The sequence below is a fragment of the Streptomyces sp. NPDC031111 genome (genome assembly GCF_055570675.1).
Map to the genome: position 1 here is coordinate 1 of NZ_JBVIGS010000031.1, position 57,271 is coordinate 57,271.

Sequence of the window (57,271 nt, forward strand, 5' to 3'; positions counted from 1 at the left end):
ATCGCCGGGCTGTCGATCATCAGCTCCAGGCCCTGGTTCAGCTTCTCGCGGTTGGAGAGCAGGTCGTCCAGGTCGCTCTTGCCGATGATCGACCGTAGCGAGGTCTGGGCCATCTGGGAGACCGCGAACCGGTAGTCCTCCACCCGCACCACCGCGTCGGCCGCGTCCACGACCTTGAAGTAGACGACCGCGTCGACGCGCACGGTCACGTTGTCCCGGGTGATGCCCTCCTGGGCCGGGACCGGCATCGTGACGATCTGGAGGTTGACCTTCCGCAGCCGGTCCACGAGCGGAACGATCATGGTGAACCCGGGCTCGCGCACCTGCGGGCGGAGCCTGCCGAGCCGGAACACCACCCCGCGCTCGTACTGCTTGACGACCCGCGCCGCCGCCATCACGTAGACCGCTCCGGCGGACGCCAGCGTCACTCCCGCCGTCACCAGTTCCTCGACCATCACGGCCCCCAGGGTCCGAAGTGGCGCATCAGGTGATCCCGCGTCCGGTGCCGGCCGGCGCGTCCTGGTGTGTCCTTCGACGGTAGCCCCGCGCCCCTGACAAGGGCGAGCCCCCGCACGGCGGTTGCGTGCGGGGGCTCGTCGTGCTGCCGGCTGCGGTGAAACGTGTGGTGCCGCTGGTGCCGGCCGGGTCTAGTAGACGCTGACCCCGTAGGCGCTCAGGGCCTCGGTCACCGGCTGGAAGAAGGTCGTGCCGCCGGAGGAGCAGTTGCCGCTGCCGCCGGAGGTCAGACCGTACGCGGTGCCGTTGCTGCCGTAGAGCGCGCCGCCGGAGTCGCCGGGCTCGGCACAGACCGTGGTCTGGATGAGACCGGAGACGATGTCGCCGCCGCCGTAGTTCACGGTCGCGTTGAGCGCGGTCACACGGCCGCTGTGGGTGCCCGTGGTGGAGCCGTCACGGATGACGGTGGTGCCCACGCTCGGGGTGGCCGCGCGGGTGATGTCCACGCCGTTCGCGGTGCCGGGCCGGCTGACGGAACCGGTGTAGCGCACGATGCCGTAGTCGTTGCCCGGGAAGCTGGAGCCGGCGGTCGAGCCGATGGCCGTGGTGCGCGCGGAGTTGGAGTACCAGGTGCCCGCGCCGTCGGTGCAGTGACCGGCGGTCAGGAAGTACTCGGCGCCGCTGCTGCTGCGGACGTTGAAGCCCAGGGAGCAGCGCCAGCTGCTCGCGTAGATGGCGTCACCGCCCTGGATGAGCTTGCTGAACGTACCGGGGGTGCGCTTGACGGTGATCGCGTCGGCGTCGCTTCCGGCCTGCCGCTTGATCTTGTTGATCTCGGCCTGGGAAACGGTGCTGTCGACGGTGACGACCACCCGGTTGGTCTTGCTGTCGACGGCCCAGGCGGTGCCCGGGACGTCGGCCTTCAGCACCGAGCCGCTGACGCTCTTGAGCTCGGCGGAGCTGAAGGTTGTGGGGGTGTCGGACGCGTTCGCGTTGGGGACCGCGATCGCAGCGGCGGCCACGAGGCCGGTGGATACGGCGATCAGCCGAGTCCGTCTCGAGATGCCGCTGCGGGGGGTGGTGCGCTTGATCCTCACTTCTCGTTCCTCCACAAAGGAAGTAGGGGGCCCTCGTGGGGTTGTGGGGCCCGTGAGGCGCAGCCAGTGGCCCGTGTGCCCGGATTCCGAACACGCCGTGCCCCTGACAAGCGCTTGTGGGAAGCGAGTATTCGGCCGACCGACCGTTCGGCGCAAGGGTGCCTTTTGGACGTGGACCTTTGAACCTTCTATGAGATTTGGTCCCCGCCCGAGATGGCGTTACCAGTGGTCACACTCTCGGCACGATCGGTCGAACAGCCGCGCGGTGTCCGGAATTCGCCCCTCCGGATAGCCGGTGTCCGGGCGGGTCCCCGCCCCCGGGTCAGCAGGAGCAGCCGCAGTCGCACCCGTCGCAGCCGCCGTCCTCACCGCAGCAGTTGCAGCACTCGCAGCAGTTGCAGCAGTCGCCGCACCCGCTGCAATCGCAGTTCGTGCACGGCCCCTCCTTGGGCTCACGGCTCCAGGGGTCCTCGTAACTGCCGCAGCACAACTGGCAGGTACAGGCGAGTCCCAGCCACACGGCGCAGCCGGCGAGCAGCCCGCGCCGGTCGCGGCGCGGCGGCTCGGGAGGCAGGGGGGCGCCGGGGCCACCGGGGGTGCCGGGAGGCGCGTAGGGCCCGGTTCCGTGGGCACAGGAGACCGTACCGAAGGCGCGATGGACGGAGTTGGGCAGTTCATGGACGAGCAGCCGGTGCGCGAGACCGCCGTCGCGGAACTCCACCTCGCGCAGGGCGAGCCGGATGCCGTGCACCGCGTCGTCGGCGAGCCGGCGGGCCTCGTCGAGCGGGGTCCCGGTGGCGGTGAGCGGGTTCCAGGCGCCCGACGCGGCGTCGGCGTCCTTGTCCTCCACGGCGTCCAGCAGATGCGCGAGACGCCCGAAGAGGCGTCCGGCCTCCGCGAGCGGTGCGGCGTTGTGCGGCCGGCCGGCCAGTACCGCGGTGTGCGCGAAGGCCGCCGCGGTCGCGGTCTCGGTCGGCTCGGTGACGGTGAGAATCGGGGTGCCGGGCCCGGCGAGGGTCTCGATGCCCGTCTGCCGGTCCACGGCGTCGACGAGGACGGCGGTGTCGAACCCGACGTCCGAACCGGTCCGCGCGCCCGCCCGGTCCCAGCTCGCCGCGACCCGGCGCGCGGCGAGCGCCACCGGCCTGCGCGCCAGCAGCCCGTCGCCGTCGGCGACGTGGTCGCGCACCTTGGCGGAGGCGAGGACGAGGGAGACGGCCGCCGCGAGCCGCGCGCCCTCGCCGTGCGCGACGGACGCGGTGCGCATGCCGCGCAGCGGGCAGGGTCCCGCGGTGCGCCGTCCCGCGTCGGGCCGTTCGGCCTGAGCCTCCGTCAGGACGGATATGAGGAGCCCGTCGTAGTTGGTGACGATCCGCGCGAGCTGCCCGTGGTCCCCGCGCAACGCGAGGCACAGCCCGCACAAATGGGCCATCCACTGGGCGGTGAGCTTCTCCCCGAGCCGGTGCCGACACGGTCTGACCATTCCGAACACGACGTTCCCCCGTGCAGTTGTACGACGTTGAGCGGCGGCATCGTATCGGCCGCGCGTTCACCCGTACGCACCGTCCCTCACCCATACGCCGGGAAGAATCATATTTCACTCACAGTCAGCAGCCGTTTACACCAAGACCCTTGGGAAACACGGACTCTCGACGGATCTGCTGTGCACCAGTACCGTCACAAACCCCCCGCGCGGCGTCTATCCACTTGGCGCGCCATCCGCATCATGGACGACCATAGGGGTGCGGAAAGCAAGAAAGACCGCTGTGAGAGGAGGCGTCCATGGGATCGGTACGCAAGGCGAGTGCCTGGCTTGGCCTCGTCGACGACAACGAAGACGAGCGTTACTACGACGACGACTACTCCGACGGGAACGAGCCCGGCGAGGCCTGGGTCACCGATCCGCGGGTCAAGGTGGCCTCGGACGCCGCCGAGGAGAAGGGCCGCCGGATCGGCACGGTCACCCCGGACAGCTTCCGGGACGCCCGCGCCATCGGCGAGCTGTTCCGCGAGGGCGTTCCCGTCATCATGAACCTCACGGCCATGGACGCCGGTGACGCCAAGCGCGTCGTCGACTTCGCCGCGGGCCTGATCTTCGGTCTGCGCGGTTCCATCGAGCGGGTGTCCAACCGTGTGTTCCTGCTCAGCCCGGCCGACACCGAGGTCGTCAGCGGAGAGCCGGCCGCGCACCGGTCGGACGGCTTCTTCAACCAGAGCTGAGGCGGGGCCGCGTACCGGCCCCGCCTCCTCGGAGGCTCACCGGAAGGCGTCGAGCCCGGTGAGCGCCTTGCCCAGCACGAGCTGGTGCATCTCGACGGTGCCCTCGTAGGTGAGCACCGATTCCAAGTTGGTCGCGTGCCGCATCACGGGATATTCGAGCGAGATCCCGTTGGCACCGAGGATCGTCCGCGCCGTGCGGCAGATGTCGATGGCCTCGCGGACGTTGTTGAGCTTGCCGAAGCTGACCTGCTCGGGACGCAGGCGGCCGGCGTCCATGCGCCGCCCCAGATGATGGGCGAGCAGCATCCCCTTGTGCAGTTCGACCGCCATGTCGGCGAGCTTGGCCTGGGTCAGCTGGAACCCGCCGATGGGCCGGCCGAACTGCTCCCGCGACTTCGCGTAGTCGACCGCCGCCTCGAAACAGCTCCGCGCGGCGCCCATGGCGCCCCAGACGATCCCGTACCGGGCGTGCGAGAGACAGCTGAGCGGCCCCTTGAGCCCGGTCACCTCCGGCAGCACGGCGTCGGCGGGCAGCCGTACGTCGTCGAGGACCAGCTCGCTGGTGACGGAGGCGCGCAGCGACCACTTGTGCTTGATCTCGGGCGCCGAGAAGCCGGGAGCGTCGGTGGGCACGACGAAGCCGCGGATCCCGTCGTCGGTCCGTGCCCACACCACGGCCACCCCGGCCACGGAACCGTTGGTGATCCACATCTTGCGCCCGTTGAGCACCCAGTCCCCGCCGTCCCGCTTGGCGCGGGTGCCCATCGAGGCGGGGTCGGAGCCGTGGTCGGGCTCGGTGAGCCCGAAGCAGCCGATGACCTCGCCGGAGGCCATCCGGGGCAGCCACTGCCGCTTCTGCTCCTCGCTGCCGAACCGGTGGATGGCGTACATGGCGAGCGAGCCCTGCACGGAGACCAGGGACCGGATCCCGGAGTCGGCCGCCTCCAGCTCCAGACAGGCGAGCCCGTACTGCACGGCGCTCGCGCCCGCGCAGCCGTAGCCCTCGAGCGACATGCCGAGGGCGCCGATGCCGCCGAGTTCCCGCGCCAGTTCCCGGATCCCGGGCAGCTCGCCCTTCTCGTACCAGTCGGCGACGTACGGGAGCACGCGGTCGGCGGCCCAGGAGCGCACGGTGTCCCGGACGGCCAGGTCCTCCGGCGTCAGCAGGTCGTCGAGGCCGAGGGGGTCGGCGGGGTCGAAGGCGGGCGGCTTCGCGGACGCGGACATGGGTGACCCTCCGGAAACGGTAAAACTAGCAGTGCTAGTCACGGCTCTGGGCCGACGTTACGCGGCAGTCTCCCGCACGTCCACCCTGCCCGCACGGGCGACCGCGGCGGGGAGCGACCGCCTGCGGACGCCGATGGCGGCCCGCCCCCACGGGCGACGTCCACTGTCCGGTTGGCGGTGAACGGGTGGTGCGCGGGTGGGAGAGCAAAGCGGTCACACCGACACGCGGGACTCCACAGCTTCCCGAGGCGCGGGCACCTCCACGGCCGACGCCTCGCACTGCATCGTCCGCGGCAACCGCATCGCCATCACCGCCCCGAGCAATAGCAACCCCGCGCTCACCAGCAGGGTCACATGCAGCCCGTGCACGAACGCGTGCCGCGCGGCGTGACGCAGCGCGGCCCCGGCGGGGGCCCCGAGCCGGTCGGCCACCTCGTACGCCTCCCCCAGGGAGTGCGAGGCCGCCGAGGACGCCGCCGCCGGCACCCCGGGCACTCCGCCGAGGCCGGGCGCGTAGGCCGCGTTCATCACGCTGCCGAGGAGCGCGATCCCTATGCCGGCGCCCAGCTGGTAGGAGGTCTCGCCGATCGCGGCCGCCCCGCCGGCCTGGTCCGGCGGCGCCTCGCTGAGCATCGACTCGTACGCCCCGAACAGCGTGGTCTCCAGACCGAAGCCGAGCAGGACGAAACCGGTGAGCAGCAGCGGGGCGTTGTCCTGTCCGCCCATCGCGGTCAGGAGCACCACCGCGCCGGCCGTCAGACAGAAGCCGGCGCAGACCATGCGGCGCGGGCCGAACCGGCGCAGCATGCGGGCGCCCGCCAGGCCCGCCGCCATCGCCGCGACGGTCAGCGGCAGCAGCCGCAGCCCGGTCTCCAGCGGGGAGAGTCCGAGCACGAGCTGGAGGTACTGCGCCGCGATCAGTTCCAGGCCCACCAGGGCGAGCATCGCCAGCACGATGCAGCCCACCGACGTACTGAACGCCGGCCGGGCGAACATCCGCAGGTCGACCAGCGGATGCGCGCGGCGCCGCTGTCGGCGCGCGAAGGCGGCCAGCAGTCCGCCGCCGACGAGCAGCGGCAGTACGGTCCACACGCTGCCGGCGGTCTCCGCGCCGCCGAGCCGCTTCACGCCGAGGACCACCGCGAACAGTCCGGTGGCGGCCATCAGCGCGCCGACCACGTCCCAGGGGCCGTTGCCGTCGCCCTTCGACTCGGGCAGCAGGATCCGTCCGACCGGAAGGCTGACCAGCATCAACGGGATGTTGACCAGGAACACCGAGCCCCACCAGAAGTGCTCCAGCAGGAAGCCGCCGAGCAGCGGCCCGACCGCCGCGCCCACCGCGGCGACCGCGCTCCAGACGCCGATGGCCAGCGCCCGCTCGCGCCGGTCCGGGAAGACCTGGCGCAGGATCGACAGCGTCGCCGGCATGATCATCGCGCCGCCGACGCCGAGCAGCGCCCGCGCCGCGATCAGCACCTGGGCGTTGTCCGCGAGGGCCGCCATGCCGGAGGCGACGCCGAACAGGGCGTAGCCGAGCAGGAGCACGCGTCTGCGGCCGACCCGGTCGCCCAGGGTGCCGAACAGGATCAGCAGCGAGGCGCAGACCAAGGGATAGGCGTCGACGATCCAGAGCAGCTCCATCGCGCCGGGCCTGAGGTCCTCGGTGACGGCGGGGACGGCCACGTGCAGCACGGTGGCGTCGACGGCGACCAGCAGCAGGCTGACGCAGAGGACGACGAGCACCACCCAGCGGTTGGCACCGGCCCCGGCCGCCCGACGGCGCAGCGCGGCGGCGGCCGTGGTCGTCCCGGACATGTACGTACCTCCCAGATGTTCCCTCGCGATCGGCGGGCACACGGGGGTGGGGACTCCCCCGTGACTCGGCCGGGGAGGAGCGGTGGTCCCCGGCCCGCGCAACGAACGGCGAGTGACACGTCAGAGTACGCGAGTGGGAGCCGGGGTCGAGTGGCGGGCCTCTCACAGCTCCGTCCGATCGGTGTGGCGTACACCACTCCCCTCCCGGACGCACACTCCCCGGCGGGCGGGGCGGTTCCGTGCCGGGTCGATAATCGGCCGCGTGAACGATCTCGACGTGCGCGTCGCCCAGGCCCGCCCCGGAGCACTGCGCCGGGCCGCCCCGGCGCTCCTCGGGTACGCCGCCGTGCGCGCCCTGGGCCTGGTCGTCCTGGCCGTGTGGAGCGGGGCGCGGGGCAAGGACGCGTACACCTTGCTGACGGCCCGCTGGGACGCCCTCTGGTACACGAGGGTGGCCGAGCTGGGATACGGCTACGAGGTGCGGCTGCCCAACGGTGACGTGCACTCCAACCTGGCCTTCTTCCCGCTGCTGCCGTGGCTGGAGCGGCTGGCGGCGGCGGTGTCGCCGCTGTCGTACGCCGACGGGGGCTTCCTGGTCGGCGTGCTCGCCTCGCTCGCCGCGGCCTGGGGGATCTTCGCGGTGGCGGACCATGTGTACGGGCGCCGGGCGGGGGTGTGCGCCGTGCTGCTGTGGGCGGTGCTGCCGGTCGGGATCGTGCAGTCGATGGCGTACAGCGAGTCCCTGTTCACCGCGCTGGCCGCGTGGTCGCTGTACGCCGTGCTCACGGGGCGCTGGGTGACGGCGGGCGTCCTGGCGGGCCTGGCGGGGCTGACCCGGCCGGTGGGGCTGGCGGTGGTCGCGGCGGTGTGGGTGGCGGGCATCGCCTCCTTCGTGCGGGAACGGAGCACGGCGCCGGGGCAGGGCGCGCGGGACGCGGGACGCGCCGGCGCTCCCGCGGACGCCCGGCGCTTCCCGGCGCCGGAGGGCGCCCCCCGGGAGCCCGGTGCACCCGGCGCGCGCCTGCGCCGGGTGCTCGGCATGCTCCTCGCGCCCCTCGGAGCCGCCGGTTACGTTCTGTGGGTGGGGCACCGGACCGGGAAGGGCCCGCTGGGATATCTCGACGTGCAGGCCGGATGGCGGAACGGGTTCGACGGGGGTTACGCCTTCGCCCGCTTCGTCGCCGACAAGTTCACGTCCTTTCCGTCCGCCCTGGCGGGGCTCGGACTGATCGTCGGCGTCGGCCTCGTGGTGTGGCTGTACGTCGTCGGTGTACGGCAGCGCCAGCCGCTCCCGCTGCTGGTGTACTCGGGTGTCGTCACGGCCCTCGCCCTGTGCGCGTCGAGCTACTTCGGCTCGAAACCGCGGCTGCTGATGCCCGCCTTCCCCCTGCTGCTGCCCCTCGCCCTGGCCCTGTCCCGACTGCGTACGCGCAGGTCGGCGCAGGTCGTGGGGGTGGTCGCGGCGGCCTCGGCGGTGTACGGCGCCTTCTGGCTCAACGGCTCCGGACCGCCCTGACCCGCCCCGAACGGCCGATGAGCACCGAGGAAATTCCGGACCAGCCCCCGGTGAACGAATTCAAAAGCGCGATAAAACCGTCCTCCGGAATGATCAAAGGAATTGAAGTCCGCGGCATCCGGGGTTTGTGGATTCGCCGGTAATAAAGGCCCTCCTGAGAGGAATGCCACATCACATCGTCATCACAAAGAGCCTGATTGGACGGGGTTCCGCACTCACTCGCTGTAACGTCGATTGGGTGCGTACCGAACGGAAGCCCACCCGTCTGGACCGGGTGTTCGCGAGGCTGGATCGTGAGCCGGAACGACCGGCTCACATCGGCGTGCCGCGGATGAGCCGGCACCGGGTGGTGCTGTTCGGCGCCGCCCTGGCCTTCTATCTGGCGATCGTGTGGGCCGTGGTGATCACCTCCTGGCTGGTCCGGCTGGACTGGCAGGTGATGTTCTTCCGCCCCTACCAGCAGTGGTCCGAGCTCCACGCCTTCGTCGACTACTACGTGGTGCTCGGCCAGCGCGGCCCGACCGCCGTGATGGTCGCGGCCTGGCTGGGCTGGCGCTCCTGGCGGCAGCACACCCTGCGCCCGCTGCTGGCCCTCGGGGTCTCCCTGCTGCTGCTCAACGTCACCGTCGGCGCCGCCAAGTACGGCATGGGGCGCCTCGGACCCCACTACGCGACCGAGATCGGCTCGAACGAGATGTGGCTCGGCGGGGATATATTTCCCAGCGGCCACACCGCGAACGCGGTGGTGACGTGGGGGATCCTGGCCTATCTGGCCTCCACCCCGAGGGCGCGCCGCTGGCTGTCGGCCGTGTCCGCGGTGACCTCGCTCGGCGTGGGGCTGTCCACCGTCTACATCGGGACCCACTGGCTGAGCGATGTGATCCTTGGCTGGGTCGCGGGCCTGCTGATCCTGCTCGCGCTGCCCTGGTTCGAGCCGCTGATCGCCCGCGCGGAGGAGCGGATCTTCGACCTGCGCGCCCGCTGGCGGGCCCGTCGGGGGGCCGCGGCACCGGCGGCCGGTCCGGTGGGACGGCCCGTCATGCTCAAGCCGCTCACCGACCGCGCGGACCCGGCGCCCGAGCCGGTTCCGGCGGGCCGTCCGGCCTCCCGGTCGCCCGCCTATCTGGCACCCGGGCCGCACACGACCCGCGGGGAGCGCTCCCCGGTCACGCCGGGCGGCAGCCGCCGCCCGCCGCACTCGGAGCGCCACCCGCGCGGTACGACGTCGGCGACCCGTCCCTGAGCCGGCCCAGCGTCCGGTACGAACATCACGGCCCCGGTTCCGGCAGGGAACCGGGGCCGTCGCCGTGTCTCAGCCCTTCCAGGCCCGCGCCACCACACCGTCCTTCACCTCGAAGTTCAGCCGGCCCACGCGGTACTCCATGGTGATGATCGCCCCCGGCGGCAGGGCCCGCACGGTCGACCAGCCGCGCTCCCGCGCGAGGTGCTCGGCCCGGTCGGCCGCGAGGCCCACATAGGTGTCCGGGCTGTCGTGGGGTTCCCCCGAGGGGGTCGGAATGGGTGCCATACCGTCACGCTATGCCCTGGCCCGGGAGCGGGGAAGCCCGCGCCGGGAACACCGGTCCGTATCCCCCCGCGGTCACACTTCTGTCACAGGATCACGACAGACGTACAGGCCGGTGGCCTTCACCCGGATGGGCGGTTCGGTACGCCTTCCGCAGGCATTCGAACGTAATTCCCGCGTGTCACACCGCGGTCGTGATTATCCCCGGCGGAAAGTGCCGGAGGACGTACTTCCGAAGCCCCATTTCCTTACCGCCGCCGTGTGTCACCCCGCAGGCCGGTGCGCACAGAAAATACTCGTTTTCGCCACATGATCCACCACGTCCCCTGTCGGAGGCAGGGCAGGCGCGAGCATCATGGCGTGGGCCCGGAGGTACAGAGGCGCGGGCTCCGGCGGGCCCGGCGCGCGAGGAGCGAAGGGGCGAGCGATGGGGACGCAGACCGTTCAGACGGCGGCGGGACCGGCACCCAGTCGGCGGCGCGGGCAGGTGGTGATCGACTGGCTGACCACCACCGACCACAAGAAGATCGGCCACCTCTACCTGATCACGTCGTTCGTGTTCTTCCTGATCGCCGGTGTGATGGCCCTGCTGATGCGGGCCGAACTGGCCCGGCCGGGACTACAGCTCATCGACAACCAGCAGTTCAACCAGATGTTCACCATGCACGGCACGATCATGCTGCTGCTGTTCGCGACGCCCAGCTTCGCCGGGTTCGCCAACGAGCTGATGCCGCTCCAGATCGGGGCGCCCGACGTGGCCTTCCCGCGGCTGAACATGTTCTCGTACTGGCTGTTCCTGTTCGGCGGGCTGATCGTGCTCGGATCGCTGGTGGTCACCGGGGGCCCGGCGGCGTACGGCTGGTTCGCCTACGCGCCGCTGAACAGCCTGCGGTTCTCGCCCGGTCTTGGCCCGGACCTGTGGATCATGGGGCTGGCGCTGGCCGGCTTCGGCACCATCCTCGGCGCCGTCAACTTCATCGCCACCATCGTCGGGATGCGCGCCCCCGGGATGACGATGTTCCGGATGCCGCTGTTCACCTGGAACACGCTGTTCACCTCGATCCTGATCCTGATGGCGTTCCCGGTGCTCGCGGCGGCGCTGCTGGTGCTGGAGGCGGACCGGCGGTTCGGTTCCCAGGTCTTCGAGGCCGCGGGCGGCGGAGCGCTCCTGTGGCAGCACCTGTTCTGGTTCTTCGGCCATCCCGAGGTCTACATCATCGCGCTGCCGTTCTTCGGGATCGTCACGGAGATCATCCCGGTGTTCAGCCGCAAGCCGCTGTTCGGCTATCTGACGCTGGTGGGCGCGACGATGGCCATCACCGGGCTGTCGATGGTGGTGTGGGCGCACCACATGTTCGCCACCGGCGCGGTGCTGCTGCCGTTCTTCTCCTTCATGAGCTTCCTGATCGCGGTGCCGACGGGCGTGAAGTTCTTCAACTGGACCGGCACCATGATCAAGGGCTCGCTGTCGTTCGAGACGCCGATGCTGTGGGCGACGGGCTTCCTGGTGACGTTCCTGTTCGGCGGTCTGTCCGGGGTGATCCTGGCGTCGCCGCCGCTGGACTTCCACGTGACGGACTCGTACTTCGTCGTCGCCCACTTCCACTACGTGGTCTTCGGCACCGTCGTCTTCGCGGTCTTCGCGGGCTTCTACTTCTGGTGGCCCAAGTTCACCGGGAAGATGCTCGACGAACGGCTCGGCAAGATCCAGTTCTGGACGCTGTTCGTCGGCTTCCACATGACGTTCCTGGTGCAGCACTGGCTGGGCGCCGAGGGCATGCCCCGCCGCTACGCCGACTATCTGGCGGCGGACGGCTTCACCGCGCTGAACACCGTCTCGAGCATCGGCGCCTTCCTGCTCGGCATGTCCACGCTGCCCTTCCTCTACAACGTCTGGAAGACCGCCAAGTACGGCGAGAAGGTCGAGGTCGACGACCCCTGGGGGTTCGGCCGCTCCCTGGAGTGGGCGACCTCCTGCCCGCCGCCCCGGCACAACTTCACGACACTGCCCCGGGTCCGTTCGGAGTCGCCGGCGTTCGACCTGAACCATCCGGAGTACGCGGCGATGACGCCGCAGCCCGAGCCAAAGAGCGACCAAGCCGGTCATGAGCCACTCTGACCGCGTCGAGCAGCTCGACCGGCTCCAGCACCTCGAACTCGAAGCCGAGCAGCATCACATGGATCACCATGACGTCGAGGCTCGCGGCCCCGGTCCGCAGCAGGCAGCTGTCCGGGCTCTCCGCCTCCAGCGTCCCCGCGGTGGGTGAGATCCGCTCGGCGGCCTCCTCCACGGGCACCAGCAGGCGGATCACGGCGTGCGAGGCGTACACGCGCGTGGAGACACCCTGGGAGACATAGGCGGCCAGGTCCTCGGCGGGCGGCTCGCGCGGGACGAACCGCGGACCGTGCGGCGGCCTGGGGGTGATGCGGTCCGCGCGGAAGGTGCGCCAGTCCCCGCGGTCGAGGTCCCAGGCGACCAGGTACCAGCGGCGCTCGGAACACACCAGGCGGTGCGGCTCGACGGTGCGGCGGCTCTGCGCGCCGTCGTGCCCCCGGTACTCGAAGCGCAGCCGCTCGGCGTCCCGGCAGAGGTGGGCCAGTTCGGTGAGCACGGCCGGGTCGACCGCGTCCGCGCGGGGACCGCGCAGCATGGGCACGGTGAACGCGTTCAGGGCCCCCACGCGGCGGCGCAGCCGGTTCGGCAGCACCTGTTCCAGCTTGGCGAGGGCCCGTACGGAGGTCTCGCCGATGCCGTCGACGCCCTGCCCGGCGGCGGTGCGCAGCCCGACGGCGACGGCCACGGCCTCCTCGTCGTCCAGCAGCAGGGGCGGCAGTTCGGCGCCCGCGCCCAGCTGGTAGCCGCCGCCGGTGCCCGGGCTGGCGTTGACGGGGTAGCCGAGCTCGCGCAGCCGGTCCACGTCCCGGCGCACGGTGCGCGGGGAGACGCCGAGCCGTTCGGCGAGATCGGCGCCGGACCACTCGCGGTGGGCCTGGAGCAGGGACAGCAGACGCAGCAGGCGTGCCGAGGTCTCCAACATGGGGGCGAGTCTGCCAGCCGTCGCGGACAGGTACTGTCCTCAAGTGCGCGGCCTCAGGGCTCGTACGCCAGCCGCGGCACCTCGAAGCAGGTGTCGTTCATGTCGCCCTGCGACACCCAGCCCTCGCCGTCCCGCCAGCGGGCCACGGACAGACAGGTCCGGCCGGTCGTCGGTGGCTCGGGCGACTTCTCGAACGAGACGGGGAGCAGCAGGCCGCCCGCGGTGTAGTCCCGGGCGCGGTTCACGTACGCGTCGACGCACGCGCGCGTGATGCCCGTACCGGCGCAGGACTTCGCCGCGTCGGTGAACCAGCGGGCGGCGGCCCAGCCCTCCAGCTGCCACTGGGAACGCGTCCTCAGGTCCTCGGTGGCGTCCCGGAACTCGCGTACGGCCGCGTGGCCGGTGTCCTCGAAGTTGCGGCTGGAGCCGGTCGCCCACAGGGCGTTGCGGCAGCGCGGCGCGTCCTCGTAGTCCTCGGCGACGGTGGACGTCCAGTTCTGCACGTTGGTGACCTTGGCGGTGACCCGGGCGCCGACGTCGTCCATGGCCTGGCAGAGGAGGGCGTTGCCGTGGCCGTCGATGGCGTCGAAGACCAGGTCGGCGCCCTGCTGCTTCAGGTCGGCGGCCACCGCGCGGAAGTTGGGCAGCGCGAAGTCGACCTGTTCGGTGACCACCTTGTAGCCCTCGGCCTTCAGGCCCCGTTCCACGAGTCGGGCGTAGGCGGCGGACGCGGACTGGTTGTAGGAGACGACGGCGGCCGTGCGGGCGCCGTGCTCGCGCTTGAAGTAGCGGTAGACCTCGGTGCCGCCGTACAGCCTGCCGTCCCAGCCGGTTGTGCCGTTCCGGGGCGCCGCGCTGCCGTAGATGCCGTACAGGTGCGGGTAGGTGTCGTAGGCGGTGCCGATGGGCTGGCCGCCGATGTCGGGCACGCCCGCGCGGGAGACGCGGGAGGCGCCCGCGTAATCCAGGGCGGTGGTGGCGACCAGCGCGACGACCTTCTCCTCGTCGATCAGCCGGTGCACGCACTCGTTGTTGCCGACGCCGCTGCCGCCGTCGTCGCAGGTCCGCACCTCGACACGGCGCCCGTCCACGCCCCCGGCCGCGTTGAGCCGTTCGAACCATGCCTTCGCGCCGTCCCGGGGACCGGTGAAGGCGCCGCCGCCGACCGGGCTGGTGGCGCTGGTCACGATGCCGACGCGGATCGGTTCGCCGGTGTCCCGGGTGGGTGCGGGCGGGCGGTCCTCGCGCTCGAAGTCGCTCTCCGGCAGGCGGCTGCCGCATGCCGCGGTCAGGGCGAGCAGTAGGGCCGCGGCGAGCGCCTCAGCAGCCCGGGATGTCCGGTGTCGAGCCATCGCCGCTCAGTTGCACCAGCGCGCACAGGGACTTGACCGACACCTTCCAGGTGCCGTCGTCGTCGACGGCGACGCCGGAGGCGTCCGGGAGGGCGGTGGCGCCCTTGAGGGTCAGGGCGAACTTCACGTCGGCCTCCGTCGGTGAGGTGAACGAGACCTCGGTGACCTGCGCCTTCACCTGTCCGACGCGCTCGTCGCCGCTGAACGCCTCGAGCACCGGGCCCAGCAGTTCGCCGTTCTGCAAGAGGTTCTTCTTCTCGTCCAGGGTGGTCTGGGGGTCGAAGAACTTCTCCCAGTTCTGCCGGATCTCCCGCTCGGCCGCCTCCTGGTCCGCGGGCGCGCTGCCGGGTGCGCTCGTCGTGCGGTCCGCGGTCGCGGTGGGGGGCGGGCTGCCGCCGCCACCGTCGTCGTCGGTGCAGGCCGCGAGGCCCGGCGCGAGGAGCAGGATCAGGGCGGCGGTCAGCGCCGTGCCCCGTCCCGCCGCCCGTGGGCCGCGCCCCGTCCTCGCGTTCCCCCGCCTGAGGTCGCTGCCGAGAACCATCTGGCTCACCAATCGGGTGTCGGTCCGGACGGTGTGCGCCCGGTGCTTTCAGGGTCGGCTCGGACGGGGCATAGTGCAAGCCACGGGAGCACGTGGAGGAGAGGCGTCCAGGCACAGAGACCCGACGTGTGGGAGCGATGATGCGCACAGCCCGACGGTGGATCGCGCACCCCGTCCTCTGGGCCGGCTGGGCCGCGCTCGCCGCCGGCGCGGTGCTGTGCGTCCTCGGCTGGTACGGCGTCTCGGGCGAGCGTTACGCCGAGCGTCAGCTGCCCTACCTGGCCTCCTGCACCGTCCCCGGGGCCGCGCTGATCGTCGCCGGGTCGGTGCTGCTGGCCCACGGCCGGGGCTCGATCGCCGCCACGCGCGTGGAGGAGCTCTACGGCCTGCTGGTGGAGCCCGAGCCGGCCGACGGGGACGCGAACGGCCGGGCGGCCGGCTCGCCGCTCGCGGTGAGCGGCGAGATGCTGATGGTGCCGGGCGGGACGCTGTGGCACCGCGCGGACTGCCCACTGGTCGCGGGGAAGGCGGAGGCGGTTCCGGTGGACGGGAAGCTGATCGCGAGCGGTGAACTGGGGCCCTGCCCGATCTGTGAGCCCGCCGAAGAAGAAGCCGGCTGAAGCCCTCGCCGATGTCCTCCCTGACGTACGACCTCACGCTGGCCGGCCTGTCGGTGGGTGCCGCGGCGGCGCTCACCGGGATCGGCCTGATCGTGACGTACCGGGCGACGGGGGTGCTGAACTTCGCGCACGGTGCGATCGCGATGGTGTGCGCGTACGTGCTGCGCGGCTGCGTGGTCGACTGGGGCTGGCCGCTGTGGTGGGCCGCGGCGCTGACGCTGCTGGTGGTGGCGCCGGGGATCGGGGTGGTGCTGGAGCGGTTGGTGTTCCGGCCGCTGTCCGTGCGGGGCGGTGATCCGGCGCAGACGCTGGTGGCGTCCATCGGGGTGTTCGTGCTGCTGGTGGGCGGGGCGGCGCTGCTGTGGGGGCAGGGGGCGCGGGACGACGCGCCGGTGCTGGTGTCGGCGGAGCCGTGGGGGCAGCTGGCGGTGGTGGCGGTGCTGGCCGTCGGGGTCGCGGCGGTGATCCGCCGGACCCGGTTCGGGCGGGAGCTGCGGGCGGTCGTGGACGACCGGCGGCTGGCGGTGCTCGCCGGTGTGGACGCGGACCGGGTGGCGGCGGTGGGGTGGGCGTTCGGCTCGTTCACGGCCGGTCTGACCGGCGTGCTGCTGGCACCGTACGTGCGGCTGGACCCGTACGGGCTGCCGCTGCTCGTGATGGAGGTGGTGGCGGTCGCGGTCGCCGCGCGGATGCGCGGTCTGACGGTGGCGGTGGTCGTCGCGCTCGGCATCGGGGTGGCGCAGAGTCAGCTGACGCGGCTGCACCCGTCCGGGTGGGGCGAGCCGCTGCTCCAGGCGGTGGGCGCCAACCTCTTCGTGGTGGCGCTGCTGTTCGCCGCCCTGGTGCTGCCCGGCGTCGGCGCGCGCGACGCGCTCCCGCGCGCGGCCACCGCGCGGGTGCCGGCCCCGCCGGGCGCCTGGATCGTGGCCGGGGTGCTGTTCCTGCTGCCGCTGGGCTTCGCCGGGAGCGATCTGCACACGGCGGTGCAGGTGCCGGCGTTGGGGGTGGTGCTGCTGTCGCTGGTCGTGGTGACTGGGCGGGGCGGTCAGATCTCGCTGGGGCAGGCGGCGTACGCGGGTCTGGGCGCCCTCTTCACGGCGCTGCTGGCGGCCGGCCGCTTCCCCGGGCTCCCCCGGCTGCCCGAGCTGGCCGCGCTGGCGGTGGCGGTCGTTCTGGTCGCTCCGCTGGGCGTGCTGACCGGATGGCCGGCGATCGGCCGCCGGGGGCTGGCCCTTGCGCTGGCGACGTTCGCGGTGGGCGTCGGCGTGAGCCGCTTCGTCTTCGCCCAGCCGTACGCCACGTCCGGCCTGTCCCTGGGCCGTCCGGCGGGCTTCGACGGGGACCGCGCGTACTACGTCCTGGAACTGGTCCTGCTCGGCTGCGCGCTGCTGGCGGCACAGGCACTGCGCCGGGGCCGTACCGGCCGTGCCCTGGCGGCGATGCGGGACCACGAGTCGGGGGCGCGGGCGGCGGGCGTGCGCGTGCCGTCGCTGAAACTCCTCGCCTTCGTCTGCGGTGCCGCGCTGGCCGCGCTGGGCGGCGGCATGCTCGGCATGGGGCTGCGCGCCTTCGATCCGGCGGCGTACGACCCCGTGCGGGGCCTGCTGTGGTTCGCCGCGGTCGTGGTCCTGGGCGCCGACAGCACCCTGGGCGCCCTGCTGGCGGCGGCTCTCCTGGTCGGCCTGGACGCGGGCACGCGCGGGGGCGTCGCGGCGGCGGTGATCGGCGTCCTGGCCGTCCTGACGGGCCGCTTCCCGAACGGCCCCTACGAGGCCCTGCGCGAGGCGACACGCCGCCTGCACCCGACCCCGACCCCCCTGGCAGCCCGCGTACGCCGCCGCCTGCACGGCCCGACACCCGCCCCGGTACCCCTCTCGGTACCAACGGGAGCGACAGCGACGGGCGCTGTCCCGCAGCCGGACGAGCCGGGCAGACAACCCCCGACACCCCCAGCCGGACGCCGCACGCGCGACCGACCCACAGCGCAAGCCATCGAGCCCCCCGTACCGCCGACAGGAGCAACCACAACGGACGCCGGGCAGCCCGACGAGACGGGAAAGCAACCCCCGACGCCCCCGGTCGGACGCCGCACGACCGGCCGACCCGCAACGGAGGGCTTCGGAACCCCGGTACCGCCGACGGAAGCAACCGCGACGGACGCCGGCCCGCAGCCCGACGAGCGGGGAAAGCAGCCCCCGACGCCCCAGGCCGAACACCGCGCGGGCGGCCGACCCTCAGCGCAAGGCATCAGGCCCCCCGTACCGCCGGCGGGAGCGACCGCGACGGGCGTCGGACCGCAGAAGCAGCCCCCGGTGCCCTCCGCGGGGCGCCATACGGGCGGGCCGGCGGAGGGGCTCGGGGTGGTGCTCGCCGCGCGCGGGCTGTGTGTGCGGTACGGCGGGTTCACCGCGTTGGACGGGGTGGGGCTCGACCTGCCGGCCGGGCGCGTGGTCGCGGTCGTCGGGCCCAACGGGGCCGGGAAGAGCACCCTGTTCCACTGTCTGGCGGGAACCGTGCGCCCCGCGCGGGGGTCCGTCTCGCTCGCGGGACGCGACATCACGCGGCTGCCCGCGCACGCCCGTACCCGGCTCGGTGTCGCGCGGACGTTCCAGCAGCTGGCGGTCTTCCCGACGCTGACCGTCGCCGACAACGTGCGCGTCGGTGCCGAGCAGGGCCGGCTGCGCGACCCCCGCGCGGTGGAGCGGGCGCTGCGGCTCTTCGGGCTGGACGGGCCGGTACGGGCCCGGCCCGCCGCCGGGCTGCCCACCGGGACGCTGCGCCGGGTGGAGCTCGCACGGGCCCTCGCCGCCGCCCCGCGCGTGCTGCTGCTCGACGAACCCGCCGCCGGTCTCGACACCGCCGAGGTCGCCGCGCTGGCCCGGATCCTGAAGGCGCTGGCCGCCGACGGCACGGCGCTCCTCGTCGTCGAGCACGACCTCGACCTCGTCGCCGGCCTCGCCGACACGGTGCACGTGATGGCGGCGGGCCGGATCGTCGCCTCCGGACCGCCCGGAAGCGTGCTGGGCACCCTCGGGGAGGCGACCGCGCCGTGACCACCATCTCCCTGCGCCGGGCGCGCGTACGGTACGGCCCCCTGGAGGCCCTGCACGGCGTCACCCTCGCCGCACCCGGGCCCGGTCTGACCGTGCTCCTGGGCCGCAACGGGTCCGGCCGTACGACCGCCCTGAGCGCGCTGGCCGGTGCCGTGCCGCTGTCGGGCGGGGCGGTGGTGTGGGACGGCGAGGACGTGACGGCCGTACCGGCGTACGAGCGGGCGCGGCGCGGGCTGTGCCTGGTGCCGGAGCGGCGGGCCGTGTTCGGCTCCCTCACCGTGCGCGAGAACCTCGCCCTCACGGCTTCCGACCCCGCTCCCGCCCTCGACGCCTACCCCCAGCTGCGGCCGCTGCTGGAACGCCGGGCCGGCACGCTCTCCGGCGGCGAGCAGCGGATGCTGGCCCTGTGCCGGGCCTTGCGGGCACGCGCGCGCGTGGTGCTCGTCGACGAGCCCGCCCAGGGCATGTCGCCGGCGGTCGCGGCCCGTACGTACGAGCTGCTGACCGCGCTCGACGCGTGCGTCGTCGTCGCCGAGCAGCGACTGCCGCCCGCCCTGCGCGGCCGCCCCGCCCTCGTGTACGTACTGCGCCGGGGCGCGGTGGTGTTCGCCGGCGAGGCGGACGAACCCGGCCGGCCCTCCTTCACCCCGCGGCCGTAGGGCCCGTCCCGTCTTTTTGCCGTGAACAGCGACGAATTTCAGCCACCCACTTCATTCCCTGATTTCCGGATTTGTCGACCAGCCAGCAGCACGACGCCCCAGCCGTCCCACCTCCTCAACGGCAGTGACTTCGCGGCCAGTTGACGATGAATGACTGATTCCGCGCCAGGTGTGACCGTACGCGCTGGTTGGTTCGATTCCGTTCGCCTCGGGGCGTGACTCCCGCCACAGATCGCCCGTTGTCTTCTTCATGAGCCGGGGACCCACCCGGACCACGGGCCGGGAGCCACCCGGCCTCGCCACGCACCGCATCCCGAGGGAGCCACCCGTGCCGCGCATGCTCGACGTCAGCGACGAGGTACGCGCCGAGATCGGCGACGAAGAAGCGGACCGCCTGCTCGCCGGAGAGTCCGCCCCGGGCAGTTACGACTGCACCTCCTGCCGCACCCCGGGCGACCCGGAGCAGGAGCGCACCAGCACCGTCCTGTTCATCGGGGACGAGACCGCCGTGCTCGCCTTCGCCCACGCCACCTGCCTGCCCTCGCAGGTCGTCCAGGTCACCGAGCAGCAGCTCCAGGGCGCCGTGCGGGCCATCGGCGGCGACACCGGTGAACCGGCGCCCGCGAACGTCACGCCGGAGCAGGCCGTGCTCGGGGTGACCAGCGGACTGGTCCTGATCTCCGGGGAGTTGCACCCGGCGCTGGTCGTCGAGCCGACCGCGCCGGTCGCGCGGCCCGGTTCGCTCGGGGCGGGCGACGACTTCCTGCCGCTCCTCATCGAGCAGGGCTTCATGCCCCTGACCGAGCTGTCGGCCGTACCGCCGGTGCTGCACGGCTGGTCGGTGCTGCTCGCCGCGGGCCAGCTGCACGCCGTGCTCCAGCCGAACCCGAACGGCGGCCGCCCCGTGGCCTGGTGGCAGGCCCACCAGCCGCTCCAGGTCACCGACGGCTGGCGGTCGGCCGCCAACAAGCACCAGCAGGTGCTGATGTTCGCGGCCCCGGTCGGCTCGATCGGCCGGCAGCCGCGCGAGGACCTGCTGCGGGACGCGCTGGACAAGGCGGCGGCGAACGGGAAGCTGGTCGCCGCGGCACTCCCCCTCGCGGGACTCTGACCGGCCGACGGACGCGGCGCCGCCCGGCCCCCGGCGAAAGCCGCGAAAGGGCCGCATCCCTTGCGGCACGGGGTCGTTTGGACATACGTGCACGCATACGACGTTCCCCGCCGCCAGTCCCTCGCCTCGGTCCCCGCACCCGTACGCCCGGCGCAGGACTCCCGGAGCGGCCTCTCGGCCACGCCGATCTACGACGCCCTCTACACCGAGTACGTCAAGTCCTTCCGTTCGCTGCCGGGTGACCGCAGCGGCGAGGAGGAGCTGGGCTTCACGGCCTTCGGGAACATCCCGCACAGTACGGGCTCGTACGGCGGGCACAGTCCGGGCACGTTCGGCGCCTCCCTGGTGAGCGGGGCGTACGGCGGCGGCCGTCAGGGCGCCGGGCAGCAGCCGCAGTGGCAGCGGATCGGCACGGTGGGCCGGCCCGCGTCCGGGATGCACCACGTGCCGGCCGGGCTGCCACCGGCGCCGCGCAGGGGCGCCTGACCCCCGGCACGGCGAAGGGGCGGTCCCCACCGGGACCGCCCCTTCGTCGTGCAGCCGTCGGCTACTTCTTCTTGCCGCGCTTCTCACGCACCCGCACGGAGATGTGGATCGGCGTCCCCTCGAAGCCGAACTCCTCCCGCAGCCGGCGCTCGATGAACCGCCGGTAGCCCGCCTCGATGAAGCCGGAGGCGAACAGCACGAACCGCGGCGGCTTGGTGCCCGCCTGGGTGCCGAACAGGATGCGCGGCTGCTTGCCGCCCCGCACGGGGTGCGGGTGGGCGGCGACCAGCTCACCGAGGAAGGCGTTCAGCCTGCCCGTCGGAACGCGGGTCTCCCAGCCGTCCAGGGCCGTCTCGATCGCCGGGACCAGCTTCTCCATGTGCCGTCCGGTGCGCGCCGAGACGTTCACCCGCGGCGCCCACGCCACCTGGCCGAGCTCGGTCTCGATCTCCCGCTCCAGGTAGTAGCGGCGCTCCTCGTCGAGGGTGTCCCACTTGTTGTAGGCGAGGACGAGCGCACGGCCCGCCTCGACGGCCATGGTGACGATGCGCTGGTCCTGCACCGAGATCGAGTCCGCGGCGTCGATGAGGACGACGGCCACCTCGGCCTTCTCGACCGCGGCGGCGGTGCGCAGCGAGGCGTAGTAGTCGGCGCCCTGCTGGAGGTGGACGCGCTTGCGGATGCCCGCCGTGTCGACGAACTTCCAGGTCTTGCCGCCCAGTTCGATCATCTCGTCGACCGGGTCACGGGTGGTGCCGGCGAGTTCGTTGACCACGACCCGCTCCTCGCCCGCGACCTTGTTCAGCAGCGAGGACTTGCCGACGTTCGGACGGCCGATCAGGGCGACCCGGCGGGGGCCGCCGACGGCGGAGCCGAAGGTCTGCGCCGGGGCCTCCGGCAGCACCTCCAGAACCTGGTCCAGCATGTCGCCGGTGCCCCGGCCGTGCAGGGCGGAGACCGGGTACGGCTCGCCCAGGCCCAGGGACCACAGATAGGCCGCGTCGGCCTCGCCGCTCGGGCCGTCCACCTTGTTGGCGCACAGCACGACCGGCTTGCCGGCCTTGCGCAGCAGCCGGACGACGGCCTCGTCGGTGTCGGTCGCGCCGACCTTGGCGTCGACGACGAAGACGACCGCGTCGGCGGCCTCGATCGCGTACTCGGCCTGCGCGGCCACGGAGGCGTCGATGCCGAGGACGTCCTGCTCCCAGCCGCCGGTGTCGACGACCTTGAAGCGGCGGCCCGCCCACTCGGCCTCGTAGGTGACGCGGTCGCGGGTGACGCCCGGCTTGTCCTCGACGACCGCCTCACGGCGGCCGATGATGCGGTTCACCAGGGTCGACTTGCCGACATTGGGGCGGCCGACGACGGCGAGCACCGGCAGCGGACCGTGGCCCGCGGCCTCGATGGCGCCCTCGACGTCCTCGAGGTCGAAGCCCTCCTCCGCGGCGAGCTCCATGAACTCCGCGAACTCGGCATCGCCCAGCGCCCCGTGGTCGTGCTCGTGCGCACCCTCGTACGCGTCCGAGCCGTCGGGCTGGATGTGGTCGTTCATGAAGTCCGTACCTCGTCGTTCATCGTGGTGATCGGTGGAATGCCCCGTATGCGGGGCTGATCCACTACTCAGTGTCGCCTAGCGCCCGGTGAGACGCCTGGCGTTTTCCAGGTGCGTGGTGAGCTGCTTCTGGATGCGCTCGGTCGCCTCGTCCAGCGCCCTGCGCGTACGTCTGCCGCTGCCGTCGCCCGCGTCGAACGGGTCGCCGAAGACGACGTCCACGCGGGAGCGCAGCGGGGGCAGACCCTTTATCAACCGTCCGCGCCGCTCGGAACTTCCCAGGACGGCCACCGGCACGATCGGCGCGCCGCTGCGTACGGCGAAGTAGGCGAGCCCCGCGCGGAGGGAGGCGAAGTCGCCCTCGCCCCGTGTGCCCTCGGGGAAGATGCCGAGGACTCCGCCCTGCTCCAGCACGCCCAGCGCCCGGGAGATCGCCGTGCGGTCGGTGGTGTGCCGGTCCACCTTGAGCTGGCCGATGCCCGTCAGGAACGGGTCGAGCGGGCCGATGAACGCCTCCTTCTTGATCAGGAAGTGCGTCGGCCGGGGCGCCACACCCATGACCATGGGGCCGTCGATGTTGTGGGAGTGGTTCACGGCGAAGATCACCGGGCCGGCCGCGGGCACCCGCCAGGCGCCCAGCACGCGCGGCTTCCACAGCCCGTACATCAGTCCGACGCCGATGCGCCGCCCGACCTCGGCGCCCCGCACCGATGGGACGTCGGTCACTTCCCGGCCCGCTTCTCCTCGACGAGGGTGACGACGCACTCGATGACCTGCGGCAGGGTCAGCTCGGTGGTGTCCACCTCGACCGCGTCACCGGCCTTGGCCAGCGGGGAGGTCTTGCGGCTGGAGTCGTGGGCGTCCCGCTTGACCAGGGCCTCGCGGGTGGTGTGCAGGTCGGCGCCCTTGAGCTCACCGCTGCGGCGGGCGGCGCGGGCGTCCGGGGAGGCGGTGAGGAAGATCTTCAGGTCGGCGTCGGGCAGCACGGTGGTGCCGATGTCACGGCCCTCGACGACGATGCCGGTGACGGCGGAGGCGGCGATGGACCGCTGGAGCTCGGTGATCCGGGCCCGTACCTCGGGGACCGCGCTGACGGCGCTGACCTTGGAGGTGACGTCCTGCTCGCGGATCGGGCCGGACACGTCGGCGCCGTCGACGGTGATCGTCGGGTCCCGGGGGTCCGTACCGGAGACGATCTCCGGCTTCCCGGCGACGGCGGCGATCGCGGACGGGTCCTCTATGTCGATGCCGTTGGTCACCATCCACCAGGTGATCGCCCGGTACTGGGCGCCGGTGTCCAGGTAGCTCAGGCCGAGCTGCGCCGCCACGGCCTTCGACGTGCTCGACTTGCCCGTGCCGGAGGGGCCGTCGATGGCGACAATCACGGGCTGGGCGGCGCCGTTTTCCACAGGGGAACACCTTCCTGGTGCGGTGGAGTGGTGTGTGCGGGGCGCGGACACGCCCCGCACCAGATTACCGGCCCACCGGAACCCTTCCGACAAGCGGACGATCCGGCCTTCCGGGGGAGGGGCCACCCGCCCCGGCCCCCGGCCGTCACTGCCGGATCGCCCAGCCCCGCTCCCGCAGTCCCGCGGTGAGGACCGGCGCCGCCTTGGGCTCGACCATCAGCTGGATCAGACCGGCCTGCTGTCCGGTGGCGTGCTCGATGCGCACGTCCTCGATGTTGACCCCGGCACGCTCGGCGTCCGCGAAGATGCGGGCCAGCTGGCCGGGCTGGTCGTCGATGAGCACCGCCACGACCTCGTAGACGCGCGGCGCGGAGCCGTGCTTGCCGGGGACGCGGACCTGGCCCGCGTTGCCGCGGCGCAGCACGTCCTCGATGCCGGTGCTGCCCTCGCGGCGCTTGTCCTCGTCGGAGGACTGCAGCGCCCGCAGGGCCCGCACGGTCTCCTCCAGGTCGGCGGCCACGTCCGTGAGCAGGTCGGCGACCGGCCCGGGGTTCGCGGACAGGATGTCGATCCACATCCGGGGATCGGAGGCGGCGATCCGGGTCACGTCCCGGATGCCCTGCCCGCACAGCCGTACGGCGGCCTCCTCGGCGTGCTCCAGGCGCGCGGCGACCATGCTGGACACCAGGTGGGGCATGTGGGAGACGAGGGCCACGGCGCGGTCGTGGGCGTCGGCGTCCATGACGACCGGCACGGCACGGCAGTGGGAGACCAGCTCCAGGGCGAGGTTCAGCACCTCGGTGTCGGTGTCCCGGGTCGGGGTCAGCACCCAGGGGCGGCCCTCGAAGAGGTCACCGGTGGCCGCCAGCGGACCGGACCTCTCGCGGCCGGACATGGGGTGGGTGCCGATGTAGGACGCCAGGTCCAGCCCGCGCGCCTGGAGCTCGCGGCGCGGTCCGCCCTTGACGCTGGCCACGTCGATGTAGCCGCGTGCCACCCCGCGCCCCATCGCGTCGGCGAGCACCTCGGCCACATGGGCGGGCGGGGCGGCGACGATCGCCAGGTCGACGGGACCGTCGGGGGCCCGGTCCGTGCCGGCGCCGAGCGCGGCGGCCGTACGGGCCTGTTCCGGGTCGTGGTCGGCGAGGTGGACGACGACGCCCCGCTGGGACAGGGCGAGGGCGGCGGACGTGCCGATGAGTCCGGTGCCGATGACGAGTGCGGTTCTCACTGGGCGATGTCCTTGCGCAGGGCGGCCGCGGCACCGAGGTACACGTGCGCGATGTCGGCGCGGGGCCGGTCGGACTCGATGTGCGCGAGGACCCGTACGACACGGGGCATGGCGCCCTCGATGTCCAGTTCCTGGGCGCAGATCAGGGGGACGTCGACGATGCCGAGCTTGCGGGCGGCGGCGGCCGGGAAGTCGCTGTGCAGGTCGGGTGTCGCCGTGAACCAGAGGCTGATCAGGTCGTCGGTGTGCAGGTCGTTGCGCTCCAGGATCGCGGTGAGCAGCGCCCCGACCAGTTCCTCCATGTGACCGGCCTCGTCCCGCTCCAACTGGACGGCCCCCCGGACCGCGCGTACCGCCACGACGATGCTCCTTGCTGATGTGCCTGCCGGCTGTTCGGTCATCCAGCGTAGTCAGGCCGCCAGGACACGGTGCCGGGCGACCGCCGACTGAGACGGGTGATGTGCACGTTTCATGATGTTTCGTTGTGAGTTGCTTCTCCTTGGCCCACTTCAGTGCCAAGATGCAGAAACCGTGACCAGCCGCCCCACCCCTCCCCGGAGTGACGACATGACCCCTCGCGCGACGCGCCGCACGGTCCTCCTCGCGACAGGTGCGGCGGCACTGGCCGCGGGCTGCGGCGGAGACGGTGGTGAGGACAGCGGGGGCGACACCCCGCCGGACACCGCCGGGCAGGAGCTGACGTCGACCGCCGACGTCCCGGTGGGCGGGGGCACGATCCTCGCGGACGAGAAGATCGTGGTCACCCAGCCCGCGGAGGGCGACTTCAAGGCCTTCTCCGCGATCTGCACCCACCAGAACTGTGTGGTGGCCGATGTCGCGGACGGCACCATCAACTGCACCTGCCACGGCAGCCGGTTCAAGATCACCGACGGCTCGGTGGAGCGCGGCCCGGCGACCAGGCCGCTGCCCGAGGAGCCGATCACGGTCGAGGGAAATTCGATCCGCCGGGCGTGATCCCCCGCGTACGCTGCCGGGCATGCGCCCCGAGACCCTGGTCGGCGACCACACGATCTACGCCTGCGTGATGGGCTCACGCGCCTTCGGCCTGGCCACGGAGGGCAGCGACACCGACCGCCGGGGCGTCTTCCTCGCCCCCACTCCCCTGTTCTGGCGCTTCGACAAGCCGCCGACGCATGTCGAGGGCCCGGCCGAGGAGCAGTTCAGCTGGGAGCTGGAACGCTTCTGCCAACTGGCCCTGCGCGCCAACCCCAACATCCTGGAGTGCCTGCACTCCCCGCTGGTGGAGTACGCCGACGACACCGGCCGCGAGCTGTTGTCCCTGCGCGGGGCGTTCCTCTCCCGCCGGGTCCACGAGACGTTCACGAGGTACGCCCGCGGCCAGCGCCGCAAGCTGGAGGCCGACGTCCGCACGCACGGCGCCCCGCGCTGGAAGCACGCGATGCACCTGCTCCGCCTGCTCTCCAGTGCCCGCGACCTGCTCCGCACGGGCGCCCTCACGATCGACGTGGGCGAGGAGCGCGAGCCGCTGCTGGCGGTGAAGCGGGGCGAGGTCCCGTGGCCCGAGGTGGAGGCCCGGATGAACCACCTGGAGCAGCAGGCCGAGGAGGCCACCCACCACAGCCCGCTCCCGCCGGAACCGGACCGCCGACGCGTGGAGGACTTCCTCGTCCGCGTCCGCCACGCCTCGGCCCTCCGGGCAGGTTTCCGGGCAGGTTAGGGACGCGCGTCCCAGAGCGCTCCGAGGGCCAGCAGGTCCTCGCGGTACTCGATGCGGTCCGCCCACTCCGCCGGCCAGGCGTCCGCGCCCAGGTGGGCGCCGGCGAAGGCGCCCGCCAGGCAGGCGATGGAGTCGGAGTCGCCCGCGGTGCAGGCGGCGCGGCGCAGGGCGGTGAGGGGTTCGTCGACGAAGAGGAGGAAGCAGAGCAGGCCGGTCGCCAGGGCCTCCTCCGCGATCCAGCCCTCCCCGGTGGCCAGGCACGGGTCGGTCTCCGGGGAGACGGTGCGCACGGCCTCCTGGAGGCGTTCCAGGACGGCCAGGCACTCGCCCCAGCCCCGCGCGATGAAGTGCTCGGGGGTGGGGTCCTGGGCGCGGGTCCACAGGTCGCCCAGCCAGAACTCGTGGTAGCGGGTGCGGTTGTCGTAGGCGTAGGAGCGCAGGAGCCCGATCAGGCCGGTCGGCTCGGCGCCCTCCGCCAGCAGCCGTACGGCATGGGCGGTGAGGTCGGAGGCGGCGAGCGCGGTGGGATGTCCATGGGTGAGGGCCGACTGCAACTGGGCGGCGCCGGCGCGCTGTTCGTCGGTCAGGCCGGGGGCCAGACCGATGGGGGCGACGCGCATGTTGGCTCCGCAGCCCTTGGAGTGGACCTGGGAGGCGTCCTGCCAGGGCCGGTCCTCGCGGGCCAGCAGATGGCAGGCCTTGAGGCAGGTGTTGCCCGGGGCGCGGTTGTTCTCGGGCGAGCGGTACCACTCCACGAACTCCTCGCGCACCGGCCGCTCCAGCCGCTTCGGGGTGAGCAGGCCCCGGTCCATCGCCGTCCGCAGGCCCTTGCCCAGGGCCAGCGTCATCTGGGTGTCGTCGGTGACGATCGCCGGCCTGGGCAGGTCCATCTCCCGCCACGGTCCGAACTTGGCGAGAATCGACGGCACGTCGTTGAACTCGGTCGGGAAGCCCAGCGCGTCCCCCAGGGCGAGTCCCGTGAGCGTTCCTGTGGCGGCGCGCTTGGTGACGGTGGTCGTGGTCATGCGGGGCGTCCTTCCGGGGTCGGCCGGAGCAGCGGCGGGTGGAGGGTGGTGGCGGTGCCCGCGCGGTAGAGCGCGGCGGGTTTGCCCCGGCCCCCGGTGAGGCGCGCGGCGCCGGGGACGGCTTCGACGAAGCCCGGGGTGGCGAGCACCTTGCGGCGGAAGTTGGGCCGGTCGAGGGCGGTGCCCCACACGGTCTCGTAGACCTGCTGTAGCTCGCCGAGGGTGAACTCGGGCGGGCAGAAGGCGGTGGCGAGGCAGGTGTACTCGAACTTGGCGCCGACGCGTTCCCGCGCGTCGGCCAGGATCCGGCCGTGGTCGAAGGCGAGCTCCCGCGCGGAGTCGTACGGCGTCCAGCGGGCCTGGGCGGCGTCGCCGCCGCCGTGCGCCTCGGGGGCGTCGGGGAGCAGTGCGGCGAAGGCGACGGAGACGACGCGCATCCGCGGGTCCCGGTCGGGTTCGCTGTAGGTCCGCAGCTGCTCCAGATGCAGCCCGGACACGTCCGTCAGCCCGGTCTCCTCGCCCAGTTCGCGCCGCGCGGCGCTCTCCGCGGACTCGTCCGGCCGGAGGAAGCCGCCCGGCAGCGCCCACCTGCCGGCGTACGGCTCCTGGCCGCGCTCGACGAGCAGCACGTGCAGCGCGCCCGCGCGGAGGGTGAACACGGCGAGGTCGACGGTGACGGCGAAGGGTTCGAAGGCGTACTTGTCGTAGCCGTCCAAGACCCGCACCCCCTTTAATAGTCGCAGTGACTATTAAAGGGGGTGCGGGTCGGGCGCACAAGCCCTTAGAGGTCGACCTCCTGCATCAGCATGCCGACCTCGGTGTTGGACAGCCGCCGCAGCCAGCCCGACTTCTGGTCGCCCAGGGTGATCGGTCCGAAGGCGGTGCGCACCAGCTTGTCGACCGGGAAGCCGGCCTCCGCGAGCATGCGGCGCACGATGTGCTTGCGACCCTCGTGCAGGGTGACCTCGACGAGGTAGTTCTTGCCGGTCTGCTCCACGACCCGGAAGTGGTCCGCGCGGGCGTAGCCGTCCTCCAGCTGGATGCCGTCCTTGAGCCTCTTGCCCAGGTCGCGCGGGATCGGGCCCACGATGGCGGCGAGGTAGGTCTTCTTCACGCCGTACTTGGGGTGGGTCAGCCGGTGCGCCAGCTCGCCGTGGTTGGTGAGCAGGATGACGCCCTCGGTCTCGGTGTCGAGCCGGCCGACGTGGAAGAGCCTGGTCTCGCGGTTGGTGACGTAGTCACCGAGGCACTGGCGCCCCTCCGGGTCCTCCATGGTCGACACCACACCGGCGGGCTTGTTCAGCGAGAAGAACTGGTACGACTGCGTGGCGACGGTCAGGCCGTCGACCTTGACCTCGTCCTTCTCCGGGTCGACCCGCTTGCCCTGCTCGAGGACGATCTCGCCGTTGACCTCCACCCGGGCCTGCTCGATCAGCTCCTCGCAGGCACGCCGGGAGCCGTATCCCGCGCGGGCGAGCACCTTCTGGAGCCGCTCGCCCTCCTGCTCGGCGCCTGGGAAGGTCTTCGGGAGCTTCACGTCCTTCTTGCCCGCGTACCGGTCGCGGTTGCGCTCCTCCATCCGCGTCTCGTACTCACGCGAACGCCCCGGGGCGGTGCGTCCGCCCCGGCCGCCGCCCTTCTGGGACGACGGCTTGGCGGCGCCGCCACGGCCGGCCTTCGGGCCGTCCTTGGTGGCCCCGGGGCCCACGTCGTAGCGGCGCTCCTCGGGGCGGGGCTTGCGGGGGCGGCCCTGCCCCTGCTTCTGGTCCCTGTTGTTGCCGGCGCCGCGGTAATTACCGCGTCCGCCGCTCTTTCCGCTGCCGCTGCCGCTGCTTCGCATCAAAATTCCGTCGTTTTCGTCATGGGCATGTCCGTCGTGGGACCGTCGTCCGGGTCCGGAGCATCCGGATCGAACGACGGTACGCCTTCCTGTGTCTCGGCCTCGATCGCCTCCGCCTCCGGGAGGAAGGGCGCGAGCTCCGGGAGCTCGTCCAGACCGCGCAGGCCCATCCGCTCCAGGAAGTAGTTCGTCGTCGCGTACAGGATCGCACCTGTTTCGGGTTCCGTGCCCGCCTCCTCGATCAGACCGCGCTGGAGGAGGGTGCGCATCACGCCGTCGCAGTTGACTCCGCGTACGGCGGAGACCCTGCTGCGGCTGACCGGCTGCCGGTAGGCGACGACCGCGAGGGTCTCCAGGGCGGCCTGGGTGAGCCGCGCCTGCTGGCCGTCCAGGACGAAGCCCTCGACGGCCGCGGCGTACTCGGGCCGGGTGTAGAAGCGCCAGCCGCCCGCGACGAGCCGCAGCTCGAAGCCTCGGCCCTGGACGGTGTACTCGTCGGCCAGCTCGCGCAGCGCGTCCGCGACCTGGCGTCTGGGGCGCTCGAGGATCTTCGCCAGGTGCTCCTCGGTCGCGGGCTCGTCCACGACCATGAGGATCGCCTCCAGGGCGGGCCTGAGGTCGAGGTCCGCGACGGTGCGCGGCCCGGCGGGCGTCTCGGTCGTCTCCTCGCTCACGGCTTCCTCTCCTCCTCGGGCTGCTCCGGCGGCCGGTCGAACTCGTCGGTGACGGTGGGCGCGGCGTCCCCGTCCCCGCCGGTCCAGCGCACGGTCAGTTCGCCGAGCGCGGTCTCCTGGTCGAGGGCGACGGCCTTCTCGCGGTACAGCTCCAGCAGGGCGAGGAACCGTGCCACGACGGTCAGCGTGTCGTCGGTGTCCTCGACGAGCGCGCGGAAGCTCGCCTCGCCGAGTTCCTTGAGCCGGGCGACGACGATCCCGGCCTGTTCCTGCACGCTGACCAGCGGGGCGTGGATGTGGTCGACGTACACCTGCGGCTTGGGCTTGGGCTGCATCGCCTTGACGGCGAGCCGGGCGAAGCCCTCGGGGCCGATGCTGATGACGACCTCGGGCAGCAGCTCGGCGTGCTGCGGTTCCAGTCCCACGGTACGGGGGTAGCGCCGGGCCTCGTCGTCGAGGCGCCGGCTGAAGATCTCGGCGATCTGCTTGTACGCGCGGTACTGGAGCAGCCGCGCGAACAGCAGGTCCCGGGCCTCCAGGAGGGCGAGGTCGGCCTCGTCCTCCACCTCGGCGGCGGGCAGGAGCCGCGCGGCCTTGAGGTCGAGCAGTGTGGCCGCCACGACGAGGAACTCGGTCGTCTCGTCCAGGTCCCAGTCGGGCCCCAGGGCCCGGATGTACGCCATGAACTCGTCGGTCACCCTGGACAGCGCGACCTCGGTGACGTCCAGCTTGTGCTTCGAGATCAACTGAAGCAGCAGATCGAACGGCCCCTCGAAGTTCGCCAGCCGAACCTTGAACCGCCCGTCGTCGGCGGCTGCCGGTTCGCCGTCCCCGGCCGGCGGCTCAGGGGCACCGTCCGCGCCCGTCGCCCCGTCGCTATCCGGGGCCGCCGTCGGCACGGGCGGCTCGACGGTGGGCCCGGCGGCTGCCTCCCGCGCGGGCGCGGCGACCGTCGGGACGGGGAGTTCCACCCCGACGCCGACCTTCACCTCGGCCGACTCCAGCGGCACACCGGCCTCGGGGCCCGGCGGTTCGGCCCACACGGCCCGGGCCGCCCTCGCCCCATCCGTCGCGGGGACTCCGGCGGAAACAGCGTCACCCGGCTCCCCGGGCTCCCCGGTCCCGCCGTCGTCAGCCCCCGGCTCGACCGGCGAAGCAGCCGACGCAGGGAGCCCAGCGCCCGTCACGTCCTCGGCCATCCCGGGCGTAAGCCCAGCCTCCGGCTCCGACTCCCCAGCCCCGCCGTCCACGGCCGACGCAGGCAGCCCGGCGCCCGTCACGTCCTCGGCCATCCCGGGCGTGAGCCCAACCTCCGGCTCCGACTCCCCAGCCCCGCCGTCCACGGCCGACGCAGGCAGCCCGGCGCCCGTCGCTTCCTCGGGCGTCCCGGGCGCAGGTCCAGCCGCCGGGTCCGGCTCCCCGGGCCCGGTGATCCCGTCCTCCGGCGGCGTCGCCGTCGGGGGTGGCCCCGCGGGCGTCCGGGTGCCCGTGCGCTCCCCGGGCGCGGTACGCCCGGTGCCCGGGGCGTCCGGTGGCGTACCCGGGCCCCGGCCCAGTGTGCGGCGGCGCGGTGGCCGGGCGCCGGGGGTGGGTGCGTCGTTCGAGGTCATGGCCTCCGCAGGCTACCGCTACCGTCCACGGAGGCGTCGTACGAGGATGCTGGCGTCCCCGCGGCTCTCCAGGTCCGCGAGGACCACGGCGACCGCCTCGCGGACGATCCGGCCGCGGTCCACCGCCAGCCCGTGCTCGCCGCGCAGCACCAGGCGCGCGTGTTCGAGGTCCATCAGCTCCTCGGCGGACACGTACACGGTGATCTTCTCGTCGTGCCGCTCGCGCCCGCTGGGCCGCCGCGCCGACTGACGCCCCCGCTTGCGCGGGGCCGCGCCGGCGCCGTCCTGCGCCGCCTGACGCCGCCCGGAGCCCGCCGCGTCGCGGCTGCGGGACTCGCCGGCGTCGGCCGGCTCCGCGTCCGCCGCGACATGCTCCGCGCCCTCGCCGTCGCCGCCCTGCGCGGGCACCGACTGCGGCGCGTCCTCGGCGGCGGCCGCCGCCGCGTCGCCCTCCCCCGCGGGTGCGGGGACACGGGCGTCACCGTTGGCCTGGCGCCGGGGGGTCGACGCCTGGAGCGCCATCCCCCCTGTCGTACGGAAGAGTTCGTCGGCCCCGGGCAGACTCACTCGGCGTGACACCGGGCGAGCACCTCCCTGGCGAGCTGGCGGTAGGCGGCGGCACCGACGGAGTTGGACGCGTACGTGGTGATCGGCTCACCGGCGACCGTGGTCTCCGGGAAGCGGACGGTGCGCCCGATGACCGTGTGGTAGACGTGGTCGTCGAACGCCTCGACGACCCGCGCGAGCACCTCACGGCTGTGCACCGTGCGCGAGTCGTACATCGTGGCGAGGATGCCGTCGAGCTCCAGGTCGGGGTTGAGCCGCTCCTGGACCTTCTCGATGGTCTCGGTCAGCAGCGCCACACCGCGCAGCGCGAAGAACTCGCACTCCAGCGGCACGATCACCTTGTGCGCCGCGGTCAGCGCGTTGACCGTGAGCAGGCCGAGCGAGGGCTGGCAGTCGATCACGATGTAGTCGTAGTCGTCCATCAGCGGCTTCAGCGCCCGCTGGAGCGTGGACTCGCGCGCGACCTCGCTCACCAGCTGCACCTCGGCCGCCGACAGGTCGATGTTGCTGGGCAGCAGGTCCATGTTGGGGACCGCGGTCTTCAGCAGCACCTCGTCGGCCGCCATGCCCCGCTCCATGAGCAGGTTGTAGACGGTGAGGTCGAGCTCCATCGGGTTGACGCCGAGACCGACCGACAGCGCGCCCTGCGGGTCGAAGTCGACGAGCAGCACCCGGCGCCCGTACTCGGCGAGCGCGGCACCCAGGTTGATGGTCGACGTCGTCTTGCCGACGCCGCCCTTCTGGTTGCACATCGCGATGATCTTCGCGGGGCCGTGATCGGTCAGCGGACCCGGGATCGGGAAGTACGGCAGCGGGCGACCGGTCGGGCCGATGCGCTCACGGCGCTGCCGCGCCGCGTCGGGCGCGAGCGTGGCCGCGTACTCGGGATCGGGCTCGTACTCGGCGTCGGGGTCGTAGAAGTGCCCCTCGGGCAGTTCGTCGTAGTCGGCGAACTGGTTGTGGGGCGCGCCACTTCCGTCGCCGGCCATGGCGTTCACGTGATGGCCATCCATGCTTCGGTGTGCTGGGTGAGTCACCCCTGCTGTCTGGTGACCCTGGTGGGCTGCGAAGGTGCGCACTGCGACGGAGCCGACAGCAGCGAATCCCGCGGGCCCCTGGCCCGGTGCAGGCATTCCTGGTTGACCACCCCCGGGAGTAAATGTCGACTCATTCACAAGTCGTCTTACCTCCTTGGTGACCAGGAAACTTCTAGACAGGTCAGCGTGGCACCATGCCGACGACTGGCGACTCTATGGCGTGTCGGCCGTCCGCAGCAACACAATCCGCCGGACCCGGCCCGATGTGTCGGCAATGAAACATCCCTCTGTCAAGGGCGTACGGCCGTCGCACGGCAGGTTTCACCGGTGTGCGAATCGGTAGAAGGGTTACGTTCGAGGCGAGTTGTGCAGGAATCAGGAAGTGACCATACACACATCCGGCCGGACCTTGTCGGGCAAGGTCCGGCCGGGTACGTGACGTTGACGACCTGTGTTGACGTATCGCCTTTACGGACGGACGACTTGGTCGACTTACCGTCCTGGCGGCTCAGCCGAGCAGCGAGGCGAGCTCGACGTGCTCCAGCCCGTGCGCCTCGGCGACCTCCTTGTAAACGACCTTGCCGTCATGCGTGTTGAGCCCCTTGGCGAGCGCGGGGTCGCGGCGCAGCGCCTCCACCCAGCCGCGGTTGGCGAGTTCGACGATGTACGGCAGCGTGGCGTTGGTGAGCGCGTAGGTGGAGGTGTTGGGCACCGCGCCGGGCATGTTGGCGACGCAGTAGAAGACCGACTCGTGCACCTTGAAGGTCGGCTCGGCGTGCGTGGTCGGGTGGGAGTCCTCGAAGCAGCCGCCCTGGTCGATCGCGATGTCGACAAGGACACTTCCGGCCTTCATGCGCGAGACCAGCTCGTTGGTGACCAGCTTCGGCGCCTTGGCGCCGGGGACCAGCACCGCGCCGATCACGAGGTCGGCGTCCAGGCAGGCCTTCTCCAGCTCGAAGGCGTTGGAGACGACGGTCTGGATCTTCGTGCCGAAGACCTTGTCGGCCTCCTTGAGCTTGTTGATGTCCTTGTCGAGCAGGGTCACGTGGAAGCCCATGCCGATGGCGATCTGCGCGGCGTTCCAGCCGGAGACGCCGCCGCCGATGACGACGGCCTTGCCGGCCAGCACGCCGGGGACACCGCCGGGCAGCACACCGCGGCCGCCGTGGGCGCGCATCAGGTGGTAGGCGCCGACCTGGGTGGAGAGCCGGCCCGCGACTTCGGACATGGGCGCGAGCAGCGGCAGGGCACGGTTGGGGAGCTCGACCGTCTCGTAGGCGATCGCGGTGGTGCCGGACTCCAGGAGGGCGTCCGTGCACTCCTTGGACGCGGCCAGGTGCAGGTAGGTGAAGAGGGTCTGGTCCTTGCGGAGGCGGTGGTACTCCTCCGCGATGGGCTCCTTGACCTTGAGCAGCAGGTCGGCGGCGGCCCACACCTCGTCGGCGGTGTCCAGGATCTGGCCGCCGGCGGCGATGTACTCACCGTCCGGGATCGAGGAGCCGACGCCGGCTCCCCGCTCGATGACGACCTGGTGGCCGTGGCGCACCAGCTCGTGCACGCCGGCGGGGGTGATGGCCACCCGGAACTCGTTGTTCTTGACTTCGCGGGGGATGCCGACCTTCACGTCGATCACGGTCCTTGGCTCAGAGGGTATGGGGATATCACTACACATACCCGGGCACGCACGGGCACACCGGGAGAGACCGCAGGAGAAGGTGCGGCAGAGCCAGTCTAATGAAGGTGTTCCCGCTGTCTAGCCTTTCAATGCATCAATCTTCCGCAGAAGCGCTACGGATTTCGCAGGCGTTAGCACCGTGTTCCGGCTCGGATTCCTCGTCCGGGGCCTCTTCGGCCAGCATGCGCTCGGCCGTGCCCCGGTGCAGCCCGGCCGACGCGGGGTCCCCGAGGTGCTCGAAGGAGTCGGCGATCCGCAGGTGCAGCGCGGCCTGGAGCCGGGTGTCCTCGGCCCGGCGCGCCCACTCGACGGCCTCGCGGCAGGTGCGCAGCGAGTCCTCGATCCGTCCCGCGTACTCCTGCACCCGGGCCAGTTCGCTCAGCGCCCGCGCCTGGGCGGCCACGTCGCCGTTCCTGCGGTGTCCGGCGACCGCCGCGCGCCAGTTGCGCAGCGCCTCGCCGTAGCGTCCGGCGTAGGTGTGGGCGGCGCCGATACGGCCGTAGAGCCGGGCGGCGTCGGCGTGCTCGCCCCGGGCGAGGCGTTCGGTGAGGGCCCGGCCGAACCAGTCGGCGGCCCGGTCGTAGTCCCCGAGCTCCAGATGGGCGCCGCCCACGGATTCCATCGCGCGGCCGGTCGCGTACGGGTCGTTCGCCTCGCGTCCCGCGTCCAGCGCGGCCCGGTAGCGGCCCAGCGCGTCGGCCGTGCGTCCGGTGCGTGCGTCGAGGTCGCCGAGGTTCAGCAGGGCCGCCGCCCGTTCCCGGGGCAGGTTCCGGCGCTCGGCGACGTCGAGGACCAGGCCGTGGACGTCGTACAGGTCGCTCGCGGCGGCCTGGGTGCCGAAGTGCGCCACCATGGCCCGCACCAGCTGGGACATCAGGCGCCGGGCGAGGGTGTCCAGCTCCCCGTCGGCGACCGCGAGCCGCGCGGAGGCCAGCAGGGCGGGGCGGCGCACGCGCAGCCAGTCGGCGGCGGCCCGGGGGGCGGGGAAGCGCAGGGAGCGCGGCATGCCGAGGAGCTTCTCGCGCGCCAGGGGGCTGTCGGTCTCGGTGATCGCCCTGCACGACTGGAGCAGCCGTACGGTCCGCTCCAGCATCCGGGCCCGGGCCAGCTGGAGCTCGGCGGGCCGCTCATGGGTCTCGGCGAGGGCGCTCAGCAGCGGGTGCAGACAGCGGGGCACCTCGTACTGCGGCAGCGCGGAGCCCACGGGGTGCAGCAGTCCGTGGGCGACGAAGTCGTCCAGGGTGGTGCGGGCGGACTCCACCGAGCAGCCGGCGAGGGAGGCGGCGGTGTGCGGGTCGACGAGGCCGGCCGGGGCGAGGCAGAGCAGCCGCAGTGTGCGGGCGGCGGAGGCGGGCAGCGAGGCGTGCACGAGCCCGAGGACCCGGCTGACGACGGTGCCCTGGCCGGTGTCCGCGTGCAGCTGCTTGGCGAGGTCGGCGACGGCGGCCTGGGGCCGGGCGGCGAGCCAGCCTCCGGCCAGCACCAGGGCGGCGGGCTGGCCCTCGCACTGCTCGGCGAGCCGTTCGGCGGCCCGGGGGTCGACCGTGACGCGCACGGATCCGGTGAACCGGGAGAGCACCTCCACCGCGGACTTGGTGTCGAGTCCGCCGAGCGTGCAGGGACGGACGTCGGCGATGCCGGTCAGCGGCCCCGAGGAGACGGCGACGGCCAGGCAGTCCGGGTTGTCCGGCAGCAGCGCGTCGACCTGCTCCGCGTCGGCGGCGTCGTCCAGCAGGAGCAGCACCCGGCGGTCGGCGAGGGCGGCGCGCAGGGCCTCGCTGAGTTCGTCGTCGGCGGCCCCGGCCGGGGCGGGCGCCTCCAGCCCGTCGAGCAGTTCCCGCGCGGCGCGCCCGACGGGCACGCGGGTGCCGTCGGGTTCTCCCAGCCGGACGCGGAGCACGCCGTCGGGGTAACGGTCGGCGACCTGGCGCACGAGCTCCTCGGCGAGGGCCGTGCGGCCGGAGCCGGGCCGGCCGGCGATGAGCAGCACGCGCGCGCGAGGTGCCTTCCGGCCGGAGAGGGTGTCCAGTCCCGCGCGCTCGATGTCGGCGCGCAACTCCTTCAACTCCCTGGTACGGCCCAGGAATCGACCCTCGGGAGGAGCGTCCCGAAGGAGCCGCACACCGTCCGGGTCCACCGCCTGATCCGTCACGGGTCCCACTCCCGTCCCACCGCACGCGCAAACCCGCCGGGGCTCCGGACCGGGCGTTTTCCAGAGCCTAGTTCACGCTCTGCGACGTTCCGTGAGGAGCGCGGCACGGCCCCAGGACACCGCCCGATCGGATCAACCGATCGTAGGACCACCAAACGCCGGAGGGGCTGAATCTCAGCCCCTCCGGCGTTTGAGGAGCGGGGTCCGGGGCGGAGCCCCGGGTTCGGGACGGAAAGGGGCGGCGGGGGCGATCAAGGGCGCCCCCGTCGACGTCACGCCTCGAACGGCCGCGCAGGCCACGGCGCCTGAGCCGGACGCAGCGCGTCCAGGCCGTCCCCGGCCCGCGCGGCGACCAGCGAGAGGACGCCCACCACCAGACAGTTGTTGTGCAGCTCGCCGGCGAGCACGCCGCGCACCAGCTCCTCGACCGGAACCCGGCCCAGCTCCATGTCGGCCTCCTCGTCCTCGACTTCGAAGCGCTCGCCCTCGGCCTCGGACAGCCCCCGCGCCAGGAAGATCCGTACGGCCTCGTCGCAGCCGCCGGGCGTGGTGTAGACGTCGGTCAGCACCCGCCAGTCCTCCGCCTTGACGTGCGCCTCCTCGTACAGCTCGCGCTGGGCGGCGTGCAGCGGGTTCTCGCCGGGCACGTCGAGCAGACCGGCCGGGATCTCCCACAGCTTGTGCCGCACGGGGTGGCGGTACTGGCGCAGGACCAGGACCCGGTCGGCGTCGTCGAGGGCGAGGACGGCCACGGATCCGGGGTGGACCTGGTAGTCGCGGTGGACCACGGTTCCGTCGGGCATGACCACGTCGTCGGTGCGGACGGAGGTCTTGTTGCCCACGAACGGCGTCCCGGTCCCGCGGATCTCCCACTCTTCCGGAGTGTCCTTGATCGTCATGGCTGTCCTTCCCGACGTACGGCGGTCGTGCGCGTGCCGTGCGTGAACATGTGCAAAAAAGCGGCCGGGATGCGCACCTTTTGAAGGTTCGCACCCCGGCAACCGTACAACTGGGTGTGTTACTTCGAGATCTTCCGCTCGACCGCGGCCTTCACCAGGCCCGCGAAGAGCGGGTGCGGCCGGGTCGGGCGCGAGCGCAGCTCCGGGTGCGCCTGGGTCGCGACCAGGTACGGGTGGACCTCGCGCGGGTACTCGACGTACTCGACGAGCTTGCCGTCCGGGGAGGTGCCGGAGAAGACGATGCCCGCCTTCTTCTCCAGCTCCGCGCGGTAGGCGTTGTTCACCTCGTAGCGGTGCCGGTGCCGCTCCTCGACGTACTCCTTGCCGTCGTACACCTCGCGCACGATCGAGCCCTCGGCCAGCTTGGCCGGATACATGCCGAGCCGCATGGTGCCGCCCATGTCGCCCTCACCGGCGACGATGTCCATCTGCTCGGCCATGGTGGAGATGACCGGGTGGGCGGTGCCCGGGTCGAACTCGGTGGAGTTGGCGTCGGAGATGTCCGCGAGGCTGCGCGCGGCCTCGATCACGATGCACTGGAGGCCCAGGCACAGGCCCAGCAGCGGGATCCGGTTCTCGCGGGCGAACTTGATCGCGCCGACCTTGCCGAGCACACCGCGGTCGCCGAAGCCGCCGGGGATGCAGATGGCGTCGACGTCACCGAGCTGCGCCTGGGCGCCCGCCGGGGTCTTGCAGTCGTCGGAGGTGACCCACTTGATCTTCACCCGGGCCTTGTTGGCGAAGCCGCCCGCGCGCAGCGCCTCGGTGACCGAGAGATAGGCGTCGGGCAGGTCGATGTACTTGCCGACCAGCGCCATGACGATCTCGTGCTCGGGGTTGTGGACGCGGTCGAGCAGGTCGTCCCAGGTCGTCCAGTCCACGTCCCGGAACGGCAGGTCCAGCTTGCGGACGACATAGGCGTCCAGGCCCTCCGCGTGCACGACCTTGGGGATGTCGTAGATCGAGCGGGCGTCGGGACAGGCGACCACGGCGGCCTCGTCGACGTCGCACATCAGCGAGATCTTCCGCTTGATCGCGGTCGGCACCTCGCGGTCGCAGCGCAGCACGATCGCGTCCGGCTGGATACCGATGTTGCGCAGCGCCGCAACCGAGTGCTGGGTCGGCTTCGTCTTCAGCTCACCCGAGGGGCCGATGTACGGCAGGAGCGAGATGTGCACCACGAACACGTTGTCGCGGCCGACCTCGTGCCGGACCTGGCGGACGGTCTCCAGGAACGGCAGCGACTCGATGTCGCCGACCGTGCCGCCGACCTCCGTGATCACGACGTCGACCTCGTCGGTCGCCATGCGCCGGATGCGGTGCTTGATCTCGTTGGTGATGTGCGGGATGACCTGCACGGTGTCGCCCAGGTACTCGCCGCGCCGCTCCTTGGCGATGACGGTCGAGTACACCTGGCCTGTAGTGACGTTTGCGGAGCCGTCCAAGTCACGGTCAAGGAACCGCTCGTAGTGTCCGATGTCCAGGTCGGTCTCGGCGCCGTCGTTGGTGACGAAGACCTCACCGTGCTGGAAGGGGTTCATCGTGCCCGGATCGACGTTCAGATACGGGTCCAGCTTCTGCATCACGACGCGCAGACCCCGGGCCTTGAGCAGCATGCCCAGGCTGGAGGCGGTGAGCCCCTTGCCGAGCGAGGAGGCGACACCCCCGGTGACGAAGATGTGCTTGGTCGTCGAAGATTTGGGCGGCATGGCCAAGAGGGGGCTCCCGTGGTCGCGGCGTGTGAGTGCGGTTCCGGGGCTTTCTGGCCCACCGGTCCACGGGCTACCAGCGTATCAGCGCCGCGCGGGGATGGCTCCCGGCCACGCTCCGCACACGCGCCGCCACGCGTCCGTACCGCGCACAGAACCCTCACGCCGTGGTCACTCCTTCGGCGGAGCCGGGTTCTCCGGAGCGGCACACAGATCAACTTGGTGCGTCGTATCCTGCTCGGACACTCGCTGCCGAGCCCGGCCGGCCGAACGGCACCACCCCCCGCCCGTGACTGCCGGAACAACGTGAGCTCGTCAGTTCGTTGAACTTGGGTTGGCGCTTTGCGTTCACCGCTGAGCGACTGCTTTGCTTCACAGCTCAACGACGCATTTCAAAAACCCCTTGACCGCACTAGCGACAACCCCCTTGAGGGGTGACGTGGCCGTTCGACTGGAGTTGCACGTGGCCGGGCGCATCGAAGACTACGCACTCATCGGAGACATGCAGACCGCTGCCCTGGTCTGCCGGGACGGCACAGTCGACTGGCTGTGCCTGCCCCGCTTCGACTCGCACGCCATCTTCGCCGGCCTGCTGGGCACCGAGGAGCACGGCTTCTGGCGGCTGGGGCCCGCCCACGCCGCCGAGGCGGAGCCGCCCCGCGCCACCCGGCGCGGCTACCGCGGCGACTCGCTGATCCTGGAGTCGGAGTGGGACACCCCGCGCGGCACGGTCCGGGTGACGGATTTCATGCCCCCGCGCGACGGCGCCCCGCAGCTGATCAGGATCGTGGAGGGCGTCTCGGGCCGGGTGCCCATGCGCTCGGCGCTGCGGATGCGGTTCTCCTACGGCAGGATCGTCCCGTGGGTGCACCGGCACGAGGGCCGCACGGTCGCCGTCGCGGGCCCGGACTCCGTGTGGTTCGACACCCCCGTCGACACCTACGGGCAGGCGCTGACCACGTACGCGGACTTCACCGTCTCGCCGGGCGAGCGGATCGCGTTCACCGTCTCCTGGGAGCCCTCGCACAAGCAGCCGCCGCCGCTGCCGGAGCCGGAGCAGTCACTGGAGGCGACCGAGGAGTTCTGGCGCGAGTGGGTGGAGCACTGTACGTACCACGGCCCCTACCGCGAGGCCGTGATCCGCTCCCTGATCACGCTGAAGGCACTGACGTACGCCCCGACCGGCGGCATCGTGGCCGCGCCCACCACCTCCCTGCCGGAGGACATCGGCGGCGTCCGCAACTGGGACTACCGCTACACCTGGCTGCGGGACGCGGCGATCACCCTGTCGTCGCTGCTGCGCACCGGCTACCGCGAGGAGGCCCGCGCCTGGCGCGAGTGGCTGCTCCGCGCGGTGGCGGGCGACCCGGAGAACCTCCAGATCATGTACGGCATCGCCGGTGAGCGCGAGCTCGGCGAGGCGGAGCTGGACTGGCTGCCCGGCTACGAGAACTCCGCCCCGGTCCGGGTGGGCAACGGCGCCGCGCACCAGCTCCAGCTGGATGTGTACGGCGAGGTCACCGAGGCCCTGCACCTGGCCCACATGACCGGTCTGGCCCGCAACGACTACGCCTCACTGCTCCAGCTGAAGCTGATCCGCTACCTGGAGAAGCACTGGCAGGAGCCGGACGAGGGCATCTGGGAGGTGCGCGGCCCGCGCCGCCACTTCGTGCACTCCAAGGTGATGGCCTGGGTCGCCGTCGACCGCACCATCAAGCTCATCGAGTCCGGCGACGCCGACGGCCCGCTGGAGCAGTGGAAGCAGCTGCGCGACGACATCCACCGGGACGTGTGCGAGAAGGGCTACGACAAGGAACGCAACACCTTCACGCAGTCCTACGGCTCGAAGGAGCTGGACGCCTCACTGCTGCTGATCCCGCAGATGGGCTTCCTGCCGCCGGACGACAAGCGGGTGATCGGCACCATCGAGGCGATCCAGCGCGAGCTGTCCACGTCCGACGGCTTCATCCTGCGCTACCCCACGGAGGGGCAGCACGAGGGTGTCGACGGCCTGCCGGGCGACGAGGGCGCGTTCCTCGCCTGCTCGTTCTGGATGGCCGACGACCTGGCGATGATCGGCCGGGTCGACGAGGCCCGCAAGCTGTTCGAGAAGCTGCTGTCGCTGCGCAACGACCTCGGGCTGCTGGCGGAGGAATGGGACCCGCGGCTGAAGCGCCAGGTGGGCAACTTCCCGCAGGCGTTCAGTCATGTGCCGCTCATCGACACGGCGCTGCGCCTGACGGCCTCCGGGGCGTACGGGGGCTGAGCGCGGCTACCGGGGCGCGAGCGCCGTCAGGGTCCGCTCGCCAGCCGGGTCGCCCGCCGTGGCCGGGACCAGGGCGATCTCGTCCAGTCCGGCCACCGCGTAGGCGTCCGCGCGGGCCCGTACGGCTTCGGGGGTGCCGACCAGGCCGACCGTGGCCGCCGCCTCGGCCGGCAGGGCCCGCAGCAGGGTGTCCGCGTCGGCACCGTCGCGGGCCAGATCGACCGCCTCGCCGAAGCCCGCCGCCGCGAACATCTCGCGGTAGCCGGGCACGGTGAGATAGCCGACGACGCCGCGCAGGATCTGGGTGAGCGAGGCCGGGTCGGGGTCGACGGCGGCGGGCACCCAGGCGGCCAGCCTCGGCGGGGTGCGGCCGGCCCGTCCGGCCGCGTCGAGCATCTTGGCCCGCAGGAGGCGGACCTGCTCCGGGGAGACGACGTCGAGGAGCATCCGGTCGGCGTGCGCGGCGGCCGTGGCGATCGCGCGGTCGCCGAACGCGGCCACCGTGAGCGGTCCGCCGGGCGGCCGCTGCCGGCGCCGGAATCCGCTGCCGGGCACGACCGGCTCGCCCGGCCTCCCGTGCAGCAGGACCCGCAGCGCGGCGGCCGTCTCCTCCAGCACGGCCGCCGGACGGACCCGGGGCCGGCCGTGCACACCCTCGACGACCCGCTTGCTGGACGTGCCCAGCGCCACCCCCACCGGGCGTCCGGTGACCGCCGCCGTCGAGGCGGCTCCCCGGGCGAGGCTGTACGGGTCGCGCACCGACACCGCCATCGGACCGGCCGTCAGGGCGATCCTTCCGGTGGCCCGCCCGACGGCCGTGGCCAGCACGAACGCGTCCCACGTCGGCCCCTCGCCGAGCCACACCTCGTCGTACCCGAGCCGGTCGGCGACCGCTGCCACCCGCAGCGGCTCGTCGACGGGGCTGTCGTCCTCCCGTGCCGCGGCGACCACACTGATGTCCATGGCCGCAACCCCTACCCCCTCGCCGCCTCGCGAACCCCGGCTGTGCGGGCGACATCCGCGCAGGTAGCGTCCCTGACATGGACAGCGGATACGACACCCGGGGCGCCGGGATCACCGTGCGGCGGGCGCTGGAGCTGCCCGGGCTGCGCAGTGGACTGCCCGAGGTCGTGGCGGGCGCCGACCGGCTCCAGCGCACGGTGCGCTGGGTGCACGCCGGTGAGGTGCCCAACATCGCCTCGCTGCTGAAGGGCGGCGAGCTGCTGCTGACCACCGGGTACGGGCTCGGCACCCGCCCGGCCGACCAGCGGGCGTTCGTGCGCACGCTGGCCGAGCGCGGCATCGCGGCCCTCGTGGTGGAGCTGGGCACCCGCTTCACCCGGCTGCCGCCCGCCCTCGTCGACTCGGCCCGGGCGGCGGGGCTGCCGCTGGTCCAGCTGCACCGCGAGGTGCCGTTCGTGACGGTCACCGAGGAGATCCACACCGAGATCGTCAACGGTCACTACGCGCTGCTGCAACGCGCGGAGGAGATGCACCGGCGGTGCACCGAGGCGCTGCTGGGCGGCGGCGGGGTCCCACAGGTGCTGGAGATCCTCGCCGGGTTCACCGGCAATCCGGTGTTCCTGGAGACGACCGACGGCCGGCTGCTGTACGCGGCCGGCGAGGGACCCGAGGGCGCGGACCCGCTCCAGGTGTGGGAGGGACTGCGCGACCGGCACCAGGACGACCCCCCGGCCGGCTCGGCGCTGGTGGACGTGCCGGGCGGCGGCCCCGGCAGCGGCGGCGTACGGGCCCGTCTGGTGCTGTTGCCGGTGCGGAATCCGCCGGAGCCGGTGCACCGCATGGCGGCCGAGCGGGCGGCGGGTCTGCTCGCCGTGGTGCTGATGCAGGCCCGGCAGGAGGAGGAGCTGGCGGCGCGGGGGCGCGGGGACTTCCTCACCGACCTCGCGGAGGGCCGCGTCGGCGCGGCGGACGCGCCCGCGCAGGCGCGCGTGCTGGGCTTCAAGCCGGGCTCCGGCCCGCTGCTGCCGGTGGTGATGCGGCTCGGCGACGCCCTGTCCCCGCAGGGGGGAGGCTGGGCCGTGCTGGCCCGCGCGGTGGGCGAGGAACTGGCGTCCCTCGGGGCGCCGGTCCTGCTGGGCGTGCGGCCGGTCGAGGGGCGGGTGCCGCTGCTGCTGGGGCTGCGCGCCGAGGCGGAGCGGCCGGCGCTCGCGGACCGGGTGGCGGCGGCGCTGCGGGCGGGTGTGGAGCGTGCGGGCATGCTGCGGCCGGGCGGCAGGCCGCCGGTCGTGGTGGTCGGGCCGGCCGGCGACTGGGCGGCGGCCTCCACGGGCCTGCGGCACGCGGCGGAGACGGCGACGGCGGCGCAGGGCCTCCCGGACCGCCCCTGGTACGACGCCCGCCGGCTGGACATCGACCTGCTGCTGTGGCGGCTGCGCGACCACCCGGACCTGGCGGCCTTCGTGGACCGCGCGATCGGTCCGGTGCTGGACCACGACCTCCGCTCCAAGCCGTCGCTGCTGCCCACCCTGGAGACCTATCTGGCGCACGCGGGACGCAAGGCGGAGACGGCCCGCGAACTCCATCTGAACCGGCAGACGCTCTACAACAGGCTTGCCCGCATCGGTGAGTTGCTGGGCACCGACCTCGACGATCCGCACACCGTCCTCGCCCTGAGCCTGGCGCTCCGGGCCCGACGGCACGTGCCCTGAACGAGGGGCGGGCCACGTCAGAGCGGCCGGAGCTGCGTCAATTCGTCGTAGACGCTGAGCACTTGGGCGACCGTCTCGTCCTCCGTCGGCCAGCCGGCCGCCTGCCGCACGCCCCGCTCCTTGAGCAACTCCCGGCGGTGGGGATCGTCCAGCAGCCGTACGACGGCGTCGGCGAGGGCCCGCGCGTTGCCGTACGGGACGAGCTCGGCGGCGTCGCCGACGAGTTCGGGGATGCCGCCCACCTCGGTCGCGACGAGCGGCACGCGAGCGTGGAGGGCCTCCTGGGCGAGCGGGGAGCGTGACTCCCAGCGGCTCGGCAGCAGCGCGACATCGGCGGCGGCGAGCAGGTCGCGGATGTCGTCGCGCCGGCCGATGAGCCGGACCGGGAGCTCCTCGTCCTCGATCCTGCGCTGGAGTTCGCCGCGCAGCGGCCCCTCCCCGGCGATCACCACCAGGGGAACGGGGTCGAGGCGCCGCCAGGCGTGGGTGGCGTCCAGCAGGACGTCGTAGCCCCGGTGCCGTTCGAGGGAGCCGACGGCGATGAGCAACGGGCGTCCGATGGCGCCGAGTTCGGCCCGCACCTTGGGCCGCAGCAGGTCGGGGTCGTCCGGCACCGGGCAGGTGCGGGGCCCCGGGAGGGACACAGCGGCCAGCCGCGCGTCCCGCGCTCCCGCGCGGCGCGCCCGGTCGACGAGGGCGGAGGTCGTGCCGAGCACCACCGTGGCCGCCCTGACGACCCGCCGCTCCAGCACGCGCAGGAAGTGGGCGCGCGGCCCCTCGGCGTGCGCCCGGTCGTGCCAGGTGACGATGAGCGGGGTGCGCCGGCCTCCGAGGGCGAGCACGGTCCGGAAGGAGGCGTGCAGCCCGTGCGCGTGCACCAGGTCGGCGCCGGTGCAGGCGGCCCGCAGCGCGGCCACCGATGCCGGGTCGCTGCTGCGCGGCACGTGCACGTGGTCGGCGCCGGCGCCGGTGAAGTCGTAGGTGTGATCCGCCTCGACGGGGGCGCACACCGTGACCCGCACGCCCCTGGCGACGAGCCCCGCGGCCAGCGAGCGCACATGGGCGCTGCTCGCGGCGTTGCCACCGCCCAGCACCTGCACGGTGCGCAGCGGTGAGGGGCTGCTCACGGGGGTCACGTGGCCGGGCTCCTGGTTCGGTTCGTGCGTCACGAAGAACGTACAGAAGGATCGGGCGAGGGCCGGTACCGCGCGGATTCCTCCATGTACTCCGTCAAGGATGCCAGTACGTACGGCCGTTCCGGGAACGGCGGACGCGAGGGGTCGGGGCGACACGGGAGAGTGTTCACCCACACGGGTGACGGAGGGCTCGGCTCCGGAGCGGGCCCTCCGTCACGTTCCCCCGGCTACACGTCCGCCCGGGCCGTCGCCAGCAGTTCCTCCGCGTGCGCGCGGGCCGTCTCGGAGTCCTCCTGGCCGGCGAGCATGCGGGACAGTTCGCGGATGCGGTCCTCTCCTTCGAGCACCTTCACACCGGACCGGGTGACCGAGCCGTCGTTGGTCTTCTCGACCAGCAGCTGCCGGTCCGCGAACGCGGCCACCTGGGGCAGGTGGGTGACGACCACGACCTGCGCGCTCTTCGCCAGCTTCGCGAGCCGCCGGCCGATCTCCACCGCCGCCTTGCCGCCGACACCGGCGTCGACCTCGTCGAAGAGGTACGTCGGCACGGGATCCGTCCCCGCGAACACCACCTCCACGGCCAGCATCACGCGTGACAGCTCACCGCCCGACGCGCCCTTGGCGATGGGCCGGGGCGGCGCCCCGGGGTGCGGGGCGAGCAGCAGCTCGACCTCGTCCACGCCCGACGGCCCGTAGGCCACCGTGCGCCCGCCCACCTCGACGCCCTCCGGGTCCTCGGTCTGCCGGATGTCGAACGACACGCGGGCGTGCGGCATGGCGAGCGAGGCCAGCTCGGCGGTCACCGCCGCCGCGAACCGCTCCGCCGCCTCCGTCCGCGCGTCGGTCAGCTCCTGGGCCAGGGCGCCCAGTTCGGAACGGAGCGCGTCGCGTTCGGCGGTGAGTTCACCGATCCGCTCGTCGTCGCCGTCCAGTTCGGTCAGCCGCGCGGCGCCCTGCTCGGCCCACGCCAGCACCGACGCGACGTCCTCGCCGTATTTCCGGGTCAGCCCGGTGAGCGCGGCCCGCCGCTCCTCGACCGCCGCCAGCCGCAGCGGATCGGCGTCCAGGTCGTCGGCGTACCCCGCCAGCTCCCCGGCGACGTCCCGCAGCAGGATGCCGATCTCCCCGATCCGGTCGGACAGCGCGGCCAGCGCCGGATCGTGCGCCCGTACGGCCTCCAGGGCCCGCTGGGCGCCCACGACGAGCGTCCCGGCGTCGACGCCCTCGGGGTCCTCCGGGTTGCCCGCGAGGGCGGCGTGCGCGACCGCCGCGGCGGACGCCAGCGCCTCGGCGTGCCCGAGCCGCTCCGCCTCCTCCGCCAGCTCCACGTCCTCGCCCGCGCGGGGCTCCACGGCGGCGATCTCCTCGAGCCCGAAGCGCAGCATGTCGGCCTCCTGGGCCCGCTCACGCGCACGCGTGGTGATCTGTTCCAGCTCCGTGGTCACCGCCCGCAGCCGCTTGTACGCCTCGGCGTACTTGCCGAGCGGCACGGCGACCGCGTACCCGGCGTACCGGTCGAGCGCCTGCCGCTGCCGGGACAGCTTCAGCAGCCCCTGCTGGTCGGTCTGACCGTGCACCGCCACGAGGTCGTCGGCGAGCTCGGCGAGCAGCCCCACGGGCACGCTCCGCCCGCCCAGGTGCGCCCGTGACCGCCCCTCGGCGGAAACGGTCCGGCTGACCAGCAGTGTCCCGTCGTCGAGCTCGGCCCCGGCCTCCTCGGCGCGAACGACGGCCGCGGCGCCCTCGGGCACGGCGATCCGTCCCTCGACGACCGCGTTCCGCGCGCCGATCCGCACCAGGGCCGCATCCGCCCGTCCGCCCAGCAGCAGGCCCAGGCTGGTGACCACCATGGTCTTGCCCGCACCCGTCTCCCCGGTGACGGCGGTGAAGCCGGGCGACAACTCGACGACAGCGTCATCGATGACCCCGAGCGACCGTATCCGCATCTCCTCAAGCACGCACTAGACCTTACGAGGTCCGACCCAAGGAGTGCGACCGCCCCGCCCTTGTCACCCGGGCGAGTGGAAGCGCCCCCTCAGGGGCGCGGGGAACTGCGCGAGCAACCACATACCACCCGCACTCGCCAACGCTCCGAAACCACCCCATCGAGATGGCTAATGCGGCGCCCCACGCCACCCGGACACGGGCAAGGCAAATTTCGCGACCAACCGGTCGGTAAAAGAAGCATGGTGCAACCGAGCCAGTCGCACCGGCACAGCCCCCCGCCGCACCTCCACCCGCGCCCCGACCGGCAGCTCGACGGTCCGCCGCCCGTCGCACCACAGCACCCCCGGAGGGACGTGCGGCAGCATTTCCACCGCCAGCACCGAGTCCGGCGAGGTCACCAGCGGCTTGGCGAACAGCGCGTGCGCCGAGATCGGCACCATCAGCAGCGCCTCGACCTCCGGCCACACCACGGGCCCACCCGCGGAGAACGCGTACGCCGTCGAGCCCGTGGGCGTGGCGCACACGATCCCGTCGCAGCCGAAGCCGGTGACCGGCCGTCCGTCGATCTCCAGGACGACCTCCAGCATCCGCTCTGCGGACACCTTCTGCACGGCCGCCTCGTTCAGCGCCCAGTCGGTGTGCACGATGTCGCCGTTGCGGTGCACGACCACATCCACGGTCATGCGTTCCTCGACCTCGTACGCCCGGCTCACCACCCGGTCGACGACCTTGTCCAGGTCGTCCCGCTCGGCCTCGGCGAGGAACCCGACCCGCCCGAGGTTGACGCCCAGCATGGGCACCCCGGAGGCGCGGGCGAACTCGGCGCCCCGCAGCAGCGTGCCGTCACCACCGAGGACGATCAGCAGCTCGCAGTCGTCCAGGCACTGCGGCGTGGCCTCCTTGACGGTCTCCACGTCCTCCGGCAACGGCAGGTCGCGTGCCTCGTCCTCCAGGACCCGCACTCCGAGCCCGGACCGCAGCAGCCCCTTGACCACGAGCTCGGCGCTGCGAATGGCCGCGGGCCGCCCGGTGTGGGCCAGCAGGAAAACAGTACGCGCTCGGTTCTGTGTCAACGCGGCCCCTCCGCCACTGCACGGTCAACGTCGGCCGGGTCCAGTTCCGGAGCCCCGGCCCGCAGCCACAGAAAGTATTCGACATTCCCGGAGGGTCCGGGCAGCGGGCTTGCCGTCACGCCCTTCGCTCCGAGCCCCAGCTCCCAGGCCTTGGCGGCCACCCCCCGCACGGCCTCGGCGCGCAGCTGCGGGCTGCGGACGACTCCGCCGCTGCCCAGCCGTTCCTTGCCCACCTCGAACTGCGGTTTCACCATCATCACCAGGTCGGCGTCCGGCTTCACGCACCCCTTCAGGGCGGGCAGCACCAGCCCGAGCGGGATGAAGGACAGATCCCCCACGACAAGATCCACAGGCTCCCCATCGATCACCTCGAGCGTCAACTCGCGTACGTTCGTACGGTCCTTGACGGTGACGCGTTCATCGTTGCGGAGAGACCAGGCGAGTTGTCCGTATCCGACGTCCACGGCGACCACGTGCGCGGCCCCGGCACGCAGCAGTACGTCGGTGAAGCCACCGGTGGAGGCGCCGGCGTCGAGCGCCCGCCGTCCCTCGACGACCAGCCCCTGCGGCACGAACGCCTCGAGGGCGCCGGCCAGCTTGTGGCCGCCGCGCGAGACGTAGTCCGGGTCGCCCTCGTCGGCGGTGACGACGATCGCGGCGGCGGTCTCCACCTGCGTGGCGGGCTTGGTCGCGACCGTCTTGCCGACACTGACCCGGCCCGCGGCGATCAGCTGGCTGGCGTGCTCGCGCGAGCGCGCGAGCTTACGGCGGACCAGCTCCGCGTCGAGACGGCGGCGTGCGACTCCTGCCACGTTCGGTTCAGCTCCTGTGTTCGTCAGGCCGTGGGGGCGCCGGAGGACCCGGGCGGGCGTCGAGCGCGGTGAGCGCGTCGCGCAGCCCCCGATGTACATCCTCGTACACCTCGACATGGCCGTCCGTGGTGAGGTGGTCGGCGTCGGCCAGCCGCTCCACGTGGGCGTCCACCTCGGGGTTCCCGGTGGGGGTGCGCGGCACGTTCAGGGGCGCGGGGGCGGCGGGGTCGTCGCCCCGGGGCGGCGCCTGCTCGGGCCCCGCCTCGGGCACTGCGTCGTTCATGCCCCGACGCTACCGCGAACGGCTGCGGTACCGTCGTCCGCGATGGCCACGATCGAGGAGTGCCGTACCGCACTCGACAAGCTTTCGGACAGCATGCAGAGCGCCGAGGGGGACGTCCGCACGGCCGCGGCGATGGACCGTTCGGTCAGCTGCCACATCACCGACCTGGACGTGACCTTCGCCGGCCGGCTCCAGGGCGGCCGGATCGAGGTGCACGACACGTTCCCCGGCCCGCCGCGCGAGAGGGCGCAGATACGGCTCGCCATGACGGGCGACGACCTGGTGGCCCTGGTCGACGGCGAACTGCACTTCGCCCGCGCCTGGGGTTCCGGCCGGGTGCGGCTGGAGGCGGGGCTGCGCGACCTCTTCCACCTCAGGAAGCTTCTGTAGCGCCCACCTTCCGCGCGGTCCCCTGCGGGCGTGCTTTACGGGCCGCCGGCACCACCAGCGGGGTGCCCGTCTCGGGGTCGTCGATGACTTGGCAGCGCAGCCCGAAGACCTCCTCGACCAGCCCTGCGGTGACGATGTCCTTCGGCGCGCCCTGGGCGATGACCTTCCCTCCGCGCAGGGCGATGAGATGGGTGGCGTACCGGGCGGCGTGGTTGAGGTCGTGCAGGACGGCGACGAGGGTGCGCCCCTGCTCCTCGTGCAGGTCCGCGCAGAGGTCCAGTACGTCGATCTGGTGCTGGATGTCGAGGAAGGTGGTCGGCTCGTCGAGCAGCAGCAGCGGCGTCTGCTGGGCCAGCGCCATGGCGATCCACACGCGCTGCCGCTGACCGCCGGAGAGTTCGTCGACGTAGCGCTCCGCGAGCTCGGCGACACCGGTGCGGGCCATCGACTCCTGGACGACGCGCTCGTCCTCGGCCGACCACTGGCGCAGCAGGCCCTGGTGCGGGTACCGGCCGCGGCCCACCAGGTCGCCGACCGTGATGCCGTCGGGCGCGATCGACGACTGGGGCAGCAGGCCGAGGGTGCGGGCGACCTTCTTCGCCGGCATCGACTGGATGACCTGCCCGTCGAGCAGGACCCGCCCCTCGCTCGGCCTGAGCATCCGCGACAGGGCCCGCAGCAGGGTTGACTTGCCGCACGCGTTGGGCCCGACGATCACGGTGAAGGAGTTGTCCGGTATCTCCACCGACAGCTGTTCGGCGATGACCCGCTGGTCGTAGGCCAGGGTGACGTTCTCGGCGGACAGTCGGTTCACGGTGCTCCTTCGGTGGTTCGGCGCGCTGCTGGTGGTGCCGCCGTCGCTCATATCCGGCCCGCCCTGCGCTCGGTGACCAGCAGCCACAGCAGATAGACGCCGCCGAGCACGCCGGTGACCACGCCCACGGGCAACTGGTCGGCGCCGAAGGCCCGTTGCGAGATCCAGTCGGCGGTGACCAGGAGGGCGGCGCCCATGCACAGCGACGCCGCCAGGTTCGGACCGGGCGAACGGGTCAGACGCCGGGCGAGCTGCGGCGCCGTGAGCGCGACGAAGCTGACCGGTCCGGCGGCGGCGGTCGCCGACGCGGTGAGCAGGACGGCCGACAGCATCAGCAGCAGCCGCACCCGCTCCACCCGCACACCGAGGGCGTACGAGGCGTCGTCGCCCATCTCCATCATCCGGAGCGCGCGGGAATTGGCGAGAACCAGCGGTACGAGGACGGCGCACAGGGCGAGCAGCGGCCAGACCTGGTCCCAGTCCCGGCCGTCGAGGGATCCGGTCATCCAGACGACCGCGCGGGCCGCGTCGACGATGTCGGACTTGGTCAGCAGATAGCCGTTGACCGCCGTGACGACCGCCGAGACACCGATGCCGACCAGGACCAGCCGATAGCCGTGCACGCCCCGCTTCCAGGCGAGGACGTAGATGGCGAGCCCGGTGACCAGTCCGCCGGCGAGGGCGCCGACGGCGACCTGGTTGGCGGTGCCGGAGAACAGCACGATCACCGTGAGGGCTCCGGCCGTCGCGCCCTGTCCGAGGCCGAGCACGTCCGGGCTGCCCAGCGGATTGCGGGAGATGGACTGGAACAGCGCGCCGCCGAGCCCGAGCGAGGCGCCGACGAGCAGCCCGACGAGGACGCGGGGCAGCCGCAGCTCGGTGACGATGAACTCCTGGCCGGCGTCGCCCTCGCCGACGAGGGTCGCCAGCACGTCGCCGGCGGGGATCGGGAAGTCGCCGGTGCCGATCAGGACCACGCCGGCGGTCAGCGCCGTGAGCAGGAGCAGGACGACGACGGTGAGGGCGCGCACGTCCAGCCGGACCGAGAGGCCGCCGGGGGTCCGCACCGCGCGGTTGGTCTTCACAGCTGGGCCGTCCTCCGCCGTCGTACGAGAAAGATGAAGACCGGGCCGCCGAGGATCGCGGTGACGATGCCGACCTGGAGCTCGGCCGGCCGGGCCACGATCCGGCCGATGACATCGGCGCCGAGCAGCAGCACGGGCGACAGGACCGCCGCGTACGGCAGGATCCAGCGCAGATCGGGTCCGGTGAAGGAGCGCACGATGTGCGGCACCATCAGCCCCACGAAGACGATCGGCCCGCAGGCCGCGGTCGCGGCCCCGCACAGCACGGTCGCGGCGAGCATGGACAGCGCCCGGGTGCGGTTGAGGTTGGCGCCGAGCGCCTTGGCGGTGTCGTCGCCCATGGCCACGGCGTTGAGCGGCCGGGCGAGCGCCAGCGCCAGCAGGGAACCGGCGAGCAGGAACGGCAGCACCTGCGTGATGGTCGCATTGCTTCCCGAGGCCAGCGAGCCCACGGTCCAGAACCGCATCCGGCCGAGGGCGGCGTCGTCGAGGATCATGATGGCCTGGAGGTAGCCGAACAGCGCCGCGCTGATGGCCGTACCCGCGAGCGCCAGCCGGACCGGCGTCGCGCCCCGGCTGCCGCCGAGGAACCACACCAGCGCGCCGACGGCCGCCGCACCGAAGAAGGCGAACCACACATATCCGGACAGTGAGGTGACGCCGAAGAAGGTGATGGCGGTGACGACGGCGGCGGACGCGCCCGCGTTGATGCCGAGCAGCCCGGGGTCGGCCAGGGGGTTGCGGGTGAGGGCCTGGAGCACCGAGCCCGCCAGGCCGAGCGCGGCGCCGACGAGCAGTCCGAGGACGGTTCGTGACAGCCTGTCCGCCACGACGACGTCTCCGTACGTACCCGAGTCCTCGAACAGGCCGTGCCAGACCTGCTCCAGGGACAGCTCCTTCGCCCCGACCGCGATGCTCGCCAACGCGACGAGCACCAGGATCACGACGGAGAGGAGCAGCCCTAGGGCGCGTATCGCCCGGCGGTTCGGGGGCGCGGGGGCGGTCTCCGCGCGCTGTTCGGGGGGACTCTCGACCAACACGCAGTTAGGTTAGCCTACCCTCGCATTCGATCACGATGGCCGGGCCCCGGACGGCGGCGACCTGTCCCAGGTGACCCGAGGGCCCCTCACACTCCCAGCCGGGCCAGCGCCTTGCCGCCGTCCAGCCCGCACACGCCCTCCCCGGCCGCCGTCCACGCCGCCGCGCACAGAGCCCGCAGCCCGTCCAGCGCGCCACCGTCGCCCTCCAGCTCCAGCTGCTCGGCACCGGCCCTCGCCGTCCAGCCACCGCAGCGGAACCCGTCCCCGGCCCCGACGACCTCCGGCTGCCCCGTGAGCATCCCGCGCAGATCGGCGTCCACATAGGTCGGCCGGTGCCGCGGGGGCGCCGCCAGCAGCTGCGCGCCGTCCGTCACCCCGGTCAGCACCAGCAGCGAGTCGACCCCGCCGTTGAACGCGCCCTCGATGTCCGTGTCCAGCCGGTCCCCCACCACCAGCGGCCGCTCGGCGCCCGTCCGCAGGATCGTCTCCCGGTGCATCGGCGGCAGCGGCTTCCCCGCGACCTGCGGCTCGGCACCCGTGGCGATCCGTACGACCTCCACCGCCGCGCCGTTGCCCGGGGCGATGCCCCGCCCGCTGGGAATGGTCAGGTCGGTGTTGGAGGCGAACCACGGCAGCCCGCGCGCCACGGCGTACGACGCCTCAGCGAACCGCCCCCACGGCAGCTCGGGCCCGCCGTACCCCTGGACGACCGCCACCGGGTCGTCGTCCGCCGACTCCACCGGCACGAGCCCGCGCTCGCGCAACGCCACCCGCAGCCCCTCACCGCCGATCACCAGCACCCGGGAGCCCTGCGGCACCTGCTCGCCGATCAGCCGCGCCACGGCCTGCGCGGAGGTGATGACGTCAGTCGCCTCCGCCGGTATCCCCAGCTCGGTCAGATGAGCCGCCACGACGTCCGGAGTACGCAGGGCGTTGTTCGTCACATAGGCGAGACGCATCCCTCCCGCGCGGGCCGTGGCGAGCGATTCGACCGCGTGCACGATCGCGCCGCCACCCGCGTACACCACACCGTCGAGGTCGAGCAGCGCCGTGTCGTACGCCTCGCTCAGGGCCTGCCCACTGCCCTCGGGCCTCGTCCTGACGCTCCGGCTCATTCCGCATCGCTCCTCGTTCGACGGCTTTCCCCCGATCATCCCCCATGCCACCGGCACCCGTACGATGCCGGGATGAACACTGCAGGTCACTCGACGGCAAAGGCGCCCCGGGGCCTGGAACTCACCCCGTTCCGAGGCCTTCGTTACGACCCCGACCGGGTCGGCAGCCTGGCCGCCGTGACATCCCCGCCGTACGACGTCGTCGTCCGCCCTGACGGCCTGCACCACCTCCAGTCCGCCGACCCGTACAACATCGTCCGGCTGATCCTCCCCGAGGCCGACTCACCCGGGGCCCGCAACGCCCAGGCCGCCGACACGCTGCGCCGCTGGCGCGCCGAGGGCGTACTGACCGCCGACCCGGAGCCCTGCCTGTACGTCTACGAGCAGCGCGACGGCGACGGCATGGTGCAGCGCGGCATCATCGGCGCGCTGCGCGTCTCCGACCCCGACGAGCGGCTGGTACTGCCGCACGAGGACGTCATGCCGCACATCGTCGCCGACCGCGCGGACCTGATGCGGGCCACCTCCGCCAACCTCGAACCCCTGCTGCTCACCTACCGGGGAGACGGCTCGGCTGGGGCCACGGCCGACCTGATCGAGCGCATGGCCGAGCGGCGGCCCCTCCTGGCGACCACCACCGAGGACGGCTTCCACCACCGCCTGTGGTCCGTCACCGACGCCGCCGACCTCGCCGCGATCCAGCGCGAACTCGCCGGCCACCAGGCGCTCATCGCCGACGGCCACCACCGCTGGGCGACCTACCGCCGTCTCCGCGCGGAGCATCCCTCCCCCAGCCCCTGGGACCACGGCCTGGTGCTCCTCGTGGACACGGCCCGCTATCCCCTGCGCGTCCGCGCCATCCACCGACTCCTGCACGATCTGCCGGTCGCGGACGCCGTGGCCGCACTCGACGGCCTGTTCCGCGTCCGCCGCCTCGACGGAACCCCGCTGCCCGAGGCGATGGCCGCCCTGGCCGAGGCGGCCTCGACGGGCAACGCCTTCCTGCTCGCCGGCGACGGCGCCTTCCATCTCGTGGACCGACCGGACCCCGACCTGCTGGCCCGCACGATCCCGGTCGGCCGTCCGGTGGCCTGGCGCACCCTGGACGCGACGGTCCTGCACGCCACGCTCCTCGACCACGTCTGGCGCGTCCCCGACTCGCCCGCCCACATCGCGTACATCCACGACACGGCCGCCACGGTCGACAAGGCGGAGCGCGACGGCGGCACGGCCGTCCTGATGCACCCCGTGCACGAGGACGTCGTCCGCGACCTCGCCCGCCAGGGTGTCACGATGCCGCGCAAGTCGACGTCGTTCGGCCCGAAACCGGCCTCGGGCCTGGTCCTGCGCGCACTCGACCTGTGACGAAGGGGCGGGCCTCCGGAGAGACCCGCCCCTTCACATCCGTTCCGCGTCCCGGACGTCAGTCCTTGTCGTCGTCCTCGACGTCCGCGTCCGCGCCCGCTTCGTCGCCCTCGCCCTCGTCGAGGGCGTCCACGAACTCCACGCCGTCCAGCTCGGCCAGCCGGTCGGAGGCGTCGGTGCTGCCGTCCCGGTCGGCCTCCACCGCCTTGGCGAACCACTCGCGTGCCTCGCCGTTCCGGCCGGCGGCGAGCAGCGCGTCGGCGTAGGCGTAGCGCAGCCGCGCGGTCCAGGGCTGCACGGAGTTGGACGCCAGCTCGGAACTCTGCAACGTCACGATCGCCGCGTCCAGCTGGCCCATGTCACGCCGGGCACCGGCCGCGACGAGCCGCATCTCGACCTGGCCTGCCTTGTCCAGCTTCTGCACCTCGGGCGCACCGGCCATGTCCAGCGCCTTCTCCGGCCGGCCGAGGCCACGCTCGCAGTCGGCCATGAGGGGCCACAGCTCCACGGTCCCGGTCATCCGCCGCGCGGCCCGGAACTCGGCGAGCGCCTCGGCGTACTTCTGGTTGGCGTACGCGGCGAAGCCGGCGGCCTCCCGTACGGCGGCGACACGCGACGCCAGCCGCAGGGCCACCCTGGAGTAGCCGTACGCGCCCTCGGGGTCCTCGTCGATCAGCCGGGCGACCATCACCAGGTTCTTGGCGACGTCCTCGGCGAGCGTCTTGGGCAGGCTCTGCAGTTCCTGGCGTACGTCCTTGTCGATCTCCTCGCCCGTGACGTCCTCGGGGATCGGCAGCCGCTTGATCGGCTCACGGTCGCGGTCCCGCTCCTCGCGGAACCGGCCACCGCCGCCGTGCCGGTCGTCACGCCCACGGAACCCTCCGGGCCGCCCACCGCGGTCGTCGCGCCGGGGCCCACGTCCCCCACGGTCGTCCCGGCCACGGAATCCGCCGCGCTCACCGCGGTTGTCGTCCCGGCCGCGGAACCCACCGCGGTCGCCGCGGTCGCCCCGGTCGTCGCGGCGGAACGCGGGACGGTCATCGCGGCGGTCATCACGACGGTCATCGCGGCGGTCGTCGCGACGGAACGCGGGACGGTCGCCACCTCGGTCATCACGACGGTCATCGCGGCGGTCGTCGCGACGGAACGCGGGACGGTCGCCACCTCGGTCATCACGACGGTCGTCACGCCGGTCGTCACGACGGAAACCGCCCCGATCCCGGTCGTCACGACGCGGAGCACGGTCACGGTCGTCCCGACGCCCGTACCCACCACCACGGTTGTCGTCACGCCGGCTGTCGCGCCGGTCGTCCCGACGATCATCCCTCCGGTCGTCGCGGCGGTCATCACGACGGTCGTCACGACGGTCGTCGCGGCGGAACGAGGGGCGGTCACCACGGTCATCGCGGCGGAAGGAC

At 72.6% G+C, this 57,271-nt stretch carries 51 protein-coding genes and 1 pseudogene (1 of these 52 cut by a window edge); 16 read left to right on the forward strand and 36 right to left on the reverse strand.

Annotated elements, in window-relative coordinates; all coding sequences use genetic code 11:
• From ACZ470_RS37435 to ACZ470_RS37445, 3 genes are all read right to left on the reverse strand, one after another.
• Window positions 1-455: SPFH domain-containing protein (locus tag ACZ470_RS37435; RefSeq protein ID WP_468434429.1), on the reverse strand; the 455-nt coding region annotated here is incomplete at its 3' end.
• Window positions 456-647: 192 nt separating this feature from the next.
• Window positions 648-1,553 carry a S1 family peptidase gene (locus ACZ470_RS37440; protein ID WP_468434430.1) on the reverse strand — a complete coding sequence of 302 codons (906 nt, stop codon included), beginning with the start codon at window positions 1,551-1,553 and terminating at the stop codon, window positions 648-650.
• A gap of 322 nt (window positions 1,554-1,875) precedes the next feature.
• Window positions 1,876-3,045 carry a DUF5685 family protein gene (locus tag ACZ470_RS37445; protein WP_468434431.1) on the reverse strand — a complete coding sequence of 390 codons (1,170 nt, stop codon included), beginning with the start codon at window positions 3,043-3,045 and terminating at the stop codon, window positions 1,876-1,878.
• 290 nt (window positions 3,046-3,335) lie between these two features.
• On the opposite strand from ACZ470_RS37445, the gene ACZ470_RS37450 reads away from it, so the two are divergent.
• Window positions 3,336-3,773 (forward strand): cell division protein SepF, encoded by a 438-nt coding sequence (locus tag ACZ470_RS37450; protein ID WP_468434432.1) that lies wholly within the window; start codon window positions 3,336-3,338, stop codon window positions 3,771-3,773.
• Window positions 3,774-3,809: 36 nt separating this feature from the next.
• Here ACZ470_RS37450 and ACZ470_RS37455 read toward each other — a convergent pair whose 3' ends face one another.
• Together ACZ470_RS37455 and ACZ470_RS37460 are read right to left on the reverse strand one after the other, a co-directional pair.
• Window positions 3,810-5,000, reverse strand: coding sequence for an acyl-CoA dehydrogenase family protein (locus ACZ470_RS37455; protein ID WP_468434433.1), 1,191 nt, complete (start codon window positions 4,998-5,000; stop codon window positions 3,810-3,812).
• A gap of 213 nt (window positions 5,001-5,213) precedes the next feature.
• On the reverse strand, window positions 5,214-6,815 hold the full coding sequence (locus tag ACZ470_RS37460) for an MFS transporter (RefSeq protein ID WP_468434434.1): 1,602 nt from the start codon (window positions 6,813-6,815) through the stop codon (window positions 5,214-5,216).
• A 262-nt stretch (window positions 6,816-7,077) separates the two neighbouring features.
• Here ACZ470_RS37460 and ACZ470_RS37465 point away from each other — a divergent pair, with 262 nt between their 5' ends.
• Both ACZ470_RS37465 and ACZ470_RS37470 read left to right on the forward strand, forming a co-directional pair.
• On the forward strand, window positions 7,078-8,331 hold the full coding sequence (locus ACZ470_RS37465; RefSeq protein ID WP_468434435.1) for a glycosyltransferase family 39 protein: 1,254 nt from the start codon (window positions 7,078-7,080) through the stop codon (window positions 8,329-8,331).
• Between the two features lie 238 nt (window positions 8,332-8,569).
• Complete coding sequence (locus ACZ470_RS37470) at window positions 8,570-9,574, forward strand: phosphatase PAP2 family protein (RefSeq protein WP_468434436.1); 1,005 nt, start codon at window positions 8,570-8,572, stop codon at window positions 9,572-9,574.
• Window positions 9,575-9,643: 69 nt separating this feature from the next.
• Here ACZ470_RS37470 and ACZ470_RS37475 read toward each other — a convergent pair whose 3' ends face one another.
• Complete coding sequence (locus ACZ470_RS37475) at window positions 9,644-9,859, reverse strand: I78 family peptidase inhibitor (RefSeq protein WP_468434437.1); 216 nt, start codon at window positions 9,857-9,859, stop codon at window positions 9,644-9,646.
• A 424-nt stretch (window positions 9,860-10,283) separates the two neighbouring features.
• Between ACZ470_RS37475 and ctaD the strand changes: the two are divergent.
• A pseudogene (gene ctaD, locus ACZ470_RS37480) lies at window positions 10,284-11,969 on the forward strand (aa3-type cytochrome oxidase subunit I); the annotation flags it as partial.
• On the opposite strand, the gene ACZ470_RS37485 reads toward ctaD, so the two are convergent.
• The 3 genes from ACZ470_RS37485 to ACZ470_RS37495 are packed head-to-tail and all read right to left on the reverse strand — an operon-like array spanning window position 11,854 to window position 14,787.
• Window positions 11,854-12,894 carry a helix-turn-helix transcriptional regulator gene (locus ACZ470_RS37485; RefSeq protein ID WP_468434438.1) on the reverse strand — a complete coding sequence of 347 codons (1,041 nt, stop codon included), beginning with the start codon at window positions 12,892-12,894 and terminating at the stop codon, window positions 11,854-11,856. The pseudogene ctaD and the gene ACZ470_RS37485 overlap by 116 nt on opposite strands.
• 53 nt (window positions 12,895-12,947) lie before the next feature.
• Window positions 12,948-14,246 carry an ABC transporter substrate-binding protein gene (locus ACZ470_RS37490; protein ID WP_468434439.1) on the reverse strand — a complete coding sequence of 433 codons (1,299 nt, stop codon included), beginning with the start codon at window positions 14,244-14,246 and terminating at the stop codon, window positions 12,948-12,950.
• Window positions 14,215-14,787: an MTB12 C-terminal domain-containing protein gene (locus ACZ470_RS37495; RefSeq protein WP_468434474.1), complete on the reverse strand. Its 573-nt coding sequence runs from the start codon at window positions 14,785-14,787 to the stop codon at window positions 14,215-14,217. Before ACZ470_RS37495 ends, ACZ470_RS37490 begins: the two co-directional genes overlap by 32 nt.
• 140 nt (window positions 14,788-14,927) lie before the next feature.
• On the opposite strand from ACZ470_RS37495, the gene ACZ470_RS37500 reads away from it, so the two are divergent.
• From ACZ470_RS37500 to ACZ470_RS37520, 5 genes are all read left to right on the forward strand, one after another.
• A complete protein-coding gene (locus tag ACZ470_RS37500; protein ID WP_468434475.1) occupies window positions 14,928-15,407 on the forward strand; it encodes a hypothetical protein in 480 nt (159 codons plus the stop codon).
• Window positions 15,408-15,418: 11 nt separating this feature from the next.
• Window positions 15,419-18,460 (forward strand): ABC transporter permease subunit, encoded by a 3,042-nt coding sequence (locus ACZ470_RS37505; RefSeq protein WP_468434440.1) that lies wholly within the window; start codon window positions 15,419-15,421, stop codon window positions 18,458-18,460.
• The gene (locus ACZ470_RS37510) at window positions 18,457-19,119 is read left to right on the forward strand and encodes an ABC transporter ATP-binding protein (protein WP_468434441.1); all 663 of its coding nucleotides are present in this window, start codon (window positions 18,457-18,459) and stop codon (window positions 19,117-19,119) included. The genes ACZ470_RS37505 and ACZ470_RS37510 overlap by 4 nt, the downstream gene beginning before the upstream one ends.
• 328 nt (window positions 19,120-19,447) lie before the next feature.
• Window positions 19,448-20,230 (forward strand): hypothetical protein, encoded by a 783-nt coding sequence (locus tag ACZ470_RS37515; RefSeq protein WP_468434442.1) that lies wholly within the window; start codon window positions 19,448-19,450, stop codon window positions 20,228-20,230.
• A gap of 87 nt (window positions 20,231-20,317) precedes the next feature.
• The gene (locus ACZ470_RS37520) at window positions 20,318-20,716 is read left to right on the forward strand and encodes a hypothetical protein (protein ID WP_468434443.1); all 399 of its coding nucleotides are present in this window, start codon (window positions 20,318-20,320) and stop codon (window positions 20,714-20,716) included.
• 61 nt (window positions 20,717-20,777) lie between these two features.
• Here the strand turns inward: ACZ470_RS37520 and der are convergent, their stop codons facing one another.
• The 5 genes from der to aroH form a co-directional block, all read right to left on the reverse strand.
• On the reverse strand, window positions 20,778-22,268 hold the full coding sequence (gene der, locus ACZ470_RS37525; protein ID WP_468434444.1) for a ribosome biogenesis GTPase Der: 1,491 nt from the start codon (window positions 22,266-22,268) through the stop codon (window positions 20,778-20,780).
• 78 nt (window positions 22,269-22,346) lie between these two features.
• On the reverse strand, window positions 22,347-22,994 hold the full coding sequence (locus tag ACZ470_RS37530) for a lysophospholipid acyltransferase family protein (RefSeq protein WP_468434445.1): 648 nt from the start codon (window positions 22,992-22,994) through the stop codon (window positions 22,347-22,349).
• Complete coding sequence (gene cmk, locus ACZ470_RS37535; protein WP_468434446.1) at window positions 22,991-23,677, reverse strand: (d)CMP kinase; 687 nt, start codon at window positions 23,675-23,677, stop codon at window positions 22,991-22,993. The genes ACZ470_RS37530 and cmk overlap by 4 nt, the downstream gene beginning before the upstream one ends.
• Before the next feature lie 145 nt (window positions 23,678-23,822).
• Entirely contained in the window at window positions 23,823-24,908 is a 1,086-nt protein-coding gene (locus ACZ470_RS37540) for a prephenate dehydrogenase (protein WP_468434447.1), read from the reverse strand.
• Window positions 24,905-25,267 (reverse strand): chorismate mutase, encoded by a 363-nt coding sequence (gene aroH / locus ACZ470_RS37545; RefSeq protein ID WP_468434448.1) that lies wholly within the window; start codon window positions 25,265-25,267, stop codon window positions 24,905-24,907. The genes ACZ470_RS37540 and aroH overlap by 4 nt, the downstream gene beginning before the upstream one ends.
• A gap of 208 nt (window positions 25,268-25,475) precedes the next feature.
• Here aroH and ACZ470_RS37550 point away from each other — a divergent pair, with 208 nt between their 5' ends.
• Entirely contained in the window at window positions 25,476-25,883 is a 408-nt protein-coding gene (locus ACZ470_RS37550; RefSeq protein WP_468434449.1) for a Rieske (2Fe-2S) protein, read from the forward strand.
• A gap of 22 nt (window positions 25,884-25,905) precedes the next feature.
• The gene (locus tag ACZ470_RS37555) at window positions 25,906-26,607 is read left to right on the forward strand and encodes a nucleotidyltransferase domain-containing protein (protein ID WP_468434450.1); all 702 of its coding nucleotides are present in this window, start codon (window positions 25,906-25,908) and stop codon (window positions 26,605-26,607) included.
• Here ACZ470_RS37555 and ACZ470_RS37560 read toward each other — a convergent pair.
• The 11 genes from ACZ470_RS37560 to ACZ470_RS37610 all read right to left on the reverse strand — a co-directional run bounded on the left by ACZ470_RS37560 (window position 26,604) and on the right by ACZ470_RS37610 (window position 39,855).
• A complete protein-coding gene (locus tag ACZ470_RS37560; RefSeq protein WP_468434451.1) occupies window positions 26,604-27,632 on the reverse strand; it encodes an ADP-ribosylglycohydrolase family protein in 1,029 nt (342 codons plus the stop codon). The genes ACZ470_RS37555 and ACZ470_RS37560 overlap by 4 nt on opposite strands.
• A complete protein-coding gene (locus ACZ470_RS37565) occupies window positions 27,629-28,357 on the reverse strand; it encodes an NUDIX hydrolase (protein ID WP_468434452.1) in 729 nt (242 codons plus the stop codon). Before ACZ470_RS37565 ends, ACZ470_RS37560 begins: the two co-directional genes overlap by 4 nt.
• Window positions 28,358-28,413: 56 nt before the next feature.
• Window positions 28,414-29,472, reverse strand: coding sequence for a pseudouridine synthase (locus ACZ470_RS37570; protein WP_468434453.1), 1,059 nt, complete (start codon window positions 29,470-29,472; stop codon window positions 28,414-28,416).
• Window positions 29,472-30,146, reverse strand: coding sequence for an SMC-Scp complex subunit ScpB (scpB, locus tag ACZ470_RS37575; RefSeq protein WP_468434454.1), 675 nt, complete (start codon window positions 30,144-30,146; stop codon window positions 29,472-29,474). The genes ACZ470_RS37570 and scpB overlap by 1 nt, the downstream gene beginning before the upstream one ends.
• Complete coding sequence (locus tag ACZ470_RS37580; RefSeq protein ID WP_468434455.1) at window positions 30,143-31,189, reverse strand: segregation and condensation protein A; 1,047 nt, start codon at window positions 31,187-31,189, stop codon at window positions 30,143-30,145. Before ACZ470_RS37580 ends, scpB begins: the two co-directional genes overlap by 4 nt.
• A gap of 585 nt (window positions 31,190-31,774) precedes the next feature.
• Window positions 31,775-32,335: a hypothetical protein gene (locus tag ACZ470_RS37585; RefSeq protein ID WP_468434456.1), complete on the reverse strand. Its 561-nt coding sequence runs from the start codon at window positions 32,333-32,335 to the stop codon at window positions 31,775-31,777.
• Window positions 32,320-33,456, reverse strand: a complete 1,137-nt coding sequence (locus tag ACZ470_RS37590) for a ParA family protein (RefSeq protein WP_468434457.1) — start codon at window positions 33,454-33,456, stop codon at window positions 32,320-32,322. Before ACZ470_RS37590 ends, ACZ470_RS37585 begins: the two co-directional genes overlap by 16 nt.
• Before the next feature lie 412 nt (window positions 33,457-33,868).
• Window positions 33,869-34,993, reverse strand: a complete 1,125-nt coding sequence (gene ald / locus ACZ470_RS37595) for an alanine dehydrogenase (RefSeq protein WP_468434458.1) — start codon at window positions 34,991-34,993, stop codon at window positions 33,869-33,871.
• A gap of 136 nt (window positions 34,994-35,129) precedes the next feature.
• Entirely contained in the window at window positions 35,130-37,187 is a 2,058-nt protein-coding gene (locus tag ACZ470_RS37600; protein WP_468434459.1) for a tetratricopeptide repeat protein, read from the reverse strand.
• A 272-nt stretch (window positions 37,188-37,459) separates the two neighbouring features.
• Entirely contained in the window at window positions 37,460-38,086 is a 627-nt protein-coding gene (locus ACZ470_RS37605) for an NUDIX domain-containing protein (protein WP_468434460.1), read from the reverse strand.
• Between the two features lie 119 nt (window positions 38,087-38,205).
• The gene (locus tag ACZ470_RS37610; RefSeq protein WP_468434461.1) at window positions 38,206-39,855 is read right to left on the reverse strand and encodes a CTP synthase; all 1,650 of its coding nucleotides are present in this window, start codon (window positions 39,853-39,855) and stop codon (window positions 38,206-38,208) included.
• Window positions 39,856-40,318: 463 nt separating this feature from the next.
• Here ACZ470_RS37610 and ACZ470_RS37615 point away from each other — a divergent pair, with 463 nt between their 5' ends.
• A complete protein-coding gene (locus ACZ470_RS37615; protein WP_468434476.1) occupies window positions 40,319-42,121 on the forward strand; it encodes a glycoside hydrolase family 15 protein in 1,803 nt (600 codons plus the stop codon).
• 6 nt (window positions 42,122-42,127) lie between these two features.
• On the opposite strand, the gene ACZ470_RS37620 is transcribed toward ACZ470_RS37615, so the two are convergent.
• Window positions 42,128-43,084: an LLM class F420-dependent oxidoreductase gene (locus tag ACZ470_RS37620; RefSeq protein WP_468434462.1), complete on the reverse strand. Its 957-nt coding sequence runs from the start codon at window positions 43,082-43,084 to the stop codon at window positions 42,128-42,130.
• A gap of 77 nt (window positions 43,085-43,161) precedes the next feature.
• On the opposite strand from ACZ470_RS37620, the gene ACZ470_RS37625 reads away from it, so the two are divergent.
• A complete protein-coding gene (locus ACZ470_RS37625) occupies window positions 43,162-44,793 on the forward strand; it encodes a PucR family transcriptional regulator (RefSeq protein WP_468434463.1) in 1,632 nt (543 codons plus the stop codon).
• Between the two features lie 17 nt (window positions 44,794-44,810).
• Here ACZ470_RS37625 and ACZ470_RS37630 read toward each other — a convergent pair whose 3' ends face one another.
• The 5 genes from ACZ470_RS37630 to ACZ470_RS37650 form a co-directional block, all read right to left on the reverse strand.
• Complete coding sequence (locus ACZ470_RS37630; RefSeq protein WP_468434464.1) at window positions 44,811-45,929, reverse strand: glycosyltransferase family 4 protein; 1,119 nt, start codon at window positions 45,927-45,929, stop codon at window positions 44,811-44,813.
• Between the two features lie 227 nt (window positions 45,930-46,156).
• Window positions 46,157-47,875: a DNA repair protein RecN gene (gene recN / locus ACZ470_RS37635; RefSeq protein ID WP_468434477.1), complete on the reverse strand. Its 1,719-nt coding sequence runs from the start codon at window positions 47,873-47,875 to the stop codon at window positions 46,157-46,159.
• 168 nt (window positions 47,876-48,043) lie between these two features.
• A complete protein-coding gene (locus tag ACZ470_RS37640; protein WP_468434465.1) occupies window positions 48,044-48,949 on the reverse strand; it encodes an NAD kinase in 906 nt (301 codons plus the stop codon).
• Entirely contained in the window at window positions 48,946-49,761 is an 816-nt protein-coding gene (locus tag ACZ470_RS37645) for a TlyA family RNA methyltransferase (RefSeq protein WP_468434466.1), read from the reverse strand. Before ACZ470_RS37645 ends, ACZ470_RS37640 begins: the two co-directional genes overlap by 4 nt.
• Window positions 49,762-49,768: 7 nt before the next feature.
• Complete coding sequence (locus ACZ470_RS37650; protein WP_468434467.1) at window positions 49,769-50,044, reverse strand: hypothetical protein; 276 nt, start codon at window positions 50,042-50,044, stop codon at window positions 49,769-49,771.
• 42 nt (window positions 50,045-50,086) lie between these two features.
• On the opposite strand from ACZ470_RS37650, the gene ACZ470_RS37655 reads away from it, so the two are divergent.
• Entirely contained in the window at window positions 50,087-50,434 is a 348-nt protein-coding gene (locus tag ACZ470_RS37655; RefSeq protein ID WP_468434468.1) for a sterol-binding protein, read from the forward strand.
• Here the strand turns inward: ACZ470_RS37655 and ACZ470_RS37660 are convergent.
• The 4 genes from ACZ470_RS37660 to ACZ470_RS37675 all read right to left on the reverse strand — a co-directional run bounded on the left by ACZ470_RS37660 (window position 50,418) and on the right by ACZ470_RS37675 (window position 54,488).
• A complete protein-coding gene (locus ACZ470_RS37660) occupies window positions 50,418-51,299 on the reverse strand; it encodes an ABC transporter ATP-binding protein (protein ID WP_468434469.1) in 882 nt (293 codons plus the stop codon). The genes ACZ470_RS37655 and ACZ470_RS37660 overlap by 17 nt on opposite strands.
• Window positions 51,296-52,333: a FecCD family ABC transporter permease gene (locus ACZ470_RS37665; RefSeq protein ID WP_468434470.1), complete on the reverse strand. Its 1,038-nt coding sequence runs from the start codon at window positions 52,331-52,333 to the stop codon at window positions 51,296-51,298. The genes ACZ470_RS37660 and ACZ470_RS37665 overlap by 4 nt, the downstream gene beginning before the upstream one ends.
• Window positions 52,330-53,373, reverse strand: coding sequence for a FecCD family ABC transporter permease (locus tag ACZ470_RS37670; RefSeq protein ID WP_468434471.1), 1,044 nt, complete (start codon window positions 53,371-53,373; stop codon window positions 52,330-52,332). The genes ACZ470_RS37665 and ACZ470_RS37670 overlap by 4 nt, the downstream gene beginning before the upstream one ends.
• A gap of 86 nt (window positions 53,374-53,459) precedes the next feature.
• Entirely contained in the window at window positions 53,460-54,488 is a 1,029-nt protein-coding gene (locus tag ACZ470_RS37675) for an HAD hydrolase-like protein (RefSeq protein ID WP_468434472.1), read from the reverse strand.
• Window positions 54,489-54,560: 72 nt separating this feature from the next.
• On the opposite strand from ACZ470_RS37675, the gene ACZ470_RS37680 reads away from it, so the two are divergent.
• Window positions 54,561-55,853 carry a DUF1015 domain-containing protein gene (locus tag ACZ470_RS37680; RefSeq protein WP_468434473.1) on the forward strand — a complete coding sequence of 431 codons (1,293 nt, stop codon included), beginning with the start codon at window positions 54,561-54,563 and terminating at the stop codon, window positions 55,851-55,853.
• A 58-nt stretch (window positions 55,854-55,911) separates the two neighbouring features.
• On the opposite strand, the gene ACZ470_RS37685 is transcribed toward ACZ470_RS37680, so the two are convergent.
• Complete coding sequence (locus ACZ470_RS37685) at window positions 55,912-56,649, reverse strand: tetratricopeptide repeat protein (RefSeq protein ID WP_468434478.1); 738 nt, start codon at window positions 56,647-56,649, stop codon at window positions 55,912-55,914.
• Window positions 56,650-56,706: 57 nt separating this feature from the next.
• On the opposite strand from ACZ470_RS37685, the gene ACZ470_RS37690 reads away from it, so the two are divergent.
• Window positions 56,707-57,271 carry the 5' portion of a hypothetical protein gene (locus ACZ470_RS37690; RefSeq protein WP_468434479.1) on the forward strand. 431 nt of this gene lie beyond the right edge of the window, so 565 of the gene's 996 nt are visible here — the first part of the coding sequence; the start codon lies at window positions 56,707-56,709; its stop codon lies beyond the right edge, outside the window.

Excerpts from the sequence above, each read along its gene's own strand:
- ACZ470_RS37500 (WP_468434475.1), top strand. The coding sequence starts at position 14,928 with ATGCGCACAGCCCGACGGTGGATCGCGCACCCCGTCCTCTGGGCCGGC.
- der (WP_468434444.1), bottom strand. The coding sequence starts at position 22,268 with ATGAACGACCACATCCAGCCCGACGGCTCGGACGCGTACGAGGGTGCG.
- ACZ470_RS37570 (WP_468434453.1), bottom strand. The coding sequence starts at position 29,472 with ATGCGAAGCAGCGGCAGCGGCAGCGGAAAGAGCGGCGGACGCGGTAAT.
- ACZ470_RS37555 (WP_468434450.1), top strand. The coding sequence starts at position 25,906 with ATGCGCCCCGAGACCCTGGTCGGCGACCACACGATCTACGCCTGCGTG.
- ACZ470_RS37675 (WP_468434472.1), bottom strand. The coding sequence starts at position 54,488 with ATGAGCCGGAGCGTCAGGACGAGGCCCGAGGGCAGTGGGCAGGCCCTG.
- ACZ470_RS37495 (WP_468434474.1), bottom strand. The coding sequence starts at position 14,787 with ATGGTTCTCGGCAGCGACCTCAGGCGGGGGAACGCGAGGACGGGGCGC.
- ACZ470_RS37460 (WP_468434434.1), bottom strand. The coding sequence starts at position 6,815 with ATGTCCGGGACGACCACGGCCGCCGCCGCGCTGCGCCGTCGGGCGGCC.
- ACZ470_RS37625 (WP_468434463.1), top strand. The coding sequence starts at position 43,162 with ATGGACAGCGGATACGACACCCGGGGCGCCGGGATCACCGTGCGGCGG.
- ACZ470_RS37485 (WP_468434438.1), bottom strand. The coding sequence starts at position 12,894 with ATGTTGGAGACCTCGGCACGCCTGCTGCGTCTGCTGTCCCTGCTCCAG.
- recN (WP_468434477.1), bottom strand. The coding sequence starts at position 47,875 with ATGCGGATACGGTCGCTCGGGGTCATCGATGACGCTGTCGTCGAGTTG.
- ACZ470_RS37560 (WP_468434451.1), bottom strand. The coding sequence starts at position 27,632 with ATGACCACGACCACCGTCACCAAGCGCGCCGCCACAGGAACGCTCACG.
- ACZ470_RS37505 (WP_468434440.1), top strand. The coding sequence starts at position 15,419 with ATGTCCTCCCTGACGTACGACCTCACGCTGGCCGGCCTGTCGGTGGGT.
- ACZ470_RS37660 (WP_468434469.1), bottom strand. The coding sequence starts at position 51,299 with ATGAGCGACGGCGGCACCACCAGCAGCGCGCCGAACCACCGAAGGAGC.
- ACZ470_RS37450 (WP_468434432.1), top strand. The coding sequence starts at position 3,336 with ATGGGATCGGTACGCAAGGCGAGTGCCTGGCTTGGCCTCGTCGACGAC.
- ACZ470_RS37590 (WP_468434457.1), bottom strand. The coding sequence starts at position 33,456 with ATGCCTGCACCGGGCCAGGGGCCCGCGGGATTCGCTGCTGTCGGCTCC.
- ACZ470_RS37550 (WP_468434449.1), top strand. The coding sequence starts at position 25,476 with ATGACCCCTCGCGCGACGCGCCGCACGGTCCTCCTCGCGACAGGTGCG.
- ACZ470_RS37680 (WP_468434473.1), top strand. The coding sequence starts at position 54,561 with ATGAACACTGCAGGTCACTCGACGGCAAAGGCGCCCCGGGGCCTGGAA.
- ACZ470_RS37455 (WP_468434433.1), bottom strand. The coding sequence starts at position 5,000 with ATGTCCGCGTCCGCGAAGCCGCCCGCCTTCGACCCCGCCGACCCCCTC.
- ACZ470_RS37490 (WP_468434439.1), bottom strand. The coding sequence starts at position 14,246 with ATGGCTCGACACCGGACATCCCGGGCTGCTGAGGCGCTCGCCGCGGCC.
- ACZ470_RS37620 (WP_468434462.1), bottom strand. The coding sequence starts at position 43,084 with ATGGACATCAGTGTGGTCGCCGCGGCACGGGAGGACGACAGCCCCGTC.
- ACZ470_RS37475 (WP_468434437.1), bottom strand. The coding sequence starts at position 9,859 with ATGGCACCCATTCCGACCCCCTCGGGGGAACCCCACGACAGCCCGGAC.
- ACZ470_RS37605 (WP_468434460.1), bottom strand. The coding sequence starts at position 38,086 with ATGACGATCAAGGACACTCCGGAAGAGTGGGAGATCCGCGGGACCGGG.
- ACZ470_RS37655 (WP_468434468.1), top strand. The coding sequence starts at position 50,087 with ATGGCCACGATCGAGGAGTGCCGTACCGCACTCGACAAGCTTTCGGAC.
- ACZ470_RS37610 (WP_468434461.1), bottom strand. The coding sequence starts at position 39,855 with ATGCCGCCCAAATCTTCGACGACCAAGCACATCTTCGTCACCGGGGGT.
- ACZ470_RS37650 (WP_468434467.1), bottom strand. The coding sequence starts at position 50,044 with ATGAACGACGCAGTGCCCGAGGCGGGGCCCGAGCAGGCGCCGCCCCGG.